At 69.3% G+C, this 55,937-nt stretch carries 55 protein-coding genes, 2 tRNA genes and 3 pseudogenes (1 of these 60 running past the window's edge); 24 read left to right on the top strand and 36 right to left on the bottom strand.

The features are described 5' to 3' along the window. A protein-coding gene (locus tag AB0H32_RS10235) for an AAA family ATPase (RefSeq protein WP_361117230.1) crosses the window boundary here: on the bottom strand, window positions 1-1,463 show its 5' end (the start). The gene continues 2,758 nt to the left of window position 1, outside the view; the window shows 1,463 of its 4,221 coding nt (coding positions 1-1,463); it begins with the start codon at window positions 1,461-1,463; the stop codon falls past the left edge of the window. 433 nt (window positions 1,464-1,896) lie between these two features. Then, a complete protein-coding gene (locus AB0H32_RS10230) occupies window positions 1,897-2,436 on the bottom strand; it encodes a hypothetical protein (RefSeq protein ID WP_361117227.1) in 540 nt (179 codons plus the stop codon). A 202-nt stretch (window positions 2,437-2,638) separates the two neighbouring features. Between AB0H32_RS10230 and AB0H32_RS10225 the strand changes: the two genes are divergently transcribed. Then, complete coding sequence (locus AB0H32_RS10225) at window positions 2,639-3,064, top strand: hypothetical protein (protein WP_361117225.1); 426 nt, start codon at window positions 2,639-2,641, stop codon at window positions 3,062-3,064. 179 nt (window positions 3,065-3,243) lie between these two features. Further along, complete coding sequence (locus AB0H32_RS10220) at window positions 3,244-3,444, top strand: ferredoxin (RefSeq protein WP_361117222.1); 201 nt, start codon at window positions 3,244-3,246, stop codon at window positions 3,442-3,444. Between the two features lie 266 nt (window positions 3,445-3,710). Here AB0H32_RS10220 and AB0H32_RS10215 read toward each other — a convergent pair whose 3' ends face one another. Both AB0H32_RS10215 and AB0H32_RS10210 read right to left on the bottom strand, forming a co-directional pair. Then, window positions 3,711-4,358, bottom strand: a complete 648-nt coding sequence (locus AB0H32_RS10215; RefSeq protein ID WP_361117219.1) for a UTRA domain-containing protein — start codon at window positions 4,356-4,358, stop codon at window positions 3,711-3,713. Window positions 4,359-4,626: 268 nt separating this feature from the next. Then, complete coding sequence (locus AB0H32_RS10210) at window positions 4,627-4,962, bottom strand: DUF6344 domain-containing protein (protein ID WP_361117216.1); 336 nt, start codon at window positions 4,960-4,962, stop codon at window positions 4,627-4,629. 348 nt (window positions 4,963-5,310) lie between these two features. On the opposite strand from AB0H32_RS10210, the gene AB0H32_RS10205 reads away from it, so the two are divergent. Continuing rightward, window positions 5,311-5,439 carry a DLW-39 family protein gene (locus AB0H32_RS10205; RefSeq protein ID WP_003999697.1) on the top strand — a complete coding sequence of 43 codons (129 nt, stop codon included), beginning with the start codon at window positions 5,311-5,313 and terminating at the stop codon, window positions 5,437-5,439. A gap of 332 nt (window positions 5,440-5,771) precedes the next feature. Continuing rightward, window positions 5,772-7,097 carry a hypothetical protein gene (locus tag AB0H32_RS10200; protein WP_361117213.1) on the top strand — a complete coding sequence of 442 codons (1,326 nt, stop codon included), beginning with the start codon at window positions 5,772-5,774 and terminating at the stop codon, window positions 7,095-7,097. Here the strand turns inward: AB0H32_RS10200 and AB0H32_RS10195 are convergent. Continuing rightward, window positions 7,061-8,617: a serine/threonine-protein kinase gene (locus tag AB0H32_RS10195; RefSeq protein ID WP_361117210.1), complete on the bottom strand. Its 1,557-nt coding sequence runs from the start codon at window positions 8,615-8,617 to the stop codon at window positions 7,061-7,063. The genes AB0H32_RS10200 and AB0H32_RS10195 overlap by 37 nt on opposite strands. A 137-nt stretch (window positions 8,618-8,754) precedes the next feature. After that, window positions 8,755-9,303: a DNA-binding protein gene (locus AB0H32_RS10190; protein ID WP_361117207.1), complete on the bottom strand. Its 549-nt coding sequence runs from the start codon at window positions 9,301-9,303 to the stop codon at window positions 8,755-8,757. A gap of 182 nt (window positions 9,304-9,485) precedes the next feature. On the opposite strand from AB0H32_RS10190, the gene AB0H32_RS10185 reads away from it, so the two are divergent. Further along, window positions 9,486-9,558, top strand: a tRNA-Ala gene (locus AB0H32_RS10185). Between the two features lie 639 nt (window positions 9,559-10,197). Then, window positions 10,198-11,010: a helix-turn-helix transcriptional regulator gene (locus tag AB0H32_RS10180; RefSeq protein WP_361117204.1), complete on the top strand. Its 813-nt coding sequence runs from the start codon at window positions 10,198-10,200 to the stop codon at window positions 11,008-11,010. Window positions 11,011-11,079: 69 nt separating this feature from the next. On the opposite strand, the gene nudC is transcribed toward AB0H32_RS10180, so the two are convergent. The 5 genes from nudC to fabG form a co-directional block, all read right to left on the bottom strand. Beyond that, entirely contained in the window at window positions 11,080-12,012 is a 933-nt protein-coding gene (nudC, locus tag AB0H32_RS10175; protein ID WP_361117201.1) for an NAD(+) diphosphatase, read from the bottom strand. Beyond that, on the bottom strand, window positions 12,012-12,710 hold the full coding sequence (locus AB0H32_RS10170) for a type 1 glutamine amidotransferase domain-containing protein (RefSeq protein ID WP_361117198.1): 699 nt from the start codon (window positions 12,708-12,710) through the stop codon (window positions 12,012-12,014). The genes nudC and AB0H32_RS10170 overlap by 1 nt, the downstream gene beginning before the upstream one ends. Before the next feature lie 3 nt (window positions 12,711-12,713). After that, entirely contained in the window at window positions 12,714-13,343 is a 630-nt protein-coding gene (locus AB0H32_RS10165; protein ID WP_361117195.1) for a methylglyoxal synthase, read from the bottom strand. A gap of 119 nt (window positions 13,344-13,462) precedes the next feature. After that, complete coding sequence (locus AB0H32_RS10160) at window positions 13,463-14,557, bottom strand: NADH:flavin oxidoreductase/NADH oxidase (RefSeq protein ID WP_361117192.1); 1,095 nt, start codon at window positions 14,555-14,557, stop codon at window positions 13,463-13,465. A gap of 56 nt (window positions 14,558-14,613) precedes the next feature. Further along, complete coding sequence (gene fabG / locus AB0H32_RS10155; protein ID WP_361117189.1) at window positions 14,614-15,318, bottom strand: 3-oxoacyl-ACP reductase FabG; 705 nt, start codon at window positions 15,316-15,318, stop codon at window positions 14,614-14,616. Window positions 15,319-15,785: 467 nt separating this feature from the next. Here fabG and galE point away from each other — a divergent pair, with 467 nt between their 5' ends. After that, complete coding sequence (gene galE / locus AB0H32_RS10150; RefSeq protein WP_361117186.1) at window positions 15,786-16,772, top strand: UDP-glucose 4-epimerase GalE; 987 nt, start codon at window positions 15,786-15,788, stop codon at window positions 16,770-16,772. A gap of 180 nt (window positions 16,773-16,952) precedes the next feature. Here the strand turns inward: galE and AB0H32_RS10145 are convergent, their stop codons facing one another. Both AB0H32_RS10145 and AB0H32_RS10140 read right to left on the bottom strand, forming a co-directional pair. Beyond that, window positions 16,953-17,621 carry a DUF4097 family beta strand repeat-containing protein gene (locus AB0H32_RS10145; protein WP_361117183.1) on the bottom strand — a complete coding sequence of 223 codons (669 nt, stop codon included), beginning with the start codon at window positions 17,619-17,621 and terminating at the stop codon, window positions 16,953-16,955. Between the two features lie 382 nt (window positions 17,622-18,003). After that, window positions 18,004-18,705 carry a DUF5324 family protein gene (locus tag AB0H32_RS10140; RefSeq protein WP_361117181.1) on the bottom strand — a complete coding sequence of 234 codons (702 nt, stop codon included), beginning with the start codon at window positions 18,703-18,705 and terminating at the stop codon, window positions 18,004-18,006. Between the two features lie 242 nt (window positions 18,706-18,947). Between AB0H32_RS10140 and AB0H32_RS10135 the strand changes: the two genes are divergently transcribed. Then, window positions 18,948-19,481 (top strand): peptidylprolyl isomerase, encoded by a 534-nt coding sequence (locus AB0H32_RS10135; RefSeq protein WP_361117178.1) that lies wholly within the window; start codon window positions 18,948-18,950, stop codon window positions 19,479-19,481. 89 nt (window positions 19,482-19,570) lie between these two features. Beyond that, entirely contained in the window at window positions 19,571-20,461 is an 891-nt protein-coding gene (locus AB0H32_RS10130; RefSeq protein ID WP_361117175.1) for a rhomboid family intramembrane serine protease, read from the top strand. Between the two features lie 261 nt (window positions 20,462-20,722). On the opposite strand, the gene crgA is transcribed toward AB0H32_RS10130, so the two are convergent. After that, the gene (crgA, locus tag AB0H32_RS10125; protein ID WP_067299185.1) at window positions 20,723-20,977 is read right to left on the bottom strand and encodes a cell division protein CrgA; all 255 of its coding nucleotides are present in this window, start codon (window positions 20,975-20,977) and stop codon (window positions 20,723-20,725) included. A 140-nt stretch (window positions 20,978-21,117) separates the two neighbouring features. On the opposite strand from crgA, the gene AB0H32_RS10120 reads away from it, so the two are divergent. Genes AB0H32_RS10120 through AB0H32_RS10095 form a run of 6 tightly spaced genes read left to right on the top strand, consistent with a single transcriptional unit; the run spans window position 21,118 to window position 25,305 of the window. Next, window positions 21,118-21,906, top strand: coding sequence for a DUF881 domain-containing protein (locus AB0H32_RS10120; RefSeq protein WP_361117171.1), 789 nt, complete (start codon window positions 21,118-21,120; stop codon window positions 21,904-21,906). A 21-nt stretch (window positions 21,907-21,927) separates the two neighbouring features. Further along, the gene (locus AB0H32_RS10115) at window positions 21,928-22,617 is read left to right on the top strand and encodes a class E sortase (RefSeq protein WP_361117168.1); all 690 of its coding nucleotides are present in this window, start codon (window positions 21,928-21,930) and stop codon (window positions 22,615-22,617) included. A gap of 52 nt (window positions 22,618-22,669) precedes the next feature. Continuing rightward, window positions 22,670-22,831: a hypothetical protein gene (locus AB0H32_RS10110; RefSeq protein ID WP_361117165.1), complete on the top strand. Its 162-nt coding sequence runs from the start codon at window positions 22,670-22,672 to the stop codon at window positions 22,829-22,831. Then, a complete protein-coding gene (locus tag AB0H32_RS10105; RefSeq protein WP_361117162.1) occupies window positions 22,828-23,466 on the top strand; it encodes an aminodeoxychorismate/anthranilate synthase component II in 639 nt (212 codons plus the stop codon). Before AB0H32_RS10110 ends, AB0H32_RS10105 begins: the two co-directional genes overlap by 4 nt. Continuing rightward, window positions 23,463-24,527, top strand: coding sequence for a class E sortase (locus tag AB0H32_RS10100; protein WP_361117159.1), 1,065 nt, complete (start codon window positions 23,463-23,465; stop codon window positions 24,525-24,527). The genes AB0H32_RS10105 and AB0H32_RS10100 overlap by 4 nt, the downstream gene beginning before the upstream one ends. A gap of 13 nt (window positions 24,528-24,540) precedes the next feature. Continuing rightward, window positions 24,541-25,305 carry a class E sortase gene (locus AB0H32_RS10095; protein WP_361117156.1) on the top strand — a complete coding sequence of 255 codons (765 nt, stop codon included), beginning with the start codon at window positions 24,541-24,543 and terminating at the stop codon, window positions 25,303-25,305. A gap of 593 nt (window positions 25,306-25,898) precedes the next feature. On the opposite strand, the gene pknB is transcribed toward AB0H32_RS10095, so the two are convergent. The 7 genes from pknB to AB0H32_RS10060 form a co-directional block, all read right to left on the bottom strand. Then, the gene (gene pknB / locus AB0H32_RS10090; protein WP_361117153.1) at window positions 25,899-27,869 is read right to left on the bottom strand and encodes a Stk1 family PASTA domain-containing Ser/Thr kinase; all 1,971 of its coding nucleotides are present in this window, start codon (window positions 27,867-27,869) and stop codon (window positions 25,899-25,901) included. Window positions 27,870-28,038: 169 nt separating this feature from the next. Next, window positions 28,039-29,517: a penicillin-binding transpeptidase domain-containing protein gene (locus tag AB0H32_RS10085; protein ID WP_361117150.1), complete on the bottom strand. Its 1,479-nt coding sequence runs from the start codon at window positions 29,515-29,517 to the stop codon at window positions 28,039-28,041. A 248-nt stretch (window positions 29,518-29,765) separates the two neighbouring features. Beyond that, window positions 29,766-30,110: a hypothetical protein gene (locus AB0H32_RS10080; protein WP_361117147.1), complete on the bottom strand. Its 345-nt coding sequence runs from the start codon at window positions 30,108-30,110 to the stop codon at window positions 29,766-29,768. A gap of 121 nt (window positions 30,111-30,231) precedes the next feature. Continuing rightward, window positions 30,232-31,698: an FtsW/RodA/SpoVE family cell cycle protein gene (locus AB0H32_RS10075; RefSeq protein ID WP_361117145.1), complete on the bottom strand. Its 1,467-nt coding sequence runs from the start codon at window positions 31,696-31,698 to the stop codon at window positions 30,232-30,234. Window positions 31,699-31,725: 27 nt separating this feature from the next. Continuing rightward, entirely contained in the window at window positions 31,726-33,270 is a 1,545-nt protein-coding gene (locus AB0H32_RS10070; RefSeq protein WP_361117301.1) for a Stp1/IreP family PP2C-type Ser/Thr phosphatase, read from the bottom strand. Between the two features lie 132 nt (window positions 33,271-33,402). Next, window positions 33,403-33,924, bottom strand: coding sequence for an FHA domain-containing protein (locus AB0H32_RS10065; protein ID WP_361117142.1), 522 nt, complete (start codon window positions 33,922-33,924; stop codon window positions 33,403-33,405). Window positions 33,925-33,934: 10 nt separating this feature from the next. Continuing rightward, on the bottom strand, window positions 33,935-34,792 hold the full coding sequence (locus tag AB0H32_RS10060; RefSeq protein ID WP_361117139.1) for a DUF3662 and FHA domain-containing protein: 858 nt from the start codon (window positions 34,790-34,792) through the stop codon (window positions 33,935-33,937). A gap of 386 nt (window positions 34,793-35,178) precedes the next feature. Between AB0H32_RS10060 and AB0H32_RS10055 the strand changes: the two genes are divergently transcribed. Next, a tRNA-Leu gene (locus AB0H32_RS10055) sits at window positions 35,179-35,262 on the top strand. 624 nt (window positions 35,263-35,886) lie between these two features. After that, on the top strand, window positions 35,887-36,339 hold the full coding sequence (locus AB0H32_RS10050; protein WP_361117136.1) for a hypothetical protein: 453 nt from the start codon (window positions 35,887-35,889) through the stop codon (window positions 36,337-36,339). Here AB0H32_RS10050 and AB0H32_RS10045 read toward each other — a convergent pair. After that, window positions 36,261-37,181 (bottom strand): hypothetical protein, encoded by a 921-nt coding sequence (locus AB0H32_RS10045; RefSeq protein WP_361117133.1) that lies wholly within the window; start codon window positions 37,179-37,181, stop codon window positions 36,261-36,263. The genes AB0H32_RS10050 and AB0H32_RS10045 overlap by 79 nt on opposite strands. 111 nt (window positions 37,182-37,292) lie before the next feature. Here AB0H32_RS10045 and AB0H32_RS10040 point away from each other — a divergent pair, with 111 nt between their 5' ends. Beyond that, window positions 37,293-37,589, top strand: coding sequence for a helix-turn-helix transcriptional regulator (locus tag AB0H32_RS10040; protein ID WP_361117130.1), 297 nt, complete (start codon window positions 37,293-37,295; stop codon window positions 37,587-37,589). Window positions 37,590-37,847: 258 nt separating this feature from the next. On the opposite strand, the gene AB0H32_RS10035 is transcribed toward AB0H32_RS10040, so the two are convergent. The 4 genes from AB0H32_RS10035 to AB0H32_RS10020 all read right to left on the bottom strand — a co-directional run bounded on the left by AB0H32_RS10035 (window position 37,848) and on the right by AB0H32_RS10020 (window position 42,250). After that, window positions 37,848-38,186, bottom strand: a complete 339-nt coding sequence (locus tag AB0H32_RS10035; RefSeq protein ID WP_361117127.1) for a hypothetical protein — start codon at window positions 38,184-38,186, stop codon at window positions 37,848-37,850. 515 nt (window positions 38,187-38,701) lie between these two features. Further along, a complete protein-coding gene (locus AB0H32_RS10030; protein ID WP_361117124.1) occupies window positions 38,702-39,646 on the bottom strand; it encodes a TniQ family protein in 945 nt (314 codons plus the stop codon). A 905-nt stretch (window positions 39,647-40,551) separates the two neighbouring features. After that, window positions 40,552-40,959 (bottom strand): nuclear transport factor 2 family protein, encoded by a 408-nt coding sequence (locus AB0H32_RS10025; RefSeq protein WP_361117121.1) that lies wholly within the window; start codon window positions 40,957-40,959, stop codon window positions 40,552-40,554. Window positions 40,960-41,002: 43 nt separating this feature from the next. Further along, window positions 41,003-42,250, bottom strand: a complete 1,248-nt coding sequence (locus AB0H32_RS10020; RefSeq protein WP_361117118.1) for an FAD-dependent monooxygenase — start codon at window positions 42,248-42,250, stop codon at window positions 41,003-41,005. A 285-nt stretch (window positions 42,251-42,535) separates the two neighbouring features. On the opposite strand from AB0H32_RS10020, the gene AB0H32_RS10015 reads away from it, so the two are divergent. From AB0H32_RS10015 to AB0H32_RS09995, 5 genes and pseudogenes are all read left to right on the top strand, one after another. After that, complete coding sequence (locus AB0H32_RS10015) at window positions 42,536-43,930, top strand: amino acid permease (RefSeq protein ID WP_361117115.1); 1,395 nt, start codon at window positions 42,536-42,538, stop codon at window positions 43,928-43,930. 287 nt (window positions 43,931-44,217) lie between these two features. Further along, a complete protein-coding gene (locus AB0H32_RS10010) occupies window positions 44,218-45,897 on the top strand; it encodes a chloride channel protein (RefSeq protein WP_361117299.1) in 1,680 nt (559 codons plus the stop codon). 169 nt (window positions 45,898-46,066) lie between these two features. Then, window positions 46,067-46,504: an SPW repeat protein gene (locus AB0H32_RS10005; RefSeq protein ID WP_361117111.1), complete on the top strand. Its 438-nt coding sequence runs from the start codon at window positions 46,067-46,069 to the stop codon at window positions 46,502-46,504. 134 nt (window positions 46,505-46,638) lie between these two features. Then, window positions 46,639-47,384: pseudogene (locus tag AB0H32_RS10000) on the top strand (DUF4142 domain-containing protein). Window positions 47,385-47,500: 116 nt separating this feature from the next. Continuing rightward, window positions 47,501-48,241: a DUF4142 domain-containing protein gene (locus AB0H32_RS09995; RefSeq protein ID WP_361117108.1), complete on the top strand. Its 741-nt coding sequence runs from the start codon at window positions 47,501-47,503 to the stop codon at window positions 48,239-48,241. Here AB0H32_RS09995 and AB0H32_RS09990 read toward each other — a convergent pair whose 3' ends face one another. From AB0H32_RS09990 to AB0H32_RS09980, 3 genes and pseudogenes are all read right to left on the bottom strand, one after another. After that, window positions 48,242-48,835: a hypothetical protein gene (locus AB0H32_RS09990; RefSeq protein WP_361117105.1), complete on the bottom strand. Its 594-nt coding sequence runs from the start codon at window positions 48,833-48,835 to the stop codon at window positions 48,242-48,244. A gap of 342 nt (window positions 48,836-49,177) precedes the next feature. After that, window positions 49,178-49,714, bottom strand: coding sequence for a MarR family transcriptional regulator (locus AB0H32_RS09985; protein ID WP_361117102.1), 537 nt, complete (start codon window positions 49,712-49,714; stop codon window positions 49,178-49,180). Window positions 49,715-49,748: 34 nt separating this feature from the next. Continuing rightward, window positions 49,749-50,328: pseudogene (locus AB0H32_RS09980) on the bottom strand (PP2C family protein-serine/threonine phosphatase); the annotation flags it as partial. Between the two features lies 1 nt (window position 50,329). On the opposite strand from AB0H32_RS09980, the pseudogene AB0H32_RS09975 reads away from it, so the two are divergent. Further along, window positions 50,330-50,593, top strand: a pseudogene (locus tag AB0H32_RS09975) (nitroreductase/quinone reductase family protein); the annotation flags it as partial. 176 nt (window positions 50,594-50,769) lie between these two features. Here AB0H32_RS09975 and AB0H32_RS09970 read toward each other — a convergent pair. The 7 genes from AB0H32_RS09970 to AB0H32_RS09940 form a co-directional block, all read right to left on the bottom strand. After that, entirely contained in the window at window positions 50,770-51,687 is a 918-nt protein-coding gene (locus tag AB0H32_RS09970) for an NADP-dependent oxidoreductase (protein WP_361117099.1), read from the bottom strand. 54 nt (window positions 51,688-51,741) lie between these two features. Next, complete coding sequence (locus tag AB0H32_RS09965; RefSeq protein ID WP_361117096.1) at window positions 51,742-51,948, bottom strand: hypothetical protein; 207 nt, start codon at window positions 51,946-51,948, stop codon at window positions 51,742-51,744. Window positions 51,949-52,022: 74 nt separating this feature from the next. Then, entirely contained in the window at window positions 52,023-53,321 is a 1,299-nt protein-coding gene (locus AB0H32_RS09960) for an ArsB/NhaD family transporter (protein WP_361117094.1), read from the bottom strand. Further along, window positions 53,318-53,785 carry a cation:proton antiporter gene (locus AB0H32_RS09955; RefSeq protein WP_361117091.1) on the bottom strand — a complete coding sequence of 156 codons (468 nt, stop codon included), beginning with the start codon at window positions 53,783-53,785 and terminating at the stop codon, window positions 53,318-53,320. Before AB0H32_RS09955 ends, AB0H32_RS09960 begins: the two co-directional genes overlap by 4 nt. Window positions 53,786-54,186: 401 nt before the next feature. After that, on the bottom strand, window positions 54,187-54,666 hold the full coding sequence (locus AB0H32_RS09950; RefSeq protein ID WP_361117088.1) for a CBS domain-containing protein: 480 nt from the start codon (window positions 54,664-54,666) through the stop codon (window positions 54,187-54,189). A gap of 196 nt (window positions 54,667-54,862) precedes the next feature. After that, complete coding sequence (locus AB0H32_RS09945) at window positions 54,863-55,564, bottom strand: class I SAM-dependent methyltransferase (RefSeq protein WP_361117085.1); 702 nt, start codon at window positions 55,562-55,564, stop codon at window positions 54,863-54,865. After that, window positions 55,561-55,937 (bottom strand): hypothetical protein (locus tag AB0H32_RS09940; protein WP_361117082.1); only part of this gene is annotated, 377 nt, incomplete at its 5' end. The genes AB0H32_RS09940 and AB0H32_RS09945, both read right to left, overlap by 4 nt.

Below are 55,937 nucleotides of genomic sequence, written 5' to 3'. Positions count from 1 at the left end.
AGCCGGCCCGCCTTGCGGCGCTGCCAGGTGGCGAGCAGGGCGTGCGAGAGCAGCGGGAGCACTCCGGAGTCATGCGCCCCGCGCGGGCCGTCGGCGCTCACCTCCCGCACGATCAGCTCGGCCAGCCCCGGTTCCAGCTCCAGGCCGACGGCCTTGGCTGGGCCGGTCACCGCCTCGCGCAGCTCCGCCGTGGTCAGCGGGCCGAGCACCATGTGCCGGTGCTGCAGCGCGTCCGCCAGCTCGGGATAGCCGAGGCACTGCTCGTAGAAGTCGGCGCGGATGCCGAGGACCACCAGCACGGGGGCGGGACCGCCCGAGTCGGTGGCCGGGGTGCAGGCCGCGTGCAGGAACTGCAGGAAGGTGCGCCGGTCCGCCTCGTCGGCGCAGAGGGTGAAGGTCTCCTCGAACTGGTCCACGATGAGGACCGGCCGGGAGGCCGGGGAGGTGTCGGCGGCCGGGGAAGGGCCGGTGGCCGGGGAGGACACGGTGGCCGGGCGCACGGCCACCGGTGCCTCGGTCCTCGGCAGGACCGCACGCGGGGAGGCCTCGTCGGACGCCGGGGCGCCCGACGACTCCTCGTCGGACGGCTGCCCGGCCGGGGACGCCTCCCGCCGTGCCCATGCGGTGACGGCCTCCCGCACCCCACGGGCGAAGCGCGGGGCGTCCGACCCCGGCGCCGCGGGGTTCCGGGCCGCCTCCTGCTCGGCCCTGCGGGCCTCGGCGGCCAGTGCGGCGAGTTCCGGGATCCGGCAGGTCAGCTCGCCGAGCGGGTCGGCGCCCGGCACCAGCTGGAGCACGGCGCTCGGCCGGCTGTTCCCGTCCCCGAGCGCACCGTCCTGCACCGCGGGCACCAGACCGGCGTTCAGCAGCGACGACTTCCCGGCGCCCGAGGCGCCGACGAGCATGATCAGCCCGCCCGTCTTCTCCGCGGCCCGCAGCTGGGTGACGAGGGCGTCCGTGCTCCGCTCCCGGCCGAAGAACCACCGGGCGTCCTCCTCGCGGTACGGAGCGAGCCCCCGGTAGGGGCACACACCGCCCGCGACGGGCGGGGCCTCGGCCGTCGGCGGCTGCTCCTCCGCCGCGGGCACCGCCGGGCGGTCGCCGGCCGGATCGGCGACCGCGCGCTCCCACAGACGCTGCCACTGGGCGAGGTCGTAGAGGCCGGCGGAGACCGGAACAGGCCGCAGGCGGCGTGCCTCGGGGACCAGGATGTGCAGGACGGCCGCGAGGGCGGCGAACTGGGCGGGCACGTTCTTGGCCCGCCGCCAGTCGCTGATGCGCTGGGCGGACACCCGCACGGGCCGGCCGCGCTCGTCCACCCGCTGCAGCCGTACGACCGCCTCGGAAACGCTCTTCAGAGGAGGATTTCCAGCCTCCTTGTACAGCAGTGCGAGGCGCTCGGCGAAAGCTGTGCGTGCCCCTGAGTCGGAACCCAAGGCCCCACCCCTTACTTCCCCCCGCATCTGGATGTCCGGACCGGAAAACTCACCCTATACGGCTGACCTGCGGATAAGCCCGGGACCGGACGCGGGAATCTCCCCCTCCGAGGTGACAGGTGGCAGGATCACGTCCCGGTGGCGAGCCCGTCACACGGCGTCCGGACAGGCCACCGGCCCGGTGCGCAAAAGACGGCGGGTGGCGCCGATCGTTCTCGGACAACTTCCGCCGACGACCTCGAAGGCATCGCAGGCACCGACGACAGCGCAGACACGGGAGCCGACCCGGACACCGACGACAGGTGACCGGACCGGCCATGGGCCCGGCCCTCCTGCGATGCCGTCGGCGCGGTTGCTTCGGTCCGTGCCGACCCGCCGACGCGGCACGGTTCGAGACCACCAGCTCCGTCCGGTACCGGTCCCCACGTGGGGAGGGACCGGTGCCGGACGGGCCGGTGAACTACGCCCCGGGCCCCCGGGAGATCCATCCTGCCGCGTGTGCCGCTGCCGCGGCGCGCCGCTCGGCCTCGTCGGCGGCGGCGTTCAGCGACGCGTCCCTGCCCCGTGCCGTGCCGCCCGCGGCGGTCGCGGCCGCCTGGGACGCGGCGAGCGCGGCACGCAGGGCCGATGCCGAGGCGGAGGAAGCGGCGGCGGCCGTGGTGCCGGGCTCGTCCGCGGTGTCCCGTGCCGCGGCCACCTGGGCGGCGAGGGCGGCAGCGGCGGCGGCGTTCCGGGCGCAGCGCGCGTCCGCCGCGGGATCGGGTGCACCAGCGGCCAGGGCGGCGATGGACCCGGCCGACAGGCGCAGCGCGCCCGCGGCCCGGCCGACGGGGCTCGTCGGCACGATCTGGGCGTCGTCCTGGCCGACTCCGGCGTGCCGGCAGGTGGCGGCGGCGCGCTCGTACGCGCTGCGCGCACGGTCGGCGTGGGTCCTGCGCAGAGCTGCCAGGGCCGCTGCCGACGTCGAGGTTGCTGCCACTGCCTCTTCCAGTCCGCTCATCTTCGGTCTCCCTGTGGGGGTGTCCGGGGCCGGGCGCGGGCAGGGTGCCACGCCGGCCGTGAAGAGGCCAGGGGCACCGGCCGTCTGGAAAGCTGACGGTCCGTCAGATATGGTCGCCTCACCGGCCGTTCCCGAAGGGGTGAGTGCCATGGTGAAACGTCCTGAATGCCCGCAACCACCCGGTGTGCCACGCTGGGTCGCGATGTTCTACCAGCCGGCGCAGGCCTCCTGGCACCTGGGTGCGGAGTCCCCCGACCGGGCTCCCGTGCTGTACGCCGTGGGCGACATGGCCCAGACGGTACGGGCGCGCGGCGACGAGGTGACGGTCGCTCTGTGGGGTCCACGGGACGGTGCCTGGCAGCGGTTCGACACCCCGGCCGGCCGGGCGGCCGCCCCCGCTGCGCAGCCAGCCCCCGAGCACCCCGAGGAGCCGGTCGGGCTGGCGGAACGCCTTGCGGGCCGCCGGCACCAGGTGCTCATGGCCGGCCTGAGCAAGGCGGGTCTGTACGACCTCTCCTCCGAGGACGAGGAGGCGGTGCGCACGCTCGTCGAACGGCTCGACGAACCCGCCGTCCGCCGCGTCGCCCACTGGCTCTCGGCCGCAGCCGGCGAGGGGCTCGGTCGCTGATGACGCCGGTGGCCGCGAGCCGCAGCCGCTGATGACGCCGGTGGCCGCGAGCCGCAGCCGCTGATGACGCCGGTGGCCGCGAGCCGCAGCCGCCCGCACGCCGCTGGCGGCCCGGCCCGGTTCGGTGTGCGGTCCGCCGGGCAGGCACGTCCTGGAGGTCACCGACGACTGGAGGACGTATGAAGGTGTCCGTCGACCGCACCGCGTGCTACGGCTCCGCCGAGTGTGCGCACCGGGCGCCGTCCGTGTTCGCGTTCGAGGACGGATACGGCGTGGTCCGGCCCGGCCGGGAGCGGGCCGCGGACGATCCACCGGTGCGGGAAGCGGTGCGGGAAGCGGTCGAGAAGTGCCCCTCGCAGGCCATCGTCGTGACCGAATGAGCCCCGGTACGCCGAATGAGCCCTGGTACGCCGAATGAGCCCCAGTCCCCAGTGGGACGGGCCCACTCGCCCCCCTCGGCGGGCACACTCGCCCCCCCCGGCGGGCACACTCGCCCCCCCGGCGGGCACACTCGGCCCCTCGAAGGAGACCCGCGCCCGCGCCCCGGCCTCCCTGGCAGCCGCTCGGGGCCGTCGGAAGATCCGCCCTCAGCCCCGTAGGAAGGTCCGGCGTCAGACCCGTCGGCATTCACCACCTCTGTCGGCATTCACCACCTTTCCAGACGGGTGGTGAAGAGCAACTCCGTGCGGTCGCCGGGCAGTACGACGTCGGAGACGTCCACGACACGGCCGCCGGTGTCGTACGACGTCTTGCGGAGCAGGATCACCGCAGCCCCGGCCGGAAGTCCCAGCTCCCGTACTTCCTGCGGGGTCGGTTCCCGCGCGGTGAACCGTTCCTCCACGCGGTCGATCTCGACGCCCACGGTGGAGAGCTGGTGGGCTGTGCCGCCGGGCCAGGGCTCCCTCGACGCGTCCAGGAGGTCGGGGTTGGCCGCTGCCACGGCGTGCAGGAGATATGAGGTCACGAGGCTGAAGGGGGCCGTCTCCGCCGCGTACCGCGTCCGGTAGGTGCGTTCCAGGAGCGGCGTGCCCTGGGGCACGCCGAAGGTCTCGGCCAGATCGCCGAGTGCCTGGACCGTGCGGTAACGCGCGAAGAAGACGAGGTCGCCCGGTGTCAGCCCGGTGTCGTGCTCCGTGGCCCCGGTCCCGGCCCGCGTGCCGGACGACTGCAGGGCCCGGTTCTTCTCCCACTGGTGTCGCCGGCTGTCGCGCACCACCCGGGTGCGAGGACGCCGTACGAACGTGTCGCGCCCGTGCGGCCCGTCGTCCGCGATCTCCTCGTAGGCCCTGGGCACCCGTCCAGGCTACGACCGGGCGCGCGGACCCGGCGAGTCGGGACGTGCGGCGTGTGCAGGCCCCCTGGCAGCGCGAGCCCCTCGCAGTGCGAGCCCCCTCGCAGTGCGAGCCCCCGAACAGTGCGAGACCCCCGAACAGTGCGAGCCCCCCGAACAGCGCGAGACCCCCGGCCCAACCCGGCCGGGGGTCTTTTCCGTGTCGACTGTGCTGCGTACGCAAGTCGCCGTGAAGTCGAAACGTCCGCGGTGCTGCGTGCTGCCGTCGTGCTCAGCAGGCGAGAGGGGCTGTGGACTGGTCCTCGGCTTCCGTCGCGGCTTCCGTCCGGTTGAGGCTGCTGCGCCGGCAGCTGGGCGACTTTCCATGGGCCTCGGCCCGGATCCGCTGTTTCATCGTGGGGGGCAGGAGGGCCCTGGCATGGGACCAGGCCCAGTGGTTCGTCACCGGGATCGTGGGGGCCGTGCGCTGCACGCTGTCGTTGCTCGGAGCCTCGGTCCGGGTGGCGGCCGCCGCGTCGGTCGCGGTGATGAGGCCGAGCGCCGTGAACAGCGCGAGGAATGCGGTGACGATGGCGGTCCACAGCTTCATGACCTTGTTCTGGGTCATGGCCCCTCACTTTCGGGTTGGGCGATTTGCGTACTTTGTTCATGATGTGTATGGGGGCTGGGAAGTGGTGGACCGACGCTCGTGGCGCGTCGATGTTCAGATCAACACCACTCGGATGGGTGCAAGAAGGTCGGAAAACCCGTAAAGCCAGGTGAGGACGAGCGAAGAGGGAGCAAAGTCACGGTCCGTGGGGGTGTGATCACCCTCCGATCGGAACGGCGCCGACCTCGCCTAATGTGCTTCCGGAGGCCGGAGTTGGGGCCCCACGCAGGTCACCGATCGATATCGGTCGGTGTGTATAGTCGGGCGGCAGAGGTCCCCTACGTCAAGGAAAGACGAGGTCGCGCGGTGAAGAAGCTGCTCCTGGTCGCACTGGCCGCCATCGGCGGGCTCCTCGTGTACCGCCAGATCCAGGCGGATCGCGCCGAGCAGGACCTGTGGACGGAGGCGACTGACTCCGTGCCCACGGGTTCGTGAGTACCGATCCAGAATCTGATCAGACCCCGACCGCCCTTGCGGTCGGGGTTTTGTGTTGCCCGGACGGCGCAGGAGCCGCGTGCCTGTGCCCCGTGTTGCCGGTTCCCGGCGGGTGGTGTACGAGCACGGGGCCGTGACCCGGGCACGGGGACGGGCGGGACGGCCGTTTCGGACGGCCGTACGGATTCCACGGATGGTGCAGGGCCGCGCGGGGCAGGATGGGCCACGGCCGGGAGCGCAGCGACAGGGGGTGGCACGTGCGGGGGCGTGGGCGAACGACGTGGCGGCGGCGGGCCGGCCGGCCGGCGGGTGCCGGAACCCGGGTAGCGGTCGTGACCGCCGTGCTGTGCGCCGCTGCCGTCCTGCCGGGCGGGACGGCGGCCGGTGTGCAGGACGGGACCTACGCGTTCGCCCCGGACGCCCGGGCGGTCACGGGTACGGCGAGCACCACCGGCGCAGAACGGCTGGAGCCCGGCCGTGCCTACCGAAGCTCCCTCCCGAGGAACGGCAAGCTCTACTACCGCCTCGACCTCGCCGCCACGGCCACGGCGTACGTCCCCGTCACCGCCGTACCCCCCGCCCACACCACGGTCGCGGCCACCGACGGCATCCGTGTCTCGCTCAAGGACGCGCACGGCAGTTCCTGCACCTTTTCCTCCGCACGCTTCGGCGCCGGGCTGAGCCCGCGTCCCGTCACCGCCCTGGCGCGGCGCGAGGCGGGCGGGACGCTGTGCCAGGGCGCGGGGACGTACTACGTCCTGGTGGAACGCGTCGAATCCAGCGGTACGGCGGGCTCCGGTACGGCAGGCTCGGGTGCCGCGGGGTCGGGCTCGGCGGGCTCGGGCTCGGGTTCGGGCTCGGCGCAGCGCTGGGATCTGGAGATCGCGCCCGTCACGGAACCGCGCCTGGCCGGGGCCGGATCCACCAGCGCGCCCGGGACCTGGGACTCCGCCTCCCCCGATCCCCTTTCCGGGACGGCCCGCCGCCGGTCGGGCGGCGCCGGCTTCGCCCAGGCCCGCCCGCTCGGCCAGGGCGTCTGGCGGACCGACATGACCCCCGGCCAGACCCTCTTCTACAAGGTGCCGCTCGACTGGGGCCGCCGGGTGAACGCCGTCGCAGAACTCGGCGGTTCCGCCCAGGGCCAGGGGTATGTGGGTGGCGCCCTGAACCTGTCGCTCTACAACCCCGTCCGCGGGCTCGTCGACGACGCGTCCCTCGGCTACACAGGGACCCAGAAGCCCGTTGCCCTCGGCCCGCTGCCTCCCGTGGAGTACCGCAACCGGTACACCGTGCTCAGCGCGCAGAGCGCGATGCGCTTCGCCGGCGACTACTACCTGGTCGTGCATCTCAGCGAGCAGCTGGCCCGGACGTTCGGGACCGGGCCGTTCGCGGTGACGCTGCGGGTACGGGTCGGCGGGCAGGCGCACGACGGGCCCGGGTATGCCGGGCGGCCCGTGCCGGCCGGCGTCTTCACGATCACGGACGAGGACCGGGAGGCGGCGGTCACCGGGGTCACCGGGGGCGGTGACACCGCAATGAAGGTGCTCGCGGTCGGCGGGATCGGCGCCGGGACCGCGCTGCTGCTCGTGCTGGGCGTGTGGACGGTGGCGGCCCGGCGGGCTCAGACGCGGGTCAGCGCCCAGAAGCCCACGGCGTAGCAGGCCAGCGCCAGAAGCAGGATCGGGATCGCGGCCTTCGCCGGAGGGCCGGGGCGGCGACCCACGCGCCGTGCCCTGCGGCCGTGCGCGGGGCCCGGCCGGCGGGGCTGCGCCGGAGCGGGAACCTGCGCGTCCCGGGCGGTGTACGCGGCAGTGGAGGCGTCGCCGCGCGTCCCGGCCTCCGGGACGGGGAGCGGCGGGGCCGCCGGGGCCGGGTGCCGGCCGGCGTACGGCTCGGGGGAGGACCGGGGATGCGCGGGGGCGTGCGGGGGGCCGGCGGCAGGGATTGTGGCGGGGGTGGGCGGCTGCTCGGCGGGGTGTGGGCCGGGCCGGGCGCCGTACGGTGCCTGCCGGTTTTCTTCGTACGGGTGGCGGGGGGCGTACGGCTGGGGGCTGGGGGTCGGCTGCGGGGGCGGGAGGTGGAAGCTTCCGGTGTCCGACATGGGGGACGGCACGGAGTGCTGCGCCCCGTCGCCGCCCAGGCGCGGATCGACGGGCACGGCGGCGGAGGCGGGCCCCGCCGTACTGCCTGTGCCCTCGGCGACGGCGCCGGCTTCAGCGTCGGTGGCGGCTTCAGCGGCGGGGGCGGCTTCGGGTCCGCCCGTGGACGGCCGTCCCTCCCGTACTCCGGAGGCGCGCCGGAGCGGGCCGTCGGGTCCGAACCCGGGCGGCAGCGGCCCGAGTTGGTCGAAGATCTCGATCAGCTCGTCGTCGGGGCCGGGCTCCGGCAGGAGTTCCGCGGCCGAGGCGAGGGCCTTGCGCGCTCCCGTGGCCGTGCGGAACCGGGCTGCCGGATCGGGCTGGAGCAGAGTGGCGACCACCTGCCACAGCGGGTCCGGAATGCTCTTGGGCGCTCCGGGAGTCCCGTGCTCCACGAAGTACTCGACGATTGCCTTGGCGTCGGGCTTGGCGCCCTCCAGCAGATACAGGGCGACCAGACCCACGGCGAACAGGTCGGCGGGGAAGTCCGGTTCGGACCCCAGCAACTGCTCGGGCGCCAGATAGCCGGGCGTGCCCACCACGAGGTTGGTCTCCGTCAGACGGGGCTCACCGAACCGCATGGCGATGCCGAAATCGGACAGCCGGAGCCGCGGCCTGCCGGTGCCGGTGGCTTCGAGCAGCACATTGGCGGGCTTGACGTCGCGGTGCACGACGCCCTCCGCGTGGACGGCGGCGAGACCGGACAGGAGCTGGTCGAGCAGGGTGCACACGTACACCGGCGGCAGCGGGCCGTAGTCGCCGACGAGGTGGACCAGCGAGCCGCCCCCGACCAGGTCCATGGTGAACAGGACCTTGTCGTCGTCGGCGGCCCAGCTGGCCGGGGCGAGGACGTGGGGGTGGTCGATACGCAGGGCCTGTTCGCGCACGAAGCGCAACAGCGAGTGGGCGTCGCGCTGTTGGAGCACCTTGGCGGCCACATACCGCCGCCTGCGGTGGTCCCAGGCGCGCCACACGGCACCCGCGCCGCCACGTCCGATCGGGTCGGCCAGCTCGTACCGGCCGGCGAAGACCTCACCCATGACAGTCCGCCGCTCCTCCCCCTAGCCCCTCGTTTCCCCCTCTTCCCCCTGGCCGAGCGATACGACCCCTCCCCCGTGCCCTGAACGGGCTGCCCTCGGCCCGACCCCCGGACCCCCCGCGGAGCCGGGCCCTTGGGTCAGTTCTGGTGGGACTGGTAGTGCGCGACCGCGTCGGAGGTGCGGCCGGCACCGTAGACCCGGAGGAACTCTGCCAGCTCGGGGTGGGTCGGGGCGAGGGAGTCGGCAGCGTCGATGATGTCGCCGGCGGCGGCCACCGAACGCAGCAGCGACTGGATCTCGCGCACCACGCGCTTGACCGTCGGTGCACCCGAACTGCTAGTCGTCTGCGTGGTGTTGCTGAGCACGGATCCCCCCTGTGACTTCTTGATCTCGTCCATGCGGTCGGTGGCCTCGGCCGCGCTGACGCTGCCGTCCGCGACCTGCGCCGCCAGGTCCTGCAGCAGCTGCACCCGCTGGACCACGGCAGGATTGCCGATCTTGGCGCGCTGGCCGCTCATCAGCTGCGACAGCATCGGAGCCGACAGGCCCAGGACCGCCGCGAGACGGGCCTGGTTGAGCCCGAGATCGTCGATGAGCTTACGGAAGAGCGCCCCCAGCGGCTCCCCGTACCAGTTCCGCTGCAGCTCTCGCGCTCTCGCGGTGGCTTCCTGCTGTGCGGCGTCCATTGCGTCTCCCCATCGCTTCCCCTAAAAACCGCGGTTCGCTGTAGCGAACCATGTCGAGCATCTTACGGAGAGTGGTCATCCGGGGGGACCCCCAATCTTTTTGCGGGATACGGGGGGTGACCCGGTAGTCTGGTCAGCGGCACGCGCCGGGTACGCGATACCTTGGCCGTTGCCTCCCTTCCGGGGCCTTAGCTCAGTTGGTAGAGCGCCGTCTTTGCATGGCGGATGTCAGGGGTTCGACTCCCCTAGGCTCCACGCGATACGACCCCTCTGACCTGCGGAAACGCGGTTGGAGGGGTCTTTTTTGTCCTCCTGGCCGCCGTGTCGGCGAACGCCTGCGGAGGCCCGTGCCCGCAAGGCTTCGGGGCGGCGCCCTCGTCCCTGCGGATCCCCCGGCGCCGGGGGACGTCCGCGGTGCTCGCGGCGGGCTCGGTGGCGGACGGAAGCGGCAGGAGGGGCGTGGGAGTCCGGCACCGGGCGGCTGAGCGACGGTCAGCCCTCCTGCTCACGCGCGGTCGTCGGTGCCGAGCTGCCTCGTGGTGCGGTCGTCGTGTACGGCGATCGGACGGCCTGCCGGGTCCCGGACCGGCTGGACAGCGATGGTGCGGAGCGGAGGAATACCGCTCGAGGAATTTGTTTATCCCTGAACTTCGGCCGGGTATTAGGATTTCTTCTGGGGGCTATCCGAAGTCCTTGTAGAAGAAGGGCGGGGTGGCGGAGACGCGGTCGGTGATCGTCCTGGTTCTGCTACGGAATAATCGCTACCTGTCCCGCCCCTGTCACAGTCGGGCAGCAGACACGTGATCTCCCGCTTTCGCCCGGGTCAATCGAATCGCCGAAAACCCGGTCATTGGTATCCTTGGCTGTTCAGCAGGTCGAACGGGGGAAAATCCAGTGACATATGAACCGGGTTCGCCGGACAATCTCTCCACGCTGGTGAAGGGCTGGCGCAGACGCCTCACCCGGGATCAGATCCCGGAACTGAGGAGGAGTCGTCAGGCCAGGTCAAAAATGGTCAGCCAGGAGGACATGGCGCAGATGACCGGTGTCAGCAGCGTCTGGTACGGGAGGTTCGAACGGGGTGGAGCGGCGCAATATTCGGAAGACTTCCTGAACCGTGTCTCCTGCGCCCTGAGGCTCGACGAGGCCGAACGGAAGCTGCTGTTCCTGCACGCGGTCGGCTGGGAGCCGACGAGCCCTGCGAATTGCCGGGAAACCGGCGTCACCGACGGAGTCCGGCGACTGCTGGAACTCCAGCCCTGGCCCGCGTACGCGTCCGACACGGCCTGGGACGTCATTTACCAGAACCAGGCCTTTGGTGAATGGTTCCCCTCCGGGGTCGCCGACCAGAACATCGCCAAGGAGGTGTTCGCTCCCGACACCGGCAGACGCATTCGCTTCCACAACTGGGAGCGGGACTGGGCCGGGCCGATGCTGGCCCAGATGCGGATGGCGCAGGCCCGCCACCCGGAGAACACCCGGCTGAACACGGTGGTCGAGGAGATCCTCGAAACCAGCGCCTGCGCACGCCGGCTGTGGCGCGAGCACCGGGTCGTCGAGCACGCCGACGGCAACCGGCGCGATCTGTTCTGTGCGGACGAGGAGACGCCGACGACGATCGAGATCGTCATGACCTCCCCGCTGGGCAACGGGGAGTTGCGGCTGGTCTCGCTCATCCCGGTGCAGCCGCACGAGGGCCCCAGGTAATAGCGGCAGTGACCGGCGTTGCCCCGGACGGGGCCGGGACGGCGCCGGTCACCGGGCCGGCAGCCTGATTCACCAGGAGGGGGCTTCCGGGAGCGGTCCGCCGTACCAGTGTTCGATCATCATCCGGGCGATCGACACGTCGGACGGCAGCGCCACCGCCCCCTCGGCCATCGCCTCCCGCAGCTGAGCCCGGGAGAACCAGCGCGCCTGGGCGATCTCCTCGCCGTCCACCGTGATCTCCGGATCCGTGGTCCGCCCGAAGAAGCCGATCATCAGGCTCGCGGGGAACGGCCACGTCTGGCTCCCGGCGTACTCGACCGAGTCCGCCCGGACGCCCACCTCCTCCCGCAGCTCCCGGCGCACCGCCTGTTCCAGGGACTCGCCGGGGTCCACGAACCCCGCCAGCACGGACCAACGGCCCTCGTCCCACGCCGCGTTCCGGGCCAGCAGACAGCGGTCCTCACCATCGGTGACCAGCATGATCACCGCCGGGTCCGTACGCGGGAAGTGCTCCGTCCCGCAGGACGGACAGCGCCTCATGTGCCCGCCGAAGGCGAGGTCGGTGGAGTGCGCGCAACGCGGACAGAAGGGGTGGGTCCGGTGCCAGGCGTCCAGAGCCACGGCGTGGACCAGCAGCCCGACGTCCCTGGCGGTCAGGAGCGTCCCGATCTCACGGAGCCCTGCCTCGCGAACGCCGGGGGCCCGGTAGGACTCCAGGTCGGGCACCGAGACGGCGAAGTAGTCCACCCCCGCGGTGTCCGAGCCGAGGAAGTACCGCATCCCGTCGGGTGCCGCCGAGGCCGGCAGCAGGACGATTCCGACCTGCCCTGTTCCGTCCTCGGCCACCAGGGTGCGGTCCTTGGCCACCAGTGCCACCCGGGTGCTCTCCCGGAGCCAGGCCGCACCCAGCCGGGCCTCGTCCGTCCGGTGCTCCCCGGCGCGGTCCACCGTGGCCCGGGACAGCGCCGGCTCCGGCAGCCCGGCGAAGACTGCGGTCCGCACTACGCCTCCGTCCCCGAAGCGAGCATCTGCACCGTCAGCTCGGCCACCCGTGCCGCGGAGGCGGGGTTCTGCCCGGTCACCAGACGGGCGTCCGCCACCGCGTTCTCGGCCCACATCGCACCGGTGCGCACCGTGGCCCCGCGCTCCGCCAGCCGCGTCTGCAGGAGGAACGGAACCACCTCGGCCAGCCCCATCGACACCTCCTCGTCGTTGGTGAAGACCGCGACCTCCTTGCCGTCGACGAGGTGAGTCCCGTCGGAGAGCCGCAGATTCACCAGCGCGGACGGGCCGTGGCAGACCGCCGCCACCACACCACCCTGCTCGTACACCGCCGCCGCGAAGGCGGTCAGCTCGGTCGCGTCCGGGAAGTCCCACATCGTCCCGTGCCCGCCGACGAAGTACACGGCGGCGTAGTCCGAGGGATCGAGCCGGTCCGCAGTGGGGGTGTCGGCGAGCTTCGCGGCCACCGCCGGATCGGCCAGGAACCGGGCCGAGTCCTCGTCGTCGGGTTCGAAACCGTCCAGCGGCGACGAACCGCCGCGCACGGAGACGAAGTCGACCTGGTACCCGGCCTTGGTGAAGACCTCATGGGGATGTGCCGCCTCCGGCACGTAGAACCCGGTGCTGCGGCCCGTGTCTCCCAGCTCGCCGTGGCTGGTGAGTGCGAGAAGGACCTTCGCGGACGAAGACGAAGTCATGGCCTACCTGGGGGAGGGGACGGTGGGGGTGCGGTCGGAGCGGCGTGCGCCCCAGGGACCACGCCGTGGAGTCGAAGAGGGCGAGGACGTGTCGGCCCACCGGGAGGCCGGGGACCGCCGGGAGACCGTCGGTGCGGCCGCGGCCCGGGAGGGGGCGGCGGGGCTCCCCGACGGCGTCCGCCGGCCGGCGGCACCGGGCCGCACCGACGGCGTCCGCCGTCGACCGGCAGGGGCAGCGGCCGTGGCACCGGTGCCCTCCGGTCGGCCGTTCGCGGCCGGTGACTGCAGGACGCGGTCCGCGCTGGCCGGGTTCAGTGCCATCGGGATGTCCTGAAGGACCGCCAGCCGCATCAGCGCCTGCACATCGGGACTGTGCGGGTGCAGGCCCATCGGGTCCCAGAAGAAGATCATCAGATCCACCCGGTGATCGACGATCATCGCGCCGATCTGCTGGTCCCCACCGAGCGGACCGCTGGCCACCCGTCGGACGTCCAGCCCGTACCGCTCTGCCAGCAGGGTGCCGGTGGACTCGGTCGCCACCAGCTCGTGCTGGGCGAGTTCGCGGTACTGACGGCCGACCCAGTCGACCATCACATTCTTCATGCCGTCATGCGCGATCAGCGCGATTCGCATGTCACAAACCCCCGTTGGTGAAGTCGGTGCTGTGCACCGCGACCGTGTCCGGCGCCGTCGCAGTCCCGATGAGTGGTCGCCGTGCTCATCGGCCCTCCGTCTGCTCCGGCGCCCACCGCCTACACCGCGTAGCCGTACTGGGCGGGCCAGTTCGACTCGGCGTCGAGCTTGGCCGCGGCGTACTGCGGCCAGTACGGATTGCGCAGCAGCTCGCGGCCGAGCAGCACGACATCGGCCCTGCCCTCCGTGAGGATCTCCTCGGCCTGCCACGGCTCGGTGATCTTGCCGACCGCGCCGACCAGCATCGAGGTCTCGCTGCGCACCTGCTCCGCCAACGGAACCTGGTAGCCGGGACCGACCGGGATCCGGGCGTCCGGGGCGATGCCTCCGCTGGACACGTCGAGCAGGTCGATGCCGTGCTCCAGCAGCTCCCGAGCCAGCCGCACCGTGTCCTCGCCGGTCCAGCCCTCTCGGTCGTCCCGGGTGTCCTCGCTCAGCCAGTCGGTGGCCGACGTGCGGAAGAACATCGGCAGGTCGTCCGGCCAGACCTCGCCCACCGCATCCACGATCTCCAGGGCGAGCCGGATGCGGTTCTCGAAGGAGCCGCCGTAGGCGTCCGTGCGCCTGTTGCTGTACGGCGAGAGGAAGGAGTTGAGGAGGAAGCCGTGGGCCCCGTGAATCTCGACGGCCTGGAAGCCTGCCCGCAGCGCCCGCTTGGCCGCATGGGCGAAGTCCTTGACGATGTCCGCGATCTGGCGTGTCGTCAGTTCGTCGGGCGCCGGGTAGTCACCGAACGGTACCGGGCTCGGCCCCACCGTCTGCCAGCCTCCGTCGGCCGGAGCGACCGGCTTCCCGCCATGGAAGGGCGCCGCCGTCGAGGCCTTGCGTCCGGCATGGGCCAGCTGGATCGCCGGAACGGTGCCGTGCTCCAGCAGGGAGCCGGTGATCTTCCGGAACGCCTCCTCCTGGCGGTCGTTCCACAGCCCGAGGCAGCCGGGGGTGATCCGGCCCTCCGGGGTGACCGCGGTCGCCTCGACCATGATCAGGCCGGCCCCGCCCACCGCGCGGGTGGTCAGGTGCGTGGCGTGCCAGTCGTTGGGCACTCCCAGCTCGGGCCCGCTGGAGGCCGCGGAGTACTGACACATGGGAGCCATCCACACACGGTTGGGGATGGTCAGGTTGCGAAGTCTGATGGGCTCGAAGAGTTTGCTCATGATTGGCCTCCTTGGAGTGACGGTGGACGAGACCCGAAAGTGGTCCGGGCCGGGGCTCAGTGCCCCATGCCGAGGCCGCCGTCGACGGGAATGACTGCGCCGGTGATGTAGGCGGCTTCCGGTGAGGCGATGAAACGCACGACCGGGGCGATCTCACCCGGCTCGGCCATCCGCCGCAGCGGGACGTGTCCGCAGATCTCGTCCCTGCGCTCCTGGGAGAGCACGGCTGTCATGTCTGTCGCCACGATGCCCGGCGCCACGATGTTCACGGTGATTCCGCGACTGCCCAACTCCCGGGCCAGCGAACGGCCGAAACCGACCAGGCCCGCCTTGGCCGCCGCATAGTTGCACTGGCCTGCCTCACCGGACATGCCGACCACCGACGAGATCAGCACGATCCGTCCGGATCTGGCCCGCAGCATCGCTCGGCCGGCACGCTTGACGACCCTGAAGACCCCTCCGAGGTTGGTGTCCAACACGGCACCGAAGTCCTCTTCGTCCATCCGCAGCAGCAGCCTGTCCCTGGTGATCCCGGCATTGGCCACCACCACCTCGACCGGCCCGTGCTCCGCCTCGACCTCGGAGAAGGCGCGGTCCACGTCGGTTGCCGACGTCACATCGCAGCGAACTCCGAAAAGCCCCTCGGGCGGTTCGCCCGAGCGGTACGTGACGGCAACCCGGTCACCGTTCGCGGCGAACTCCCGGGCTATCGACAGCCCGATTCCGCGATTCCCGCCAGTGATGAGAACTGAGCGTCCCACAGTTTTCTCCCTTGCCTGTCGTGCGCGCGGCCGCCATCCATCCGGATGGCTCCCCCGCCGGCGCCGACAAGTCAGAGAGTAGAGAAAAAGATCAACAACTCGCACTTCCGAAAGTTCCGGTTGTGAGCGCGACGGTCCGCACATCCCGCGTCACCGCGGTCCCGCATCCCGCGCCACGCAATCCGGCGACCGCTGCCATGACCTCATCCGGCCCGAGCGGCTGACAAGTTGACAACCCGTGCGACGGTCTTTTTCACTGGCCCTCCGAGCACCGGGGGTACATGGCTGCAAGGAATGGGCCCCGCTCCGGCCGACGATCGTGCGCGATGCACCCGTCGCCCCGCATTCGGCGGGCTCCGATCCGTTGCCCGCAGGCCAGGTGCTCAGCCCGAGTCCTCCGAGCCCGATGCCAGACGACCAACTGCGCATCGCGGAAGACCACATGAACGACCAAAGGAACTGCGCATATGAAGTTCTGGCTCGTCGCAGGCGGTGCCGGCTACATCGGCGGACACGTCGTGAAAGCAATGCACGACGCCGGAGAGCACGTGATCGTCGTGGACGATCTCTCCACCGGTGCGAAGTCCAACGTCCCCGACGGAGTTCCCCTTGTCCTCGCCGACATTCGCGATGAACGAGCCTTGGACCAGGTTTTCCGGGAATACGAGGTGGAAGGCGTCGTCAACCTGGTCGCCCGGACACAGGTCGGCGAATCCGTCCAGCTCCCCCTCGCGCACTACCACCAGAACGTCGAGGGATTCCGCGTCCTGCTGTCGGCGATGAACACCGCCGGGGTACGGAAACTCGTGTACTCCTCCAGCGCCTCCGTCTACGGGATGCCGGACGTGGACCTGGTCACCGAGGACACCCCGTGCTCACCGATGAGCCCGTACGGCCAGACCAAGCTGATCGGCGAATGGCTCGGCACGGCGGCCCATCACGCGTACGGCGTGGACGTGATCAACCTGCGCTACTTCAACGTCGCCGGAGCCGCCACCCCGGCCATGGCGGACAAGCGCGTGCTCAACCTCGTCCCCATGGTCTTCGAGAAGCTCACCGCCGGTGAGGCGCCCCAGATCTTCGGCGACGACTACGCCACGCCGGACGGCACCTGCGTGCGCGACTACATCCATGTCGCCGACATCGCCTCCGCACACCTGGCGGCAACCCGCCACCTGCGCGAGCACGACGGCGTCGCACGCACCTTCAACGTCGGCCGGGGCAAGGGCCTGTCGGTGCGCGAGCTGATCGAGGTCATCACCATGGTGACCGGCCACGGCGTCGAGCCGGTCGTGGTCGACCGCCGCCCGGGAGACCCGGCGAAGGTCGTCGCGGACGCCACTCCGATCGAGCAGCACCTGGGCTGGTCCGCCCGCTACAGCGTGACCGACATGGTCTCCTCCGCCTGGGAAGGCTGGTGCCTGCACCACCCCGAGGCACGCAAAACCGCCTGACCTGCGCAGACGCGGTGTCGCAGCCGCCGTCCCGCACCCCTTGGCAGCCCGACCCGGAAACCACGGGAGGCATACGCAAGGGCGGCGTACCTCGACGGGGTGTCGGTGTACGCCGCCCTCGGGCGGGACGAGTCGCGGGAGTGGCCCGCGTCGTCATGACCGTTGTCCCGGGGCGGAGCTCTACAGGCTGCGGGCGGTGATGTCGCCGTACGCGGTGGTCGCGTGGATGTTCAGGCCGACGGTGCCGTCGGTGTTCCTGAGCGCGTTGTGGATCCGGCCGTAGGAGGTGCCGGCGTCCAGAGCGGCGGAGACTCCGCGGGCGGCGCCGACCGTGATCTCGCCGTGCTCGGTGCGCAGCGTGACCGCGCCGCGCACGGCCTCGGTGATGCGCAGGTCGCCCTTCTGGGTGCTGATCTCCGCAGGACCGCCGAGGCGGCCGACCGTGACGTCTCCGGCCTGGACGGCGAGGCGCGCGCTCGCGGTCTCGTCGAGCTCGACCGTGGCCTGCGCACCCTCGAAGGTGACGTCGCCGAGGCGTCCGACGCCCCGGAGTTCGGCACTGGCCGCCTTCGCCCGGACGCGGGAGCCGACGGGCAGCTGGACGGTCACCTCGACGGATCCGGAAGGGCCGAGGATCCGGTTCTTCGCCGCCGGGGCCTCGATCCGCAGGACGCCGTCGCCGTGGACGACCTCGATCTGCTCGGCCGCCTTCACGTCGCGGCTCCTGGAGGCGTTCGCGGGCAGGACCTCGACCGTGGTGTCGGCCCGGTCGGCGGCGATGAACCGGATGCGTCCCGCGGGGATGTCGAGGACGGCCGAGACCGGGGCGGGGGTGTCGAACTTCTGCATCGTGCGCTCCTTCGATCCGCTGTTTCTGATGATGGAAACGCTACGTTGCATTCAAGAATCTGGCAACGAGGTCGTTGCGGATAATCAGCAAAGCTGCAGCTCAAAGCAGAGAAATTGTTGCAATGGCGTTGCGGGTAATGCAACAACGCTCACTCGGTGCGTTGCAATGGATTGCAGGTGAACGCTACCGGACGGCCGCGACGTCCCGGTCGCCCCGGCGCCACCGCACCCCACGCGACGCAAGGAAAGACCCCCATGGCTGCGTCTGCGCAGCTCACAGGGGTCTTCGGGACGGATCCCAGGTGGATCGGTCTTCACCGCGAGCCACCCTCCGGCGCCGCACCTCACCCGGCCGGTCGGGCGTCATACGGACGTGACGGCCTCACTCCTTCTCGTCGCGGTCGGCGGCATCCTCCTCGGCCTGCTTCGCCTGCACCTCCGGGTCCAGCACCGAGGTGCCGCTGCCGTCCACCGCGCTCAGCCGGCCCGACTCGGGCACCTCCGTCGCGGCGGGCGGCTCCACCAGCCAGTCGGGGTTGGCCTGCTTGTCCCACCACTTCCAGGCCGCGAAAGCACCGCCCGCCACCAGGCCCAGCAGCACCAGCACCTTCACGGTGCGGCCGGCCCTGGACCGCCGCTCGTTCCTGCGGGCCAGCTTCTGGATCTCCTGCGCCGAGACATGGCCGCGCAGCGCGGCCAGCGCGGCGGCACTGCGCGTGGCGGCCTCGTCCGCCACCGGAGCCGCCGCGGCCACCGCCTGCTCGATCATCGGACGCGAATACTCGGCGGCCTGCCGGGCGGCCTTGAGGGTACGGGCGGCGGCCTCGTGCGCGGCCAGGTCCACCTTCGGCGGCACGTGCGTGAGGGCCTGCTCCAGACGCGGGGCGAGATAGGCGTCGTACTGCTCGCGGGCCTGCTCAGCGGCCTGCGACACCACGGGTGCCAGCCGTACGCGTGCCTCCTGCGCGTAATACGCGGCACGCTCCTTGGCCGTGTCGGCGTAGGGCGCCACCGCTTCCGCGGCGTGCAGCACGCTGTCCCTCGCCGAGCCGGTCGCGGCGCGCACGCTGTCGATGCGGGTCACGGGTTCCTCCTCCTCGGTGGCGGTACCGTAATTCGACTTTCCACCCTTTTACGGATCATGCCTGCCAACCATCTGCGCGGCATGCGAGGGCGGGCATATGGGTGCAACGGGAACTTCCTCACGACACTCCCACGAAACTCCGCCCTGCGCTCCCTCACCGGGGGAACTCACTCCTGTCGGGCGTCGCCCGTCCTGGGCCGTGCGAGGATCGGTGAGCACACGCGGACAACGGAAGGCGGAACGTGGCCGAGCAGCTCTACGCCACCCTGAAGACCAACCACGGCGACATCGAGATCCGGCTGTTCCCGAACCACGCGCCCAAGACGGTCAGAAACTTCGTCGAACTCGCGCGGGGCGAGCGTGAGTGGACGCACCCGGGTACCGGCGAAGTGAGCTACGGCATGCTCTACAACGGCACGCTCTTCCACCGGGTCATCAGCGGCTTCATGATCCAGGGCGGCGACCCGCTGGGCAACGGCATCGGCGGCCCCGGCTACGAGTTCGAGGACGAGTTCCACCCGGACCTGTCGTTCAACAGGCCGTACCTGCTCGCCATGGCCAACGCCGGGCCGAACACCAACGGCTCGCAGTTCTTCATCACGGTCTCCCCGACGGTGCACCTGAACCGCAAGCACACCATCTTCGGCGAGGTCGCCGACCTGGCCGGCCAGAAGGTCGTGGACGCCATCGCCGCGGTCCCGACCACACTCCCGAACAACCGTCCGGTCAACGACGTCGTCATCGAGACGGTCGTCGTCGAGAAGCGCCAGGGCTGATCCCGGGAACCAAACGCCCCGCTCGTCCGTAAGGAAGAGCGGGGCGGGGTATTGCCGGGGGACCCGCCCACGATCAGCAAGGGGAACTCATGGACCAGGCCGCAGGCAGCGCACAGGGCGCTCGGAGCCTGCCCGTGTGCTACCGGCACCCGGACCGCGAGACCGGTGTGCACTGCACCCGCTGCGAGCGCCCCATCTGCCCCGAGTGCATGGTCAGCGCCTCGGTCGGCTTCCAGTGCCCCGAGTGCGTGCGCGGCGCCTCCGGCACGGGCCACCCCCCGGCCGCCTCCCGCCCCCGCACGGTCGCGGGCGGCACGATGGCGGCGGACCCCCGGCTGGTCACCAAGATCCTCATCGGGATCAACCTGGCCGTCTTCCTGCTGCAGCTCTCCCTGGGCGACCGCTTCACCAACCGCTTCGAGCTCATCGGCCACGCCTACACCTACTACCTCACGGGACCGCAGGGCATCGCTGAGGGCCAGTACTACCGCCTGCTGACCGCGATGTTCCTGCACGGCGGCTACGCCCACATCGCGTTCAACATGCTCAGCCTGTGGTGGATCGGCGGCCCTCTGGAGGCCGCCCTCGGCCGCGCCCGCTACATCGCCCTCTACGTCGTCTCGGGCCTGGCCGGCAGCGCGCTCACCTACCTGATCGCTGCGCCCAACCAGCCCTCGCTGGGCGCCTCCGGGGCGATCTTCGGGCTCTTCGGCGCGACCGCCGTCCTGATGCGCCGGCTCAACTACGACATGCGGCCGATCATCGCGCTGCTGGTGATCAACCTGATCATCACCTTCAGTCCGGGGATGAGCATCGCCTGGGAGGCGCACGTCGGCGGTCTCGTCGCCGGTGTCGTCACCGGCTACGCCATGGTCCACGCCCCGCGCGCGAGGCGGACGGTGATCCAGTACGGCACCTGTGCGCTCGTGCTGGCCGTGGTGGTGGTCCTGACGCTGATCAGGACCACTCAGCTCACCTGATACCGAACCGTTGTCCACAGTGTGTGCCGGATCTTGTGCACACGGTGCGGGCACAGCTGTGCCCCCTGTCGCTCAGATGTGTTTCCGCAGGTCGGACAGGGGGCGAACGGGTGTATGAAGACCGGTAGGGCAGTCACACCGGCGTCAACGGCCGATGAGTTATCCACAGATCGTAGTCTTTTCCCCAGGAGGGGTGTGGACAGTGCTCCAAGCTGTGGATAACTCAGCGAACAGCCGTGGGCAGAGCTGCTGCGGTCGTGGCTACTTCCACTGCGTGGAGACACCGAACCCGGCGGCGATGAAGCCGAAGCCGACCACGATGTTCCAGTTGTCCAGGCTGTCGATCGGCAGCGAGCCGTTGCTCACATAAAAGACGACGATCCAGGCCAGGCCGATCAGGAACATGGCCAGCATGACGGGCGCGACCCAGGCCCGGTTGGTCAGCTTGATGGCCTGCGCCTGCTTCGCGGGCGGCGGCGTGTAGTCGGCCTTCTTGCGGATACGTGACTTCGGCACGAGGGTCTCTCCTGTCGATGCGCTGCGTGGCCGCGCAGGTAACTGGGTCGGTCCGGGGCAGCGTACAAGGGGACGCTGAGTGCTCCCCCGGGCGTCCGTTAGCGTAGTGCTTCCGCGGCGCCGAAGGAGATAAGGGTACGTTGAGCAATTCTGCCGACTCCCCCGGGACGGGATCAACGGGTCCCGGCCCCGAGCGTGGCCCGCGCCTGCGTCCGGTGCGGATCCTCACGGCGGCCGTCTTCGCCCTGGCGGGGCTCATCTTCGTCACCAGCTTCAACACGGCCAAGGGCACGGACATCCGCAAGGACTCCTCGCTGCTGAAGCTGTCCGACCTGATCCAGGAGCGCAGCCGCAAGAACAAGGAGCTCGACGAGTCCAGCGCGGCCCTGCGGGAGAGCGTGGAGTCGCTCGCGCAGAGCGACGGCGGCAGCACCAAGGCCCAGGACCGCAGGCTCACCGGGCTGGAGAAGAGCGCGGGCACCCAGAAGCTCACCGGCAAGGGGATCACCGTCACCCTCAACGACGCCCCGCCGAACGCCACCGCCAAGCTCCCCGGCTACCCGGAGCCGCAGCCCGACTACCTGGTCATCCACCAGCAGGACCTGCAGGCCGTGGTGAACGCCCTGTGGCAGGGCGGTGCCCGGGGCATCAAGGTCATGGACCAGCGGCTGATCTCCACCAGCGCCGTCCGCTGCGTCGGCAACACCCTGATCCTCCAGGGGCGTGTCTACTCGCCGCCGTACAAGATCACCGCGGTCGGGGACCCGGACAGGCTCCAGCAGGCGCTCGCCGCCAGCAAGGCGATCCAGACCTACATGGTCTACGTCAACGTCTACGGCCTCGGCTGGAAAGTCACCGAGGACGGGACGGTGACTCTGCCGGGCTACTCGGGCACAGTGGATCTGCACTACGCGAAGCCCGTGCAGTAGCCGTCCGCTCAGGAGCCGCCGGTGCGCGTGATCGTCAGGACCCTCAGCGAACTGTGCATCACCGTCGGCACCCTGCTCATGCTCTTCGTCGTCTACGTGCTGTTCTGGACCGGCGTGCAGGCCGACGGGGCGATGAACGACCAGATCGACCAGCTGCATGAGCAGTGGTCGAAGGGGAGCGTGCGCCCCTCGGCGGGCGCAGGCGGGGCCTCGGCGGGCGCGCCGAAGCCGGCCGCCTACCACGAGGGCCGGCCCTTCGCGATCATGTACATCCCGCGGCTCGGTTTCACGTGGAACAAGCCGGTGCTGGAGGGCACCGGCACCGACGTGCTGAAGAAGGGCCTCGGCCACTATGCGGCTACGGCCCGCCTCGGCCAGGGGGGCAACTTCGCGGTCGCCGGACACCGGCGTACCTACGGCGACCCCTTCAAGGACTTCCCCCGGCTGCGGCCAGGTGATGCCGTGGTGCTCACGGACGGGAGTACCTGGTTCACGTATCGGATCGACAAAGGGCCCTACAAAACCGTTCCGACCGACGTTGAGGTGATCGACCCTGTGCCACGTAAGTCGGGGTACACGCGTCCGGGCCGGTACCTGACACTGACGACGTGCGATCCGGAATGGGGGCACAGCCACCGGCTGATCGTCTGGGCACACTTGGACTCCACACAGCCTGTGGACACAGGCGAACCGAGGGCTCTGCGCCGTTAGTCTGGTGCTGTACGGCCTGAGTCAGGTGCCGTGGTGGAACGGAAGGGACGGCATGTACGGCTGGATCTGGCGGCATCTGCCGGGCAATGCGTGGCTGAAGGCGCTCATCTCACTCGTCCTGATCCTGACCCTGGTCTACGTCCTGTTCCAGTACGTCTTCCCCTGGGCCGAGCCGCTGCTGCCCTTCAACGATGTGACGGTGGACAACCAGTGAGTGCGCGGATTCTCGTCGTCGACAACTACGACAGCTTCGTCTTCAACCTTGTCCAGTACCTGTACCAGCTGGGTGCCGAGTGCGAGGTGCTGCGCAACGACGAGGTGTCGACGGCCCACGCCCAGGACGGATTCGACGGCGTGCTGCTCTCACCCGGCCCGGGTACGCCGGAGGAGGCGGGCGTGTGTGTGGACATGGTCCGGCACTGCGCCTCGACCGGGGTGCCGGTCTTCGGGGTCTGTCTCGGCATGCAGTCGATGCAGGTGGCGTACGGCGGCGTGGTCGACCGGGCGCCAGAGTTGCTGCACGGCAAGACGTCTCCGGTGGAGCACGAGGGCAGGGGCGTCTTCGCCGGGCTGCCCTCCCCGTTCACGGCGACCCGCTACCACTCGCTGGCCGCCGAGCCGGCCACCGTCCCGGCGGAGCTGGAGGTCACGGCCCGTACGCACGACGGGATCATCATGGGCCTGCGCCACCGTGAACTCCCGGTCGAGGGCGTGCAGTTCCACCCCGAGTCGGTCCTGACCGAGCACGGGCACCGGATGCTGGCCAACTGGCTGGTGGAGTGCGGCGACCAGGGTGCCGTGGCGAGGTCGGCGGGGCTCGCCCCGGTGGTGGGCAGGTCCACGGCGTGACCGCGCTGCGCCCCGAGCGCGAGGACTTGTACGGCGAGGGGCCGTACGAGTCCTACGGCCGTGTGCCGTACGCGAGCGCGGGCGACTCTCCCACGGCGCCGATGGCGACGGTGGGACCGGTGGACGACGAAACGATGGCGCTGCGGATCCCGGATCCGCTGCTGGGTCCCGGGAGCGGGCCCGTACGGGCCTCTGGAGCCCCGTCCGTCTCTTCCGTCGCCGGATCCCCACCGGGTGGTCGTGCGGCCCGCAGAAAGGCGGCCAAGCGGCGTGGTGGCCGTCATGGCGGCCATCGGGAGCAGACGGGTCCGTCCGGCACCTCGCCGGAGTCCGGGCCCGGGCGGCCGCTCTCCCGGGTGGAGGCCCGTCGGCAGGCGCGGCTGCGCAGGCCGAGCCCGGGCGTTGTCGCGAGCCGGGCGATCGGTGAGGTGTTCATCACCACCGGCGTGCTGATGCTGCTGTTCGTCACCTACCAGCTGTGGTGGACGAACGTGCGCGCGCATGCGCAGGCGGGCAGCGAGACCCACCACTTGCAGAGCGACTGGGCCAGCGGCAAGCGCAGCCCGGGAGTGTTCGAGCCGGGGCAGGGCTTCGCCATCCTGCACATCCCCGCGCTGGACGTGGTGGCGCCGATAGCGGAGGGCGTCAGCAACAAGAGGGTGCTCGACAAGGGGATGGTCGGGCACTACGGCGAGGGTGCGCTGAAGACGGCGATGCCGAGCGCAAAGACCGGGAACTTCGGCCTTGCCGCCCACCGGAACACGCACGGTGAGCCGTTCCGGTACATCAACAAGCTCAAGCCCGGTGACGCGGTCGTGGTCGAGACGCAGGACACGTACTACGTGTACAAGGTGACCTCGACGCTGCCGGTGACGGCGCCGTCCAACACCAGTGTGCTGAACCCGATCCCGAGGGGCTCGGGGTTCACCGAACCGGGCCGCTACATCACCCTCACCACGTGTACACCGGAGTTCACCAGCAAGTACCGGCTGATCGTCTGGGGCAAGATGGTCGAGGAACGCCCGCGCAGCAAGGGCAAGCCGGACGCGCTCATCGAGTAGGGGCAAAAGAACAGTGGCAGCGACCGCCGACGACACCGAAGAGCACACGGACTCCTCCGGCGGGCCTGGCGCGGCGCCAGGCGCGCCCGGCCGGCGCCCCGGCCGGATCGCGATGGCCGTCAGTGTCTTCGGTGAACTCCTGATCACGGTGGGCCTGTTGCTCGCCCTGTTCGTCGTCTACTCCCTGTGGTGGACGAACGTCATAGCGGATCGCAAGGCGCACAAGGAGGCCGAGAAGGTGCGTGAGCACTGGGCCCATGCCGCCGACTCGGGTCCCGGTGCGCTGGACACCAAGGACGGCATCGGCTTCCTGCACGTGCCGGCGATGAAGAACGGTGAGGTCCTGGTCGAGAAGGGCACGGGCACAGACGTCCTGAACGACGGTGTGGCCGGGTACTACACGGACCCGGTCAAGGCGGCCCTCCCGATAACGGGCAAGGACGGCAACTTCGCCCTCGCAGCCCACCGCGACGGCCACGGCGCGAAGTTCCACAACATCGACAAGCTGAAGAAGGGCGACCCGATCGTCTTCGAGACGAGGGACGACTGGTACGTCTACAAGGTGTACTCGATCCTCCCCGAGACCTCGAAGTTCAACGTCAAGGTCCTGACCTCGGTCCCCAAGGAGTCCGGCAAGAAGAAGGCGGGCCACTACATCACGTTGACGACGTGCACGCCCGTGTACACGAGCGAGTACCGCTATGTGGTGTGGGGCGAGCTGGTCCGGGTGCAGAAGGTGGACAGCAAGCGGACGCCGCCGAAGGAACTGGCCGACTGACCCGGGTCCTCCAGGGACCTCTGACCTCTGGCATGCCGAAGGCCCGAAGCCGCAACTCCTCTTGCAGCTTCGGGCCTCCTCACGCGCGCCGGGCCGTGCCTGCTCCAGGACCCTCAGCGGCTCGCCGGCGCTCCACTCCTCCAGCAGCCCGCGATGTACGGCAGTACATCCCCGCCTCGGCGGCGATGTACTGCTCGAACGTGCGGCCGTTCATGGCGTCCATGACTCCGACGGCGGGACGGTCGTCCCGCGTCCCTTCGAGCCTCGGCAACCGGGCGTGGTGCTGGTGGAGCCGTCGCTCGATGCGCTGAGGCACTGTCGCTGCTGCCGGATGGGATCCAGCGGTCCAGCACGCTGTTGCGCAGGGTCGTCGATTCCCACAGCGCCGATTCGTTGATCACGTTCTGCCCCTTCGGCTCGTCGTGGTCGTCTCACCGGGGCAGAAACTCGATGCTCCACCCCGCCGGATCAACGAGGCGTGTCATATGACGACATGATCGGCAGCGGTACTGCAGTGCGATCTCGGCGCGAAGTTCCAACGAGTGGGCCCCTGCCGGGAAGTCCCGGCAGGGGCCCACTCGTAGGTGTACGCGTCAGCCGGCGCCGCCGAGGAAGCCGCCGCCGCCGTTGTTCCCGTTGCCGTTCTGGTCGACGGTGATCAGGTTGACCGAGGAACCCTTCTGGACCGTGCTGCCCTGAAGCGGGTTCGACGTCAGGACGACGGCGTTGTCGTCCTGCGAGCCCTGGATGTCGCCGACCTGCAGGCCGGCCTGCTGCAGCAGGTTCTTGGCGTCCTTGAGCTTCTGCCCCTGGATGTTCGGGACCTGGACCGGGCCGTTGTCCTGCGCCTTGCCGACGTTGATCGTCACGGCGGTGTTCTTGACGACCTGCTCGCCCGCCTGCGGGTTGGTCGAGATGACCTTGCCGTCCTGGTTGGGGTCGTTGGTCGGCGTGTCGGCGCAGTTCGGCGCCAGGCCCATACCCTGCAGCTCGGCCTTGGCGTCGTCGCAGGACTTGCCTACGAGGTCGCCGGGGATGGTGACCTTCTCCGCGGCCTTGGCGACCGTGAGGGTGATCGTGGTGCCCTTCTGCCTGCTCGTGCCGCCCGGGGGGTCCTGGGCGATGACGACGCCCGGTGTCCGGTCCGACACCTCGGTCTTCTTGTCGACCTCGAAGCCCTTGTCCTTGAGCTGGCTCTGGGCGTCGGCGAACTGGATCCCCTGGACATCCGGCACGGTGACCTTCGGGGCCCCCGTCGACACCACCAGGTTGATCGCGTCGCCCTTCTTCACGTCCGCGCCCGCCTTGGGGTCCTGGGAGCAGACGTTGCCCTTGGTCTGGGCCTCACAGGACTTGTGGGTGATCTGGCCGAGTTTCAGGTCCGAGTTCCGGGCCATCTCCTTGGCGGTTCCGTAGCTGTTGCCGACGAAGTTGGGGGCCTTGAGGCCCTCGTTGTTGTTCTTCCCGTCGAACGCGTACTTCCCGATCAGGATCGCGCCGATCAGGACCAGGAGGCCGGCGACGACGAGCAGGATGGTGGAGGTGTTGTTCTTCTTCTGCTGGCGGCGCCGGTCGGGACGGTCGTCGTAGCCGTCGTCGGGGTTCATCGGCGGGAGCATGGTCGTCGCTCCGGCGCCGGCGTCCGGTCGCAGGGCCGTGGTCGGCTGGTCGTCGGGGTAGCCGCCGTAGCCCACGGCACCCATCGCGGCCGTCGCCGCGACCGGCTGGCCGTCGAGGCAGGCCTCGATGTCGGCGCGCATCTCGTCGGCCGACTGGTAGCGGTAGTTCGGGTCCTTGACCAGCGCCTTCAGGACGATCGCGTCCATTTCGGGGGTGATCTCGGGGTCGAAGACGCTGGGCGCCTGCGGTTCCTCGCGTACGTGCTGGTAGGCCACGGCGACCGGGGAGTCGCCGACGAACGGCGGCCGTACCGTCAGCAGCTCATACAGGAGGCAGCCCGTCGAATACAGGTCCGAGCGGGCGTCGACCTGCTCGCCCTTGGCCTGCTCCGGGGAGAGGTACTGGGCCGTACCGATCACCGCGGCCGTCTGCGTCATGGTCATGCCGGAGTCGCCCATGGCCCGGGCGATGCCGAAGTCCATGACCTTGACCTGACCGTTGCGGGTCAGCATGACGTTGGCCGGCTTGATGTCGCGGTGGACGATGCCGCTGCGGTGGGCGTACTCCAGGCCCTGGAGGATGCCGATGGTCATCTCCATGGCGCGCTCGGGCAGGAGCTTGCGCCCGGAGTGAAGAAGCTCACGGAGCGTGGAGCCGTCGACGTACTCCATCACGATGTACGGGATCGAGACCCCGTCGATGTAGTCCTCGCCCGTGTCGTAGACCGCGACGATGGCGGGATGGTTGAGCGAGGCGGCCGACTGGGCCTCCCGGCGGAAGCGGGCCTGGAAGGACGGATCACGCGCGAGGTCAGCGCGCAGCGTCTTCACCGCCACGGTGCGGCCGAGCCGGGTGTCATGCGCGAGGTAGACCTCCGCCATGCCACCACGGCCGAGCACCTGGCCCAGCTCGTACCGGCCGCCGAGGCGACGCGGCTCTTCCATAGCTACCTACCAGCCCTCTCCGTCGGTCCCGGCCGCCGCATGCGTGCGGCCGGAGGCTGCCGTCCGGGCCTACCGTACCCGGCTCGCTGTGTGTGACCTGGCCAAGCCCGTAACCCGATACAGGACCGGTATCGCAACGTGCAGCGATGTGAAGGGGACGTGTGCAGGGTCACTTCTTGGACTTGATGACCGCCTCCATGACGTTCTTCGCGATCGGCGCGGCCAGGCCGCCGCCGGAGATGTCGTCGCGGTTCGCGCTCTCGTCCTCGATGACCACGGCCACGGCGACCGGCGAGCTGCCGTCGCTGAGCTTGGCGTAGGAGATGAACCACGCGTACGGGTTCGCGTTGTTCGCCACACCGTGCTGGGCGGTACCGGTCTTGCCACCGACCGTGACGCCGCCGCCGATCTGTGCCTTGGTGCCGGTGCCCTTCTCGACGACGGTCTGCATCATCTGCTGCAGGATCTGCGCGTTCTTCGGGGACAGGGGCCGGCTCATCTCCTTCGGCTCGGTCTTGGCGACCGGGTCGAGGTTGGAGGACTGCAGTTCGTCGACCATGTACGGCTTCATCAGCTTGCCGTCGTTGGCGACGGCCGAGGCGATCATGGCCATCTGGAGCGGGGTGGCCGCGGTGTTGTACTGGCCGATGGAGGACAGCGCGGTCTGCGACTGGTTCATGTGGTCGGAGAACACCGAGGCGTTCGAGCGGACCGGGGTGAACTGCTCGGAGTCGAATCCGAACTTCTTCGCCTCGGCCAGCATCTTGTCGTTGCCCAGGTCGGCGCCGATCTTGCCGAAGACGCTGTTGCAGGAGATCCGGAGCGCCTCTTCCATGCTGACGTTCTTGCAGGCGATGTTGCCCTCGTTCTTCAGCGGGGTCGTGGTGCCCGGCATGATCCAGGGCAGCGGCGACCTCGTGGGCGAGGTGGCGTCCGTGTACAGCCCGTTCTCCAGCGCGGCCGCGGCTGTGACCACCTTGAACGTGGAGCCCGGCGGGTAGGTCTCGCGCAGCGCCCGGTTCAGCATCGGGTCGGCCGGGTTGTTCTTCTTCTGCAGTCCGTTCCAGGCCTTGGCGTCACTGTCGGAGTAGCCCGCGAAGGATGAGGGGTCGTACGACGGGTAGGAGGCCAGCGCCAGGATCTTGCCGGTGGAGGGCTCCAGGGCGACGACCGCGCCCTTGCCGCCCTGCCGGGACAGCCCGGTGTACGCCGCCTTCTGCGCGGCCGCGTTCAGCGTGGTGACGACGTTGCCGCCCTGCTTCGGCTTGCCGGTGACCATGTCGAGGGTGTTCCGGAAGAAGAGCCGGTCGTCGTTGCCGGTGAGGATGCCGTCGTCGACGCCCTCGAGGAAGCTGCCCTGGAAGGCCTGGGAGGAGTAGCCGGTGACCGGGGCCCACATGGGCCCGTTCTTGTACGTGCGCTTGTACTTGAAGTCGCCGTGCTTGATCTCGGCCGAGCCGGTTATGGGGTCGCCGTCGACGACGATGTCGCCCCGCGGATGCGCGTACCGCTCGATGATCACGCGGCGGTTGTCCGGATCGGCGCGCAGTTTGTCGGCCTGGACGTACTGAAGCCAGTTGTCACGGATCAACAGCGCCAGGACGAGAAGTCCGCAGAAGATCGCGATTCGGCGCAGTGGCTTGTTCACATCCGGCCTTTCCACAAGCTAACAGGTGCGCCTGTTGCTTCAGTCTCTCGGTGCCGATGGTGCTGGCGCTCATCCTTGGCCGCCCACAGTCTAGAGGCAGCGGCTGTGTGTCCCGGGCGGGGCCGTCCACACCGACTGATCAGTAGACGCGTCGGAGGTGCGGTGGGTTCCGGAAACCGCGGACGGCTTCCGGCTCCGGCAGATGCCGGTTCCGGAAGCCGTCCGTCAGTGATGCGCCGAGGAGCCGTTCAGCACTTCGGCGGGTTGCCGCTGGCCACGTGGAAGTAGTAGTCGGAGGTGTAGCCCCAGACGTTCTTGCTGGAGTTGACGTCCTTCACGTACCACCAGAGGTTGTCGCCGTAGACGCCCTCGCCCCGGACCCAGCACTTCACCGCGGCGCCGTCCTCCTTGTAGGCGTGGTCCACGACCGCCATGTCGGTGCTCGGGCCCTTGCGGATCTTGACGTCGTCCGTGTTCCAGCCGCCCCCGTACAGGCCGGCGGCCTGCGCGCTCGCCGCGCTGGTCATCGTGAACAGTGCGGCGCCGAGCGCGGCGGCCGCGCCCACCGCGACGCGCTTGCCGCGCGTACCCATGCGAAGCATGAGATCCCCCAATGTGTTGGTCGTCCCGTCCCGTGGTCGCGGGACGGGGGTGGTCGTCCGTCACTCTAGTGGGGGACCCGAGGTGGAACGATCTTGACGGGGGTGATCAGCATCACCCGACGGGACCGCCGCTGCCGGGGCGGACCACCTGGGTCATCTCGGCGTCGGGGTTCGTGGCGGGGGTGGGCGCCGGGCGGCGGGCGGTGTCGCTGATGCGGATGAGGATGCCGATCAGCGCCCAGTTGGCGAGCACGGACGAACCGCCGTACGCGACGAACGGCAACGTCATACCGGTCAGCGGGATGAGGCCCATCACACCGCCGGCCACGACGAAGACCTGGAGGGCGAAGGCGCCGGACAGGCCGACGGCGAGCAGCTTGCCGAACGGGTCGCGGGCGGCAAGGGCGGTGCGCACGCCGCGCTCCACGATCAGGCCGTAGATCAGCAGGATCGCCATGATGCCCGCGAGGCCCAGCTCCTCGCCGAAGGTGGCGAGGACGAAGTCGGAGTTGGCGGCGAACTTGATCAGGTCCGAGTGGCCCTGGCCGAGCCCGGTGCCGAGGGTGCCGCCGGAGCCGAAGGCCCACAGGGCCTGTTGCAGCTGGTCGGAGTGGAGGATGCCGTCGTGAGTGACCTGGCGGCTGAGCGTGTACTCGCGCATCGGGTTCAACCAGGCGTTCACACGCGTCTGGATGTGCGGCTCGAAGCTCGCCACGCCGACGGCACCGGCCGCGGACATCAGCAGACCGAAGACGATCCAGCTGGTCCGCTCGGTGGCGACGTACAGCATGATCACGAACATGCCGAAGAACAGCAGCGAGGTACCGAGGTCGGTCTCGAAGACCAGGATGAGGATCGAGATCGCCCAGACGACCAGGATGGGGCCGAGGTCGCGGCCGCGCGGCAGGTAGAGGCCCATGAAGCGGCGGCTGGCCAGGGCCAGCGCGTCGCGCTTCACCATCAGGTAGCCGGCGAAGAAGATCGCGAGGACGATCTTCGCGAACTCACCGGGCTGGAGGGAACCCAGGCCCGGGACCCTGATCCAGATCTTGGCGCCGTAGATGTTGGCCCCGAGGCCGGGCACCAGCGGCAGGATGAGCAGGACCAGGGCGCCGAACATCGAGATGTACGTGTAGCGCTGCAGGACGCGGTGGTCCTTGAGGAAGATCAGCACGGCCACGAACATGGCGATGCCCAGTGCGGTGTACAGCAGCTGGCGGGGCGCGGCCGGGGCGAAGGCGCGCAGCGACTGGAGGAGCTTCGACTGGTCGAGGCGCCAGATGATGACGAGCCCGAGTCCGTTGAGCAGGGTGGCCAGCGGCAGCAGCAGCGGGTCGGCGTACGGCGCGAACTTCCGCACGGCGAGATGGGCGACGCCCGCCAGCAGGCCGAGGCCGAGGCCGTAGCTCAGCAGCCCCGCGGGCACCTGGTCGTTGATGGCCAGGCCCACGTTGGCGTAGGCGAACACCGGGATGGCCACGGCGAAGATCAGCAGGGCCAGCTCGGTGTTCCGGCGGCTGGGGGCGCCGATCGCGCCGATCGTGGACGTGTGGTGCGTCGAGTTCGAAGTACTGCTCATCGTGTGACGGGGCCTCTCACGGCTTGCTTACTGCTTGCCGCACTGATCGACGACCTTCTGCTCATCCTCGGAGAGGCTCGGGCCGGGGTGGGGAGTGGCGCTCGCGGACGGGGTCGGGGGCTTGGAGGCGGGAGACGACTTGGAGGCCGACGGGTTCGGCGTCGGTGATGCCTTGGACGTGAAGGAGGAACGGGTGGTTCCCGTGGTGCCTCCCGCCTCGCCCTGGCCCGTCTTGACGTTCTTCTCGCTCTCGGCCGCCGTGCGCTCCGCCTGCTTCCGGCACGCGGAGGCCTGTACCGACAGTGCCTCGATCTTCGTCTGGGCCTGCTGCAGACCACCCGCCGCGATCGTGTTCTTGACCTGCTTCTGCTGGTAGGGCGGCAGGTACTTGAGTTCGATCTCGGGGTGGTCCTTCTCCACCTTCGACAGCGACACCCAGGCCAGGTCCTGGCTGATGCCGCGGTACAGCGCGACGTGCTCGTCGCTGGCGCCGACGTAGTACTGCGTCTGCGTCCAGCGGTATCCGCCGTACAGGCCGCCGCCGACGACTGCGAGGGCGAGGGCGCCGTACAGCGTTCCCTTCAGCCACCTGCGGCCCTTGCGCGGCTTGACGAAGTCCTCGTCGGTGTAGTCGCCGAAGCTGCCCGCGGGCACATAGCCGGTCGTGTCGCCGGAGCCGGGCGGACCGAACTCGCCGCCGCCCTGCCGGTGGCCCTTGCGGCCGAGGTGGGAGGCGCGTCCGGCCGGGGTCTGCATGATCCCGTTGTCGTGCAGATGGTGCTGGTTCTCGGCGACGGCGCCGACCACGACCGGGGTGTCCGACAGCTGCCCGGCGAGGGTGTCACCGGTGTCCAGGTCGAGGACGTCGGCGACGATCACGGTGATGTTGTCGGGGCCGCCCCCGCGCAGGGCGAGCTGGATCAGCTCCTGCACGGTCTCCTGAGGGCCCTGGTAGCTGGCGAGGGCCTCCTCCATCGTCTGGTGGGAGACGACGCCGGAGAGGCCGTCGGAGCAGATCAGATAGCGGTCGCCGGCCCGGACCTCGCGGATCGACAGGTCGGGCTCGACGTGGTCGCCGCTGCCGAGGGCGCGCATCAGCAGGGAGCGCTGCGGGTGGGTGGTCGCCTCTTCCTCGGTGATGCGGCCTTCGTCGACGAGCCGCTGCACCCAGGTGTGGTCCTGGGTGATCTGGGTCAGCACCCCGTCGCGCAGCAGATAGGCACGGGAGTCGCCCACGTGCACGAGGCCGAGCCGCTGGCCGGTCCACAGCAGGGCGGTGAGGGTCGTCCCCATGCCCTCCAGCTGGGGGTCCTCCTCGACCATGGAGCGCAGCTGGTCGTTGGCGCGCTGCACGGCGGTGCTGAGGGAGGTGAGGATGTCGGAGCCGGGCACGTCGTCGTCGAGCGTGACCAGGGTGGAGATGACCTCGGAGGAGGCGACCTCGCCGGCCGCCTGGCCGCCCATGCCGTCGGCGATCGCGAGCAGACGCGGACCGGCGTAACCGGAGTCCTCGTTGCCCTCCCGGATCATGCCTTTGTGCGATCCGGCGGCGAAGCGCAGGGACAGACTCATACGCACCTCACCCGTCGGCTCCGGGTACAGCCGGTCGTGTCGAGCCACACTGCCCACCCTCCGGTCGGGAGCGCGCCGGAGACCGGGGTGCGGCCTGCCGCTGCGTGCTCGCTCCGCTCGCTCATTGTCGTACTACTTCCGCAGCTCGATGACGGTTTTGCCGATGCGGATCGGCGCGCCCAGCGGGATCGGTGTGGGGGTCGTCAGCCGGGAACGGTCCAGGTAGGTGCCGTTGGTGGAGCCGAGATCCTCGACGATCCACTGGCCGTCGCGGTCCGGGTAGATCCTGGCATGGCGGCTGGAGGCGTAGTCGTCGTCCAGCACGATCGTGGAGTCGTGTGCCCGGCCCAGGGTGACGGTCTGGCCCTGCAGCGCGACGGTGGTACCGGTGAGTGTGCCTTCGGTCACGACCAGCTTGCTGGGGGCGTTGCGGCCGCGCCGGCCGCCGCCGCCCTGCTGGCCGCGCTGCTGCGGCGGCGCGGCCTGCTGCCGGGCCGCCTGCTGCTGCGGGCGCGCGGCTTCCCTACGCGATCCGCGCTGGGTGACACGCGTACCGAACAGGTCGCTCCGGATGACCTGTACGGCCACGATCACGAACAGCCACAGTACGGCCAGGAAACCCAGCCGCATGACCGTGAGGGTCAGCTCTGACATTGCCCCCGCTTCACCCTTCGGCTTGCCGGTAAATGATGGTGCTGCTGCCCACGACGATCCGCGAGCCGTCGCGGAGCGTAGCGCGAGTGGTGTGTTGCCCGTCCACCACGATGCCGTTGGTGGAGCCGAGATCCTGGATCGTCGAGGGCGTTCCGGTCCGGATCTCGCAGTGCCGGCGCGAGACGCCGGGATCGTCGATCCGCACGTCGGCGTCGGTGCTGCGGCCCAGCACCAGCGTCGGACGGGAGATCTGGTGGCGGGTGCCGTTGATCTCGATCCAGTAGCGGGTGCGCCCGCCGCTCGCCGGGCCGGCCGCGGGCCGCTGACCGGCGGGCTGGGGGTGGCCGTAGCCACCGGGGCGGGCGCCGGGGGGCGGCGCCGAGGGCATCGGGGGCGCTCCGGCGGGAGCGGCCGGCGGGTAGCCATAACCGCCCGGGGCGCCCTGGCCGGGCCGGCCTGCCGGGGGCGCCGGAGCGGCGCCCTGCTGGTCGGCCGAGGAGGCGAGGGTGCGCGAGCGCACCCGGTACAGGCCGGTGTCGAGGTCGTCCGCCTTCTCCAGGTTGACCTTGATCGGGCCCATGAAGGTGTAGCGCTGCTGCTTGGCGTAGTCGCGCACCATGCCGGCCAGCTCGTCGCCGAGCTGCCCGGAGTAGGGGCTGAGGCGCTCGAAGTCCGGCGTGCTCAGCTCCACGATGAAGTCGTTGGGAACCACGGTCCGGTCGCGGTTCCAGATGGTCGCGTTGTTGTCGCACTCCCGCTGGAGCGCACCGGCGATCTCCACCGGCTGGACCTCGGACTTGAAGACCTTGGCGAAGGTGCCGTTGACCAGACCTTCGAGACGCTGCTCGAACTTCTTCAGGACTCCCATGGGGCACCTCCTCCATCGCTGCCGCTGTGTCTTGCCCTGCTCGGTGCTGCTGTCCTGCCAGGTACTGCTTACTGATCGTATCTACGCGCCCGGCAATCAGCCGGTTCCCCCAGCGGCTCCCCTTCGAACTCTTCCCGGCATGGATCGTAGAGGCGGTCGAGGACCAGTGTCCCGCACCCGGCTGTGGACCCGGTCCGCCTCCTGGGCAGATCCCCTGGACCGGTACGAGGTTGATACGTGACCAGGCATGCGCTGAGACAGGAGCGGGTACGGGCAGGGGCCCCGGGCCAGGGAAAGGGATGTGAACCCACCCCGTACGACGTGCTAATGTTCTGGATGTCGGAAGGGGCCAGCCCGCAAGGGAAGAACCGGAAGACACACCCAATGCGCGGGTGGCGGAATAGGCAGACGCGCTGGATTCAGGTTCCAGTGCCCGCAAGGGCGTGGGGGTTCAACTCCCCCCTCGCGCACGCAGAGAAACCGATGGAACGGGTCTCTACCAGTGACGAAAGTCACGGTAGGGGCCCGTTTCTCGTTGCGTCCGGGTTTGTGAGGGATCGCACACCTGGGGACGGACGCAGAAGACCCCATCGGTGAGCCATCTCACCGATGGGGTCTACGGCTTTTCTTCAAGTGATGTCGTGCCGTTACCTGGGGGCTTGCCCGGCTAGGCGGCGGCGGGTGTGAGGTGCCCGGTCGGGGTCCAGGTCTTGGGTTCTTTCGTCTGACGGCGGTGGTGGGTGCGCCGGCGTGGTCGCTCGCCGCCGAGGGACAGAGTGTCCAGCCACTTTTTGATCTTGCGGCGGTTGGCGTGGGCCAGCTGGAAGGCGAGCAGGATCGTTTGCGCTGCGATGCCGCGGATGCGGCGGGAGCCGGCGGATTCGATGCCCTCGGCGAGGGGGTTCTTGGCGTAGCCGTTGTAGCCCTCGCCGCTGTTGCGGAGCCGGAAGTAGACCTTCTGCCATTCGGGGCCGCCGTACTCCAGGGCCTGCCAGTGCTTGGCGCCGGTCTCGGGGCTGATGGTGATGGGCCTCCGCGCGGGAGAGGTGCCCGTTGGGCGGCAGCGGTGAGGGATTCATCGCGTCCTTCATCGCGTGGAAGAGCCGGCGGACGACGGCGTAGGCCGCCTCGAACCCCCTGTCGTCGTCTTCGTATTCGCCGATGCCCAGCAACGTGCGCAGCCGCGGGCTGACGCGGAAGTACAGGATGTCGGCGACCCGTTCCAGGACGATCTTGCCGCCGGTGTCCTGGGTGCACAGGTGGAGGCCGGTCAGGAGGCTTCTGAGGTGCAGAGTGCGGCGTCGGCCGCGGGGCAGGTGGACGAACTGCTCGAGCAGGGCTACGAGTCCGCTTGTGTCCACCTCCTCGATCGCCGCTTGGACGTCGGCATCGGCGATAAGTCTGCGCTGCGCGCGCATGGCCAGCAGGCACTCGTGGCGCTCGCTGGGCTGCCCGCGGAACGCCGTCATCAGACGCCTCGCAGCAGTTGGGCTGCTTCCTCGGCCGGGATGGCGCTCAGGAACGGCAGGATGCGGGAGAGGCCGTGAAGTGTGTCGACGCCTGCGGCCGCCACGATGGCCGTGATGGGCAGCCGCTCGTCGAAGAGCTCGACCAGCCAGGTGGACCTCAGGCGGCCCATGACCAGGCGCGGGGCGTTGGGGCTCGGCTGGGTGCGGGCGAGGAAGTTCGTGACGGTGTTGGTGCCACGGCTGTGGCAGTTCTGGCGGAACAGATACTGGGCGGCGCCGGTCGTCTCGAGTCGATCGGCGGCGGATGCCAGGACGCCCTCCCAGCGGCGACGGCACAGGATTTCCCGTTTCCTGGGCCCACGGGTGCACACGACGACTGGACCGCTTCCGTTCGCGGTTCTGCGTACGTCGTGGAGGCGCAGGGGGATGACCTCCGGGGAGTCGAGGCCGACGCCGAGCCCGAGCGCCATGAGGGTCTTGCAGCCCCAGCGCAGCTCCTCGGTGGGCTGTCCACCGGCCCAGCCCCACAGGTCCGCGAGTTCGGTCCGGCTGTAGGGGCTGTTCGCGGCGGAGGCCGACAGCTTGGCGGGCTTACCGGTCCGGCAGTCGCTGCCCAGGACGACTTCGCGCAGCCGCAGGAGGCGGCTCCGGTAGTTGCCCCGGGTGCTCTCGCCCACGTTGGGGCATCCCACTGCGATGAAGCGTTCGATCACCTCTCGGGAGAGCCACACCTCGGCGGTACCGGGCAGTCCCTCGCTGTCGCAGAACAGAGCCAGCTGGGTGAGTGCGGTCATCAACTCCCGTGCCTTGTGCGGCAGCTGCGGGTCGGCGATGCGGACCACACGGCGTACTTCATCGCCGACGCGGCTCCACCCCGCGGGGGAGCCGGCCGGGCGGTAGGAATCAATGCGCTGACTCATCACATGCCGCCACACCAACACCCCGGCAGGCGGGGTGCTATTCGAATAACGTGTCTCCGTGGCAGCGGCCGCGCGCGACCGGGGAGGACCGGATGGGTCAGACTTCACCTCATGCCCCAAGGAGATGCCCGAAGCCTGCCGCCGCGCGCGTACTGCGTCAGCGGTGCGTGGCCTGAGGCCGTCATGGAGGAGCATCACGGCGCGCGTGTCGCCCAGGCGCTTGCTCTCAGGCTGAGGGCGGCCATCGACCGCAAGGGCTGGACCGTCGCGGAGCTCTCGCGGAACAGCGGCGTCGCGCGCTACACGATCAGCAAGGCCCTCAACGGGGAAGCGTGGCCCGATTTGCTGACCATCGCCAACCTGGAGAAGGCGCTGGAGGCGGACCTGTGGCCTGGCCGAGAGGTGTGACGGGGGCTGTAAAGCGGCTCCAGCGGTTCGCATGAAGTAGGTGAGGAAGGGTTGTTCGAAGCCGAACACGAAGCGGTCATCCCTTCGAGCGAAGGGCAGGACCAGATTTCGCCCAGTGCTACCGGCGGCACTCTGCCGTCCGTAAAATGCGACGTGACGAACTGATCCGGCGCTTTGGAAGGTTTTCGGTGGGGTTCGTCGCCACTGGCCGCCACCTTGGCCTCTACTCCTCGGTGGCGGCCTTCTCGCTGACTTCAGTCAGAGTTGTTTCTGCTGCGCGTACTGGTAGAAGGCATTCGGCAGTTTTGCGATCTTTCCGGATCGGTGCAGCGCGTCCATCGCCACGCGCACGCTCTTCCCCTTCTCGCTCTCGTTGAGGGCGTCTGCCATCTCCAGCGCCTTCCACAGCCTCTGTGGGTCCTGGCTCATCAAGTGGAGGATGCGGTCCTTGCGGGGTGGCTTTCCTCCTTCCGCGGCCTGTTGTGCAGGGCTCTCGTAACCGGGTTCGGGTCGGCGTGGCTCCGGGATGCCGGACTCACGCCACTCCTCGGCGATGTCCATCTGCTTCTTGAGCTGCCGTACCAGACGCAGCTCCATGCGCACTTTGTACGTGTCGCGCTGCCAGTTCCTCCTCCCTCTCCTCCAGGAGCTGGATGTACTTCTCCGGATTGCCGGCGACTTGTTCCCACGGAAGGTTTTCAATCACCGCAGAACCCTACCTATGAGAGGGCATAACTTACCTCTCTCGCAAGGGCTTCTTCACTCGAAGTAGCGACGTGAACAATTACCCTGACCGCTGCATGTTCGAGGCAAGGGCGAGGGTATCCAGTTCGGATGCCAGGCCTGTCATGGCGAGTGCCCGTGCTCTTGTCTGTGGGGTTGGTCCCCTCATTCATCGGTGATACCCGTCATGGTGCATGTATCAAAGCAAGGGGCAGTTACACTGTCTCTATGAATTACCTTTCAGGGGTGTAGTCCTTTCCGTGAATAAACGGTGAAGGAAACCAGGTAACCCTGTCTCAGGAGTCGGAGGCTTTCGTGGGACCAGGCCTGGGTCTCCACTGCCCCTGGGGACCTGGGCGCGGGGTGCTACCAACAGCCGTCGGGGATGATCACCTGAAGACGCACCAAGTCCTGGATGTAGGGTTCGGCCGCAGCGCCGGTCCGTACGCCCACTCCATCACGTCCATCCGCCACGGTGTGTGGCGGTGGTCGACGATCCGTAGGTCGGCGATCCGTTCTGCGATCCAGTCCCGGGAGGACGTCCGACTGAGCATGTACTCCGCTGCACACGCGGCCGCGGCGACCCGCAGCGGGTCGGCCCACAGCCCTCTCTCCCTGCGTGGCCGTGGAGCGCGGGCGCCTCGCAGCGCGTACAGAAGGACAGGATCTCCGCGCCGGAGCATCGACGGCGACAGGAGCGGGACAAGGACGGCGGCCAGAGAGACGAGTTGCCGGTCGTCCTGCGTCGGCGTTCCTTCGAGCCGGTTGTCGATACGTGACTGCAGGGCAAGGACAGCCTCGTCGCTGACGGGTACCGGGCGGCACATGGCCAGGGGGTGGCTGCAGCGTTCATCGACGCCATAGCGATACAGGCGGTCCTCGACCCTGCTGTCGCATCTTCTGGGTGGCACCCCGTCCTGGCCGAAGTGGACAGGGGGCTGACAGGCCTGGCACTCGCTGACCATGAACACGCCGTGTTTGACGCATGCGAAGGACCAAGGCAGCTTCCAGCGCAACGGCCAGCACTGTTCGTTCTGCCTCAGACACCGCGGGCACCAACGAGCCTCTGAGCCGTGGAACCACGCCCCCCTGTACCACTGGCCCAGGGCAGCACTGTCCATCCACGGGTTCAGTGGGAGGTGCGGAAGCGCGTTGCCGGCGTATCGGGCCAGCGTCATGCCGTGCAGGACTGGCACATCGATTCCGGTGAGCTTTGCGATCCTCCGGGCAACCGGGTCGGACAGGCGGATCTCCGCCATGGAAAGGGTGCCGAGCTCGCGTACCCGAAATTCACGCAGGAGAGCCTTCAGCTCCGTTCCTCGCTGCTCGGCCACCGCACGGACTCAGCTGGCGAGAGACTCCCCCTCCTCCGGCGGCAACGCTGGTTGCGTCTGCAGCGGTTCCGGCCGACGTCGACTGTCTGCATCCTTCTTGGCTGCTCCCATGCGGCAGATCTTTGGGCAGCCCGTGGCTGACGAATCCCCGGGACGTCGCAGACCACCGATCCGAGTGACCGTCGTGAACACACTGGGGTGGCGTGTCCGTGCTGTCACTCCGGTGGGGTATCCGATGTGCTATTCGAATAGCATCAAGGAAGTCTTGGAGCATGCGAGATGCCGAGCCGGAGGGCCGCGATGTCGTGCGACCCGTCCTCATCGATTCGCCCCACCGCAGACTGCTGCTCCTGCCGCGTCCGGTCGCGCGGGACGTCCTGTGGACTGTGCCGACGGTTGCCATACCGCGTGGTGACACTTGTCGCCGTGCGGCGAGCCGCTACCTGCGTCACGTCGCACGTCTTCCCAGCGCGCTCCGTATCCCGCCCCTCATCGGCCGACTTCCCCGCGACGCGTCGACCGGCGTTCAGTACCTCGTCGTGGTGCGGCCAGCCGTAGGAGGCTGGCCGGCGAACGTACGGACTGCCCTCGGCCTGTGCGGGCGATGGTGGACAACCGCAGAGCTTCGGTCGGCGGAGGTAACGCCTGACCCGGTACAGCTGCTCGACTTCATGGACGGCTACTGGGACGGGTGGCTGCCAAACGGAGTGATCTCGCTCGACTGACCCACACATCCGGCCCGTGGGGCACTCGACGGGTTGCTCGGGCGAGATCGTCTTGTGGTTCTGGCACGTGGCGGCAGCCTCAGCGCTCGGCGAGCCGGGCGACGAGGAGGCGAGAGGGCGCTGCCTGGATCGAGGTCGATCGTGGTTGTCTCGTACGGCATGCCGGTGAGGGCCAGTGGTTCAGAGGCCAGTGGTGGCAGCTCCGGTGTATGCCGCATCGAGTGCCTCCAAGCGGTCGGCGTAACCGGTGATGCGGGTGATCAGGCCGCCGGTGATGTCGTAGACCTGGTACACCGCCACGTGCGGACCTGAGGTCGGCAGGGCTCTTTGAGGGTGCAGGCCGAGGACGACGGCTGCTGGATAGGTGAAGATTTCATCGACCGTCACGCGCAGCCCGTCGGCGTGCAGAGCCGCGCAGCGGCTGAGGACGGCGGAGCGGCCTCGGCAGCCGGTACCGCCTCCTTCGGGCGTGCCCCACAGCACATTCGGGTGTATGACCTCGGCGAGTGACTGCCAGTCGCCGGTTTCCACGGCTCTGCGCAGTCGAGCGGTGACGTCGCTCGGCCCGGGACGGGGGCTGGATGACATGTGAACCTTTCCGGGCTGCGGGGCTGTCGGCGCACCGAAGCCCTCATGGCATGCGCGGAGTCGCGTCGTTGTGGATGGTGCCGGGTCTGTGGTCCGTGCTCACCCAGGCCGGGACCGAGGCGATTTGCCGCAAGGGCGGGCGCTGCCTCCCGGCGAGTGAGAGTCCGACGAGCCGACGTGCACCAGGCAGATCGGAGAGCCTTAGGGCGACGTGGCGGACCCGCAGGTCCCGCGGCGATCCGGGAACGAACCAGCGGGCGGCCCGGCGGGCGACGCGCTGCCTGTGCGTGATGACGGGCCGCCATAGCCGCTCGTAGCCATGCAGCGCATCTTCGATGCGGGAGGCGCGGGCGAGTTGGTCGGCCAGGACGTAGGCGCCGCCGATCGCGAGCGAGGCGCCCTGTCCGGCGAGCAGAGACACGGCCTGGCAGGCGTCGCCGATCAGCACGACCCTGCCGCGGCTCCAACTCGGCATGTCCACCTGTGCGACCTGGTCGTAGTAGACCTGTGGGGACGGTGGGCACTTGGCCAGGGCTCGGGGGACCAGCCAGCCGAGTGAGCCGTACTCGCCGCGCAGAGCGGCCTGTGTGTCCGAGGGAAGTTCCGGATCGGTGGCGCGGTGCACGGCGAAAACGGCGACCTTGCCGTCACGCAGGGCATACATGCCCATCTGCCGCTCAGCGGTGTCGGTGAGGCAGAACCGATCGCCGAGTTCCGCGTGCATCCCGGGGTCGTCGAAGGTGAACGCGGCGGTGTGATAGCCGAGGTGGCGCAGGTGACTCGCCTGTTCGCCGAAGGTCAGGGTGCGCACCGTGGAGTGGACGCCGTCGGCGCCGACGAGAAGGTCGGCGTCGATGCTGTCACCATCGGTGAGGGTGACGCGCACGCCATCCGCGCGGAGGGCGACATGGGCCGGACCCTTGCCGAAGCGCAGACCGACGGCGAGGGACAGCCGTTCGCGCAGGGCGAGTTCGAGGTCGGGCCGCATGATGGTCAGCAGGCGTCCGTTCATGGCGCGGGCGAAGGGGCCGTACCCGAGCCTGGCACGGCAGTTCCCGTGCTCGTCCAGGAATGCCGCCTCGGACACCGGGTAGCTGAGTTCTTCCAGCCAGGGCAGCACGCCCATGGCCTCGGCTGCGTCGTAGCCCGGGCCGAAGAAATCGATCATGTACCCCTCGGTCCGCGGCCGTGAAGCCTTCTCAAGGACTACGACCTCCCAGCCGAGCAGGTTGTGCAGACGGCCGGCCAGGGCCAGCCCCGCGATCCCGGCCCCGCAGATGACGACCCTCATCGGTGCGCACCGCCTTCCTCGCGCTCCACAGGCTGATCAGGGCGGGGCCATCAGGCACCCCTCCCACATTTTTTGCACTATGCAAAGCATGGAGTCAAGAGGGCTCCGTTCGGCAGGCGGAGGCGTCCCCATCCTTAGCGGAGCTGGGCAGCAGGAATCTTGACGCGTCTCTAACACCTCGCTGACGGACCTTTGACGTAGCTTTGACATCGGTGTGCCGGGAAGCCTGGTCGGCGAAGCGTCCTCATCCAATCCGTCCGTCAGGACGTACCGGAAGGTCTTCGTGTGACCCCCTTGAAGTCGGCAGCCGCCAGGTCCGTAGCCGCGCCTCCTGTCGTGCGCGGCCCGCGCCGTTCGGTTCTCTTCTTCGCGTTCGCCTTCGCGGTGATCGCGGATCCGGTCTCCTCGGTGGCGTACGCGATCGAGGCGGCCCTGCGTGCACTGCACGGCGACCTGGCACTGCTGCTGCCGACGATGAGCCTGGTCATCGGCCTCGTCGTGATCGTCACGGCGAACTACTGGCAGCTCGTGCGGAGGTTCCCCAAGGGCGGGGGCGCTGCCGCCGCCGCAGGACGGGCCTTCGGTCCGCGGTGGACGTTCCTGCCCATCGGCGCACTGGTGGTCGACTTCGTCCTGACCATCGGCATCTCGATCGCGGCTGCGGCGAGCGCGGTCATCGCCCTCTTCCCGGGCCTGGCCCCGCTCCGCATCCCGCTTGCACTCCTGCTGCTCCTGGTAGTGGCGGGACTGACCTGGTTCGGGCACGGCGGCCGGCTGCTGTTCGCCGTCATGACCGTGGCCTTCGTCCTCATCTCCGTCGCCGTCCTCGTGCTCGGCTTCACCGCACCCCATGCCACCGGCCACGCGGCCGCCACAGCCGACCCGGGCCGGTCGGCCGTCCTCGCCGTCGTTCTGGCCTTCCCGGTCGCCATGGCGCTGGCCACCGGAGTCGAGGCGCCGTCGACCGCGATCGCGCAGCTCGGCCAGCTGGACGACACCCACCGCCGCCGCTTCGGCCGTGGCACGCTCGCGCTCCTGCTGGTCATCGTCGGCGGCCTCACTCTGGCCCTCACCGCACTCGCCGTGCGCCTGCACATCGGCATTCCCGGCGCCGACTCCACTCAGATCGCCGACATCGCGCACGCCGCCGCCGGCCCGGGGTGGCTGTACGGAGCGTTCCAGCTGACCAGCTCGCTCCTGCTGCTCGCCGCGGCCAGCTCCTCGTTCCAGGCGGGGCCCGGACTGCTGAAGGCGCTGGCGGGGACGGCCGACCGGCCGGGTGTGCTGCCGCCGGTGCTCGGCCGGGCCAACCGGCACCACACCCCGTACTGGTCGGTGGTGGTCTACCTGGCTGCCGCCGCTGTGATCATCGTTGCGGCAGCGGGTCAGGAGCAGGAACTGGTCCTGTTCTACGCGGTCGCCGTCTTCGTCAGTTTCCTGGTCGGCCTTGTCGCCATGGCCCGCTTCGCCCGGCGGGAAAGGAAGATCGCCCTGGCTTGGGTCAACGGCCTTGCCGCAGCGGCCGTCGCCTTCACCCTCGCGGTGAACCTGCTGCGCGGCTGGCCGATGCTGTCCCTGGCCGCGACCCTGCTCATCGCGGCCGGCCTCTATGCACGCTGGACCCGGGCCGGACGTCCCGCCGACATCGAGGACGTCGAGGCGCGCGCCGAAGTGGACTGACGCCCGGGGAGGGGCCAGTCGTCATCGTCGCGAACGGCTGGTGGGCGGCACGGCGCACGCAACGCCGGCCCACGTGTGAAGCTGCCGCTGAAGACGTCGTCTCACAGCTTGCCCCTCACCCCGAGACGCACCCCTTGACTCGTTTTGCATAATGCAAAGGTGTGGAAGGGGATGCGATGAGTGCCATACCGGCGGCAACCGACGGGAAGCGAGTGGCCGACACGGCGACGGGCGGGTTCATGCCCAAACCAGCCCTCTCGGCTGTCCGGACCGCCCCGTGGGGCCTGATGGGACTCGCTGTCGTGGTGGGGGCCGGGGCCGGAGCAGGGTCGATCGTCTTCCGTTGGTGCATCAAGAGCTTCACGCACCTCTTCTCCGGTCACGCCGACTATGCGGCATCTCCGGGTGCCAGCAATCCGCATGCGTCGTGGCTCGGTCCGTACTTTGTGCTGCTCGCTCCGGTGATCGGCGGTCTGCTGTACGGACCGCTGGTGAACCGCTTCGCCAAGGAGGCCCGAGGACACGGCGTACCCGAGGTGATGCTCGCGGTCGCCCAGCGCGGCGGCCGGATCAGCCCCAAGGTCGCCGTCGTCAAGACCCTCGCCTCCGCCCTGACCATCGGCTCGGGTGGCTCGGTGGGCCGCGAGGGCCCGATCGTGCAGATCGGCTCGGCGCTCGGCTCCACGCTCGGCCGGGTGACGAAGGTGAGCGAGAGTCGGGTGAAGCTGCTGGTCGCGTGTGGCGCGGCAGGTGGCATCGCTGCCACTTTCAACGCCCCGTTGGCCGGTGTCTTCTTCGCCATGGAGCTGATCCTGGGGACCTTTTCGGCGGAGGCGTTCGGCGCGACGGTGCTGGCCAGTGTCACCGCGAGCATCATCGGACGGGCCGCCTTCGGTGACACGGCCTTCCTGAACCTGCCCGACTTCCATGTCGCCCACCTCGCCCAGTACGGCCTCTTCGCCCTGCTCGGCGTGGTCGCGGCCGCTGTCGGGATGGGCTTCGCGCGCTTCCTGTACCTGATCGAGGACGCCTGCGACTGGCTCTGGCGCGGCCCGGAGTGGCTGCGCCCGGCGGTCGGCGGGCTGGCGCTCGGCCTGGTGCTGCTGGCACTGCCGGAGATGTACGGCGTCGGCTACCCGGTCCTGGAGAAGGCGGCCGAGGGCGGGTACGCGGCCGGCTTCCTGCTCCTGCTGCTGGCGGGCAAGATGCTGGCGACCAGCCTGACCATCGGCATCGGCGGCTCGGGCGGCGTCTTCGCACCCAGCCTGTTCATCGGCGCGATGCTCGGCTCGGCGTACGGCACAGGCGTCCAGCATCTGCTGCCCGGTTCGGCCGGAGCGGTGGGGGCGTACGCGCTCGTCGGCATGGGCGCGGTGTTCGCCGGGGCGGCGCGGGCACCGATCACCGCCGTGGTGATCCTCTTCGAACTCACCGGCGAGTACTCGATCATCCTGCCGTTGATGCTGGCCATCGTGCTGGCCACCGCCACCAGCCGCCTGCTCTCCCGCGACACCATCTACACCCTCAAACTGCGCCGCCGCGGCATCGACCTCGACGGCCCGGCACCGGGGGCAAGGATCGGCGCCCAGCACGTCGGCGCCGTCATGGAAGCGCTGCCCTCGCCTCTGCCCGCGACCACGGCTCTGACGGACGCCGCCGACCTGCTCGGCCTCTCCGGCCACGGAGCTCTCCCAGTAGTCGACGACGCAGGGAAGTACCTCGGCGTCGTCACTGCCCAGGCGGTGGCCGAGGCCCTCGCGGAACAGCCCGACGTGACACCTTCGACCGTCGGACAGCTCGCCGAGCCACCCGCTCCGGTCACGACCGACCAGCCGCTCGCGCAAGCCTTGCACGCGCTGCTGTCGGCCGCCGGAACCGGCCTACCCGTCCTCGACACCAACCAGGGCAAGCCGGTCGGCTGGCTCAGCCACCAGAGCGCACTCCGCGCTGTGCACACAGCATCCTGAGCCAGGCTGTCACCACCACGGACTGCGCCCGCCCCTGCTCCGGCAGCACCCCAGAGGCGGCCATCCGCAGTCGCGCGACGGCGGAAATCCAGGGGGCGGACATATACAAATGGGACGTAGCCTTGCATGATGAAAAGGTCGTGCCGCGAGAGGAAGGCGAGTGGCCGCCATGTCGTACCAACTTCAGTCGACGGGGTCGCCCAGGCATCCTCCCGACCTGACCGGGACGCGAGCCCTCCGCGAGCAGACGGCAACGAACAGCCGGACAGCGGCCGCCGGGGCGTTCGCCCTGCTGGCCGGTATCTACGCGGCGATCTCGCCCTGGGTGGTCCACTTCTCCAGGACCAACCCGAACCTCACGGCCACCAACCTGGTCCTGGGGCTCGGCGTCGCGGTGCTGGGCTTCGGACTGCACCTCGCACCGGAGCGGATGCGGCAGCTGTCCTGGACCATGGTGCCGCTCGGCATGTGGTTCATCGTTTCACCGTCGTCGGTGACGGCCGCCTACAACGTGACTGCCGGGGTCGTTTGGAGCAACAGCTGTACGGGCGGCATGGTCTTCCTGCTCGGCCTGATCGCCACACATTCGCCCTGGGCAGAGTCCTGACGCCATCACGAATCGATCCGTCGGTGTATGAGCCCTGACCATATGGCATCATGCAATCTTTACCCATGGCAAGGGTTCTCTTTCTGTGGCGGTGCCGTACCCCCTGACATCCACCGTCTGCACCAGGGGGCACCATGCGCTTCCCGCGCGGCACCATCGGGACCGTCTTCATCGGCGGAGCGCTGAGCGCGACGCTCGCGGCTCTCTTCTACCCGAGCATGCTCGGGATGCAGTACACCTCCGGCAATCCCTCGCGCGTGATCGCCGACACCCCGTACGGCCCGCTCACCGAGGCCGACCGGGACTTCGTCGTGAAGGTCCGTTCCGCCGGACTGTGGGAATTCCCGTCCGGGGAGACGGCCCTGCAGAAGGGCACGTCCAAGGCTGTACACACCGCAGGCCGGCACCTGGTCATCGGGCATGCCGCGCTCGACGCCACCTGCCGTCGGATCGCTCCGCAACTCGGCATCACCCTGCCCAACCAGCCCACGCCGCAGCAGCAGGGATTCGTGGCAACCCTGAAGTCGGACTCCGGCAGGCAGTTCGACTCCGACCTGGCCAACATCCTGCGCGTGACCCACGGCCAGATCTTCCCGGCCATCGCCAAAATCCGCGCCACCACCAAGAACACCCTGGTCCGCCAGCTGGCCAACCAGGCCAACGACGTCGTACTCGACCACATCACGGTGCTGGAGAACACCGACCTGGTCGACTTCGACCAGGTCAACTTCCAGGAGACGACTCCGCCGAAGCTTCCGGCCGCTCAGGTCACCCCGCCGGCACCGCTGCCAGGGATCCCGTGGTCGCCCTCATACCCCCGGCCGGGGTGCCGACGAACACGGCCACGCCTGTGCCCGCCGTCACCCCGACAGCCGGATGACACGACCGTGTGGCGCATGACACATATCAGAGTGCAATTTTTACCCAGGGCAATGATCGGTCGCGGCGGTGCGCACGTACCCCTTGGCGTACAAGCCGCTCGCGTCTGGAGGCTCCATGCCTTTGTCCCGCAACACGATCGGAACCGTCGTCGTGGTCGGCGCGCTCGGAGCGACCATGGCCGCTCTCGTGTACCCCGCCATGCTCGGGGTACAGAACACATCCAGCGATCCGGCCCGCATCATCGCGAACACCCAGTGGGGGCCGCTCACCGAGGCCGACCGCGACTTCGTCGTGAAGGTCCGCTCCGCCGGTCTCTGGGAGTACCCCCTCGGCGAGCTGGCGCTGAAGAGGGGCTCAACGCCGGAGATGCGGGAGGCCGGCAAGCACCTGATCGTCGGTCACGCGGGGCTGGACGAGCTGTGCCGCAAGATCGCGCCCCAGCTGAACATCGCCCTGCCCAACCAGGCCACCCCTCAACAGCAGCAGTTCGTCGCGACCTCGGCGGCTCAGTCCGGCAGGCAGTTCGACAGCACGGCCGCCAACATCATGCGTGTGACTCACGGTCAGATCTTCCCGACGATCGCCAAGATCCGCGCCAGCACCCAGAACACGTTGGTTCGTTCGCTCGCCGACCTGGCCAACGACACCGTCCTGGACCACATCACCGTGCTGGAGAAGACCGGCGTGGTGAACTTCGACCAGGTCAACTTCCAGCAGACCACCCCGCCGAAGCTCCCCAAGGACCAGCTCACCCCGCCCCCGCCGCAGCCCGGTGCGCCGATGGCCGCCCTCACACCCCGCCCCGACCTGAACATCAACACCGCGTCGCCCAAGCCCACCCCAGCGGTCGGCTGATCAAGTGCGGGCGACACCGCCTCCAGCAGGGTTCGGTGCATCGGAGGGGTCGGGGAGCCGATAGGAGCGCACCACGGCGACCAGACTCGCGGCCACGAGGGCGGCGCCCCACGGGGCCAGGTCGCGCAGCGGACCCGGCACGCCGACCTCTGCCTCCACACCGCGCGTGGGCACCCGCCCCTTGGGGTCGTAGACAACTGCGAGCGCGTCTCCGGGCTGGGTCGCCTGCCCGCAGCCTCGCCAGATGCGGACTTTGAGCAGTATGCCGTCGGGGTCTGCCACCGAGCAGAGGTACCGGCCCTGTCCGCCGTTCGTCGCCCGGCCGTCTTCGACCGACGTCACCACTACGGACTGCACGCGTCCCCGCTCCGCCAGCACCACCCCGGCGGCCGCCTGCGGAGCCTGGAGCGAGAGGCACACACCGAGTACCGCGGCGATGCCGACCATGGCGCGTCCGGCCCCCAAGGAGACCAGATACAGGGCGAGGGCTGCCGCGCAGACCAGGCCCGCCTCGCCGTCGGCGAGCGGGGGCCTCCCCGTCCAGGCACCGAAGAGCGTCGTGCCGACGATCGCCACGGCGCCGAGGGTCCCCACGAGGAGTCCCTTCGCAACCAGCCGCCAGGGCGGTAGCCCTATGAACTCTGAGGGCCCCCACACCGAGGTGCGCAGATGCGTCATCAGGTGGCGCTCGGCAGAGCGCGAGGGCCGACGCCTTCGGCGCACAGGTGTCACCCCCGCATCCTTCCCATACGTCAGCGACCGCCGATGCAGCCTCCGGCGCGGGACGGTCGGCCTGGCCCGGCCGGACGCATTCACGTGCCGCACGTTGCCGAGGTCCGGCAGCGAGGCGTCGGTTCATAATTCCCTTGCATTATGCAAGATCTGTGGGGTTCGGAAAAGAGCATCCGGGAAAGCGGTAGCGCCGGCTGGGAAGAGTCAGGCGTCGAGCGCCAGCGCACTGTCCACGACCCAGCCCAACGGGTGCGGTTCCGGGGCGTCCAGAGCGGGAGCCGGGGGCTCTCCGCCCGCCTTGTTGAAGGCGTTGAGGGCTTCGATGAGCGCGAGTCGCTGCGTCGGGCCGAGCCGTGAGACGATCTCGGCGATCTCGGCGCGGCGCCGGGCGGTGACGTCCTCGACGGTGCGCCGGCCTTCCTCGGTGAGTTGCAGCAGGGTCTCGCGCCGGTTGTCGGGGTTGGTCTGCCGGTCGGCGAGGCCGGCCGCGATGAGCCGGTCGACCATGCGCATGGCCGTCGACGGCGCCACCTGGAGCAGCTCGGCGAGCGACACCAGCTTGGTGGCGCCCCGGGTGGACAGCACGACCAGCATCCGGAACTGCGGGAGGGTCACGCGCTCCTCGACCTCGGCGAGGGAACGGGCGGAGACCGCCACCAGCAGCCGGGACGCGGTCAGGACCGCCCGGGTGACCGCATCAACGTCGTCCATGGTCCCCGCGGGGATCTCGCGCTCCGGCATGCTTCCTTTTTACCGTGCTGGGACTGTTGCCATCTCACTCGATGGGAACAGATTTTCCTTTCACGTGACCGTGGTAGCGGAGCAGCAGCATCGCGGCGTCGTCGTGGAGCGGTCCGGCCGCATGCCGCACCAGGTCCTCGCGCAGCCCCTGGAGGGCGCAGTCCGCGTCGGGCTCCGTGAGCAGGTCCGCCCGGTCGCCAAGGGGATAGAAGGAACCGCCCGCATCCCGCGCCTCGCTGACGCCGTCGGTGTACAGCAGCAGCTGCTCGCCGGGCGCGAAGGACACCCGATAGGGCTTCGGGCCTTCGAGCCCATGGGCGCTCAGCCCCAGAGGAAGGGCGTAGGCGGTCGGCTGCGGGAAGTCTGCGGTGCCGTCGCGACGCACCATCATCGGGGCGGGGTGGCCGTAGTTGAGGAAGACGACCTCATGGTCCTCTCCGATCTCGGCCAGGACAGCGGTGACGAACTTCTCCCCTCCCAGCTCCCGGGCGACGCTCCGCTCCAGGCGCTCGCCCAGCCCCAGCAGGTTCGTCGTGGGCCGCCTCCCGGAACGCGCCGAGCACCACGGCGGCGGTCTCCACGGCAGCCAGCCCCTTGCCCTGCACGTCCCCCACGGCCTGGTACCAGAACCTGTAGGCGCAACCGAAGACCGTGATCCAGCTGGGCAATCGGCACCACACCGTCACGGCGCACTTCCTCTCGCCGGACGAAGGTGCCGAGATCATGGAGCGCTACGGCCGACGGCACCCTCGGGCCGCGCTGCGCCTGTGCGCGTTCATGGGTATTCCGGCGGACGGCACCGACGCCGGTTTCCAGGAAGTGGGCCGGGCCATCCCCTTCGTACGCCTGGATATCGACATCGACCCCCGGTTGCCGTGAGAAGCTGTGTCACAACCTCTTTCCGCAGGTCACCAGGGGTGACATGGGAGTGATGCCGGGGGTCCCGTTCGGTTTGACGTCGATGGTCGGCGGGCGCGGTGAGTTCGGCGGCGTCGCGGCTGAGCCGCTGTATCTCGTGCACCGTGAGGATGACCCGCCAGTTTGGCCATCACTCCCTACGGGCGTACGCGGATGACTGTCTTCCCGCTGCGTCGCGTGGTCGGGTTGAGGGCACCAACGGCATCATCCAAGCTTGCGACGTCACCGATGTTTGTCCGCAGCCGTCCGTCCCGCACCCGCTGCACGATCTCACCCAGTCCGGCACGATCGGCCTCGACGACGAAGTCCACCGCCAGGCCGTCAGCGGGCCGCGCCTCAACCGGGCCGACGATGGACACCAGCGTTCCTCCGGCCCTGATCAGGGCAGCGGACTGCTTCTGAACTTCGCCACCGATGACATCGAAGACCAGATCGACGCCGCCGACGTCTTTCAGCGCGTCGTTCTCGAGGTCGACGAACTCATGCGCGCCGAAGTCGAGTGCCTTCTCACGGTCGGCGGCGCGTCCGGTGCCGATGACATAAGCGCCGGCCTCACGTGCGAGCTGGGTCACCATCGTCCCGACTGCCCCGGCTGCGCCATGGGCGAGGACGGTCTGGCCGGCCTGAAGGCGGCCGTGCTGGAACAGCCCCTGCCACGCGGTCAGTCCTGAGATCGGCAGGGACGCGCCTACCGTGAAGTCGACGTCGCCGGGCAGCGGTGCGAGGTTGCGTGCTTCGATCGCCACGTACTCCGCCAGGGTGCCGTCGCGGTGCCAGTCGGCGAGGCCGAACACCCGCTGCCCGACCGACAGCCCCGTCGTGCCGTAGCCGAGGGCGGTGACCACTCCGGCCAGCTCGTGGCCGGGGATCGACGGTGTCTTGTCACGGCCGGCGCGATCGGTCCAGGTCGATGGCCACTCCATCTCAGTGGGGACGAAGCCCGATGCATGAATCTGAACGATGACGTCATTGATCGCTGCGGGCGGCTCAGGCCGCTCCGTCAGTGTCATCCCGGCCGTTCCCGCGGCCTGGTCGGTCACCACAATGGCTTTCATTGAGACTGTCCCCTTCCTCGTATGTGTTGTGGACTTTGGTTTCCGGGTGGGTGTTCAGACGAAGGTGAACAGCTGGTCGGCTTCGAATCGCGAGATCGGGTTGGTGTACACCCTCTCCGGGTCGGCATCCACGCGATGGACAGCCCGGTGCAGCCTCGACGGGTCCAGGAGAATCAGCGCCCAGAACCCGATGACCAGCACGAGCACGGCTGTGAACGTGACTGTGGGGAAGCGGAGGGCGGCTTCTGCGATCTCACGCACGATTCCACCGTATTCCTCCCATGACGGGAGGTGCCGGTGCCACCCCTGTACCCCCAGGCCGATCCGCGACCAGCTCAGGAAAAGGCGAAGTAGCGCAGCCACACATAAGCGAGGGAGAGAGCCACAGTCACGGCGGTCACGACGAGGCCGTACTTGGTGAACTGCCAGAAGCTGATGGGTTGGCGGTTGCGTTCGGCGATGCCGAGGACGACGACGTTCGCGGAGGCGCCGATGGCGGTGGCGTTGCCGCCGAGGTCGGCACCGAGCGCGAGGGCCCACCACATGACGTGGTCGCTCGAGCCCCCCATGTCGCGGACCAGGTCGCTGGTGATGGGTGCCATGGTGGCGACGTACGGGATGTTGTCGACGATCCCGGACAGGACCGCCGAGCCGCCGAGCAGGGTGAGGGAGCCACCCAGTTCGTTGCCGCCGATCAGATCCGCCAGCCAGTGGGAGATCTCGCCGACGACCCCGGTGTCGATGAGTCCGCCGATCATGATGAACAGGCCGGCGAAGAAGGCGAGCGTGGGCCACTCCACCTCGGCCAGGACCTCGTGCGTTTCGACCGCTGTAGCGGCGACGAGCAGCCCCGCGCCGAGCAGCGCGACGATGCTGGGCTCGTAGTGCAGCACCGGGTGCAGGACGAAGCCGGCCACGACCAGGGTCAGGACGACCAGCCCCTGCACCATCAGACGCGGATCCTTGATGGCCTCGCGTTCCTCCAACGCCATGATCTCCGCGGCACGGTCCTCGTCATAGGCGAAGGACTTGCGGAACATGACCCGGCACAGGACGAGAAGCACGACCACCAGGAACATGGCCAGCGGGGCGAGGTGGACGATGAAGTCGTTGAAGGTGAGTCCCGCGCGGCTGGCGATGATGATGTTCGGCGGGTCGCCGACCAGGGTCGCTGTGCCCCCGATGTTCGAGGCCATGACCTCGGCGATGAGGAACGGTGCCGCGGGGAGCGCCAGACGCTCGCACACCAGCAAAGTGACCGGGGCGACCAGCAGCACGGTGGTGACGTTGTCCAGCAGCGCGGAGGCCAGTGCCGTGATGACCACGAGCATGGCCATGACCCGGAAAGGTTTCGCCCGAGCACGCTTGACCGCCCAGATCGCCAGGTACTCGAACATGCCGGTCTTCTTCAGCACGCCGACGATCATCATCATGCCCATGAGCAGGAAGATGACGTTCCAGTCGATGCCGGAGTCCTCGGAGTAGAACGCCGAGACGTCGTCGGTCGCCCCGATCGCCAGCATCAGTCCCGCGCCGCCCAGGGCCACGGCGACGCGGTGGATCTTCTCGCTGATGATCAGGGCGTACGCGCCGACGAAGACGACGATCGCTGCCCAGCTGTGCCAGTCGTTCATGGTCCTCCGGTTGCTGCGTGGGTTTGCGGTACCGGGCGTGTGGGGGCGTCCGTGTCCTCGCCGTCACGCCCGTCCGGAATGCCCGCGAGGTCGTCGACGTCGAAGGCACGGGCGATCGGCACGTCCGTGGAGCTGTGGGCGACGATCGAGAAGGCGATGCAGACCGCGATCAGCGTGAACGCCTCCTCGGCCTGTGGGATGCCGGACTGCAGCACCAGCAGCCCGTACACGAAGGAGAGCGGCATGCCCAGGCCAAGGGCCCGTGCCGGGTTTCGCCAGTTGGCGCGCAGATTCGGCAGCGAGACGTGCATGCCATCGGTGAAGAGCACGGCGAAGAGGGCGAGGTCGGCCGTCACAGAGACGATCTCACTGTCCGGTGTGATGTGGATCAGGCCGAGGAAACCGTCGCTGACCAGCGTGCCACCGGCCAGGAAAAGACGTGGACAGCACAGTCCGAGCCGCAAGGCCCGACAGCAGCACTGCCACGAGCAGCGCAACACCGAACACCACCACCAACACCATGACCGAGCCCCCGATCGGAAGAGAGAGTTGTCCTCAACTCGCCGACCAGACTTCCCGGCACACCACCGGGGACCTTACCTTCCTTTGACGCGTCTTTAACAGGTTGTTGGCAGGCGCTACGGACGGCGCGATGTTGCCGGTTTCCGGCAAGCGAAGGGCGGCCCGCCGGGTGACCTGCATTACCAGCGCCGGCGGGGAGACCTTCTTCCGAGCTTTGTTCGCGGCACGTCGCCACAACAGCCGGGTTGCGGTGACATGCGCCAGTCCTCAGGTCCGTGCGGCGCTCACCCAGCTCGGCCTGGCCCCTCTCCTGGACATTCGCGGTACGCAGGACAGGGGTGGCTCATGACGTCGCCGAGCCGTGGGAGGTGGCGGCGAGCAGCCGCTCCAGCAGATGGGAGGCGGTGATCACACCGAGCAGGCGGCTGCCCGCCTTGTTCTTCTCCACCACGGCGACCAGCGGGCTGCGCACCTGCGCCATCTGCGCGGCGACCTCCAGGGCGGTGTCGTCCGGCGCGGCAACGACGGGTGGCGGCGCGGTTTTCGACAGGCACTCGTGCACCTTGCGTCCCGCCAGAGCCTCACACAGCCGGTCGGCGTGGCGTTCGTCGACCACCGCCGCAAGAGTGGGGTCTTCGATCACATAGGCCGGCACCAAAATCTTGATCATCTGGGAGGCGGGCAGGATCGCCGCCGGCGCGCCTTGCGCATCGACCACCAGCAGCGCGGGCAGTCGGTGTTCGGCCATCAGCCGTGCGGCGTCCAGCGCGTCGCTGTCGAGGCCGACCGTCTCGTACTCCACCGCCAGGTCACGCGCACGCACGTTCGGCTCCCGTCTCAGGCCTGTTGCACCGACGGCCGGCCTGTGCGGTCGTCCGTCGAAACAGGCTGGCTGACGTATCAGCACGATACAACCGGCAGGTGCAGGGCGTGCGTCGTGAGGATGCGGCCGGGCGCGATGACGTCGCTCACGAGGGGTGCGACAGGCTCTGGCTAGGACAGAGGCGATCCTGCCCCTCTCAACATGGTGATTCCGTGTCAGAGCATTCAGGGAATGATTTCTGGTGCGTGAGGGTGGCAAAGCATCGGTGCCCGCTCGTCCACTGGTCGGTGACGCTGAGTGCAAGGTCCTCGGCGACCCTGTGGAGCGCTCGTCGTCCGAGCCGTGCCCAGGGAAAGAGCGGACCGCTCTGGCCGTGGATGTCCTCGAACCGGGCGGTGCACAGCTCTTCGACGTCATGGGGGTCGACCTCGACGACGAGGCACCCGGTGGGGGCGACGAGCTCGCCGCAGCGGCGCAGCAGGCCGTGCGGGTCGCCTCCGATGCCGATGTTGCCGTCGATGAGCAGAAGGGTCTGCCAGACTCTCTCGGCGGGCAGCCGGTCGAAGACCGATCGGCAGAGTGCGAGCCCGCCCAGGGCGCAGGTCAGGGCGACCGCGCGGGGTGTGATGTCGACCCCGAGGGCGAAGACTCCCCGGTTCAGGAGTGCTCTGCACATGCGGCCCGGGCCGCAGCCGACATCGAGGACGGGACCGGCGCAGCGTTCCAGCACAGACTTGTCAGCCACCGTGGGCTGATCGTGCCACCGGTGGACCGGCATCCGGATCCGGCGCCCGTCGACCAGGCGTAAATACACCGGTCCACTGCCGGATCGCAGGGCCAGCGCGTAGGGATCCTCGTCGGCGTCGTACAGCTCGTCCTCGTCCTCGTCTGTTGTCACGGTGCGGCGCCATGGCTTGAGGCGGGTCGGCTCTCGTCGCCGCAGCCGGCCCGCCGCACGCGGCGCAGTCTCAGCGCGAAGGCCACCGCGGCGGCGGCGAAGAGCACGCCAGTGATCGCCAGCCACCGGCCGAGGTAGACGTCATCGGACAGCCCGGTGTCACCGGGGTAGGGGACCGCGAGACGGAAGACGAGGGGGAACCAGACCAGCAGGAGCAGACCCGAGAGGAAGGCGGGGACGCGCAGGTGGTTGATCCACGGCACCGTCGGTCCGTCGGTGGCTCGGTGACGCAGTACGGAGAGGGCCGACAGGTCGGCCAGCGAGTACAGGGGCAGGAGGATGAGGTCGTGGAGGATCGCCGCGCCGACGAACC

Origin of the sequence: Streptomyces sp. NPDC020362 (genome assembly GCF_040642095.1) — a bacterium.
Taxonomy (GTDB): domain Bacteria; phylum Actinomycetota; class Actinomycetes; order Streptomycetales; family Streptomycetaceae; genus Streptomyces.
This window is presented reverse-complemented; position numbering and strand designations above follow the sequence as displayed.

Bases quoted from the DNA above. Each gene is read 5' to 3' on its own strand.
- AB0H32_RS10060 (WP_361117139.1), bottom strand. From the start codon at position 34,792: ATGGGAGTCCTGAAGAAGTTCGAGCAGCGTCTCGAAGGTCTGGTCAAC.
- AB0H32_RS10005 (WP_361117111.1), top strand. From the start codon at position 46,067: ATGTCGTACCAACTTCAGTCGACGGGGTCGCCCAGGCATCCTCCCGAC.
- AB0H32_RS10210 (WP_361117216.1), bottom strand. From the start codon at position 4,962: ATGACCCAGAACAAGGTCATGAAGCTGTGGACCGCCATCGTCACCGCA.
- AB0H32_RS09985 (WP_361117102.1), bottom strand. From the start codon at position 49,714: ATGCCGGAGCGCGAGATCCCCGCGGGGACCATGGACGACGTTGATGCG.
- AB0H32_RS10160 (WP_361117192.1), bottom strand. From the start codon at position 14,557: ATGAGCAAACTCTTCGAGCCCATCAGACTTCGCAACCTGACCATCCCC.
- AB0H32_RS09960 (WP_361117094.1), bottom strand. From the start codon at position 53,321: ATGAACGACTGGCACAGCTGGGCAGCGATCGTCGTCTTCGTCGGCGCG.
- AB0H32_RS10165 (WP_361117195.1), bottom strand. From the start codon at position 13,343: ATGCGAATCGCGCTGATCGCGCATGACGGCATGAAGAATGTGATGGTC.
- AB0H32_RS10170 (WP_361117198.1), bottom strand. From the start codon at position 12,710: ATGACTTCGTCTTCGTCCGCGAAGGTCCTTCTCGCACTCACCAGCCAC.
- AB0H32_RS10080 (WP_361117147.1), bottom strand. From the start codon at position 30,110: ATGGGTACGCGCGGCAAGCGCGTCGCGGTGGGCGCGGCCGCCGCGCTC.
- AB0H32_RS09995 (WP_361117108.1), top strand. From the start codon at position 47,501: ATGCCTTTGTCCCGCAACACGATCGGAACCGTCGTCGTGGTCGGCGCG.
- AB0H32_RS10195 (WP_361117210.1), bottom strand. From the start codon at position 8,617: ATGGGTGAGGTCTTCGCCGGCCGGTACGAGCTGGCCGACCCGATCGGA.
- AB0H32_RS10190 (WP_361117207.1), bottom strand. From the start codon at position 9,303: ATGGACGCCGCACAGCAGGAAGCCACCGCGAGAGCGCGAGAGCTGCAG.
- AB0H32_RS10130 (WP_361117175.1), top strand. From the start codon at position 19,571: ATGGACCAGGCCGCAGGCAGCGCACAGGGCGCTCGGAGCCTGCCCGTG.
- AB0H32_RS10110 (WP_361117165.1), top strand. From the start codon at position 22,670: ATGTACGGCTGGATCTGGCGGCATCTGCCGGGCAATGCGTGGCTGAAG.
- AB0H32_RS10145 (WP_361117183.1), bottom strand. From the start codon at position 17,621: ATGCAGAAGTTCGACACCCCCGCCCCGGTCTCGGCCGTCCTCGACATC.
- galE (WP_361117186.1), top strand. From the start codon at position 15,786: ATGAAGTTCTGGCTCGTCGCAGGCGGTGCCGGCTACATCGGCGGACAC.
- pknB (WP_361117153.1), bottom strand. From the start codon at position 27,869: ATGGAAGAGCCGCGTCGCCTCGGCGGCCGGTACGAGCTGGGCCAGGTG.
- AB0H32_RS10020 (WP_361117118.1), bottom strand. From the start codon at position 42,250: ATGAGGGTCGTCATCTGCGGGGCCGGGATCGCGGGGCTGGCCCTGGCC.
- AB0H32_RS09970 (WP_361117099.1), bottom strand. From the start codon at position 51,687: ATGAAAGCCATTGTGGTGACCGACCAGGCCGCGGGAACGGCCGGGATG.
- AB0H32_RS10225 (WP_361117225.1), top strand. From the start codon at position 2,639: ATGTTCTACCAGCCGGCGCAGGCCTCCTGGCACCTGGGTGCGGAGTCC.
- AB0H32_RS10220 (WP_361117222.1), top strand. From the start codon at position 3,244: ATGAAGGTGTCCGTCGACCGCACCGCGTGCTACGGCTCCGCCGAGTGT.
- AB0H32_RS10040 (WP_361117130.1), top strand. From the start codon at position 37,293: ATGCCCCAAGGAGATGCCCGAAGCCTGCCGCCGCGCGCGTACTGCGTC.
- AB0H32_RS10035 (WP_361117127.1), bottom strand. From the start codon at position 38,186: ATGGAGCTGCGTCTGGTACGGCAGCTCAAGAAGCAGATGGACATCGCC.
- AB0H32_RS10070 (WP_361117301.1), bottom strand. From the start codon at position 33,270: ATGAGTCTGTCCCTGCGCTTCGCCGCCGGATCGCACAAAGGCATGATC.
- AB0H32_RS10075 (WP_361117145.1), bottom strand. From the start codon at position 31,698: ATGAGCAGTACTTCGAACTCGACGCACCACACGTCCACGATCGGCGCG.
- AB0H32_RS10025 (WP_361117121.1), bottom strand. From the start codon at position 40,959: ATGTCATCCAGCCCCCGTCCCGGGCCGAGCGACGTCACCGCTCGACTG.
- AB0H32_RS10045 (WP_361117133.1), bottom strand. From the start codon at position 37,181: ATGAGTCAGCGCATTGATTCCTACCGCCCGGCCGGCTCCCCCGCGGGG.
- AB0H32_RS10230 (WP_361117227.1), bottom strand. From the start codon at position 2,436: ATGAGCGGACTGGAAGAGGCAGTGGCAGCAACCTCGACGTCGGCAGCG.
- AB0H32_RS10065 (WP_361117142.1), bottom strand. From the start codon at position 33,924: ATGTCAGAGCTGACCCTCACGGTCATGCGGCTGGGTTTCCTGGCCGTA.
- AB0H32_RS10010 (WP_361117299.1), top strand. From the start codon at position 44,218: ATGGGACTCGCTGTCGTGGTGGGGGCCGGGGCCGGAGCAGGGTCGATC.